Here is a 56,662-nt window from a genome sequence, read left to right as displayed (position 1 = left end):
GCGAGGTGTCCTTGACCATCGCGATGACCTCGTTGCCGGTGGGCGGCACGATCACCCGCATCGCCTGCGGCAGCACCACCCGGCGCAGCACCTGCCCGCGGGAGAGGCCGAGCGCGGTCGCGGCCTCGGCCTGGCCCGGGTCGACCGACTGGATGCCGGCCCGGACGATCTCGGCCATGTACGCGGCCTCGGACAGCCCGAGGGCGAGCATGCCGGCCACGAACCCGGCCAGCAGGTCACTCGCCTTGACGCTGTAGAACTGCGCGTTCAGGTCGTCGATGCCGAACAGCTTGCCGATCTGCTGGTCGAACGGCAGGCCGAAGCCGATCCGGTTCCACAGGATGTTCAGGTTGCCGAAGAGCACCGCGAGCACGAGCCGCGGCACCGCCCGGAAGAACCAGGTGTAGACGAAGGCGACGGCCTTGAGGATCGGATTGTCGGACAACCGCATGATCGCCAGGATCACGCCGAGCACCACGCCGATCAGCATCGACGTGACCGTCAGCAGGATGGTGCCGCGCAGGCCCTCCAGCACCGGGCCGGTGAACATGACGCCGCGCTTGCCCGGCTCGTACGAGACGAAGATGAACTTCCAGTCGAACTGCTCGTTCGTCACCAGCACGTGCAGGAACATCGCGGTCAGCACCGCGATCACCGCGATCAGCACCCAGCGTCCGGGGTGCCGGACGGGCACGGCCTTGATCGGTTCAGGCCGTGCCCGCTCGGTCGTTGTCGGCTCGGTCATCGACTCAGGACGCGGGGTTCACCGCGGGGCTGGTGATCGCGCCCGCCTCGACGCCCCACTTCGACAGGATCGTCTTGTAGGTGCCGTCGGTGATCAGCGCCTGGAGCGCGCCCTGCACCGCCGCGCCCATCGTGTCGGCCTGGTCCTTGGGCAGCACGTAGCCGTACGGCGCCGAGTCGTAGATGTCGCCGACCAGCTCGAGCTGGCCGTTGGTCTGCTTCACCGCGTACGCGCAGACCGGCGAGTCGGCCAGCATGGCGTCGTCCTTGCCGGTCACCACGGCGTTGGTGGCGTCCGACTGGGCCTGGTACTGGTCGATCGTGATCTTGGCCTTGCCGCCGTCGGTGCACTTCTTGGACCGGGCCGCGATGTCGTCGGCCTGGACCGTCGACGTCTGGACCGCGATCTTCTTGCCGCACGCGTCGTCGGCGTTGATGCTGGCGCCCTTCTTGGCCGCCCACTGCGTGCCGGCGTTGAAGTAGCTGACCATCGTGACCTGCTTGAGGCGGTCCGGGTTGATCGTGAAGGACGAGACGCCGGCCGCGTACTTCTTGCTGGTCACGCCCGGGATGATGCTGTCGAACGAGGCCGACTGCCACTCGGTGGTGAGGCCCAGCTTCTGGGCGACCGCGTTGAACAGGTCCACGTCGAAGCCGATGACGGTCTTGCCGTCGGCATCCAGAAACTCACTCGGCGCGTACGTCGAGTCGGTCCCGATGACGAGCTTGCCGGCCGACTTGATGTCGGCCGGGACCTTGTCGGCCAGGCTGGTGTCGGCCGAGGCGCTGGAGACCGGGGCCGAGCCCGTCCCGGAGCCGTCGCCGGACTCCGAACCGCAGGCGGCGACCGAGGTGGTCAGCGCCGCCGCGAGGGCCAGGCCGAGGATCGCCCGCCGGCCAGGGGTGGTGCGGAACATGGGGATATCTCCTCTGCGAGAGAGAGTCAACTCAGTTAGGCGACGCCGAGGTAGGCGTCCTTGACCGCCGGGTCGTGCAGCAGCTCCGAGCCGGTGCCTTCCTTCACGATCCGTCCAGTCTCCAGAACGTACGCCCGGTGCGCGCGGGAAAGCGCCTGCTGGGCGTTCTGTTCCACCAGCAGCACCGGTGTGCCCTGCTGGTTGATCTCGACGATGATGTCGAAGATCTGCTGGATGAGCATCGGCGCCAGACCCATCGAGGGCTCGTCGAGCAGCAGCAGCTTGGGCCGGCTCATCAGGGCCCGGCCGACCGCGAGCATCTGCTGCTCGCCGCCGGACATGGTGCCGCCGGACTGCTTCTCCCGTTCCTTCAAGCGCGGGAACAGGCCGAACACCCGGTCCAGGTCCTGGTCGATCTCGGCCCGGTTGCGCCGGGTGTAGGCGCCCATCTCGAGGTTCTCCCGCACCGTCATGCCGGGGAAGATGCCCCGGCCCTCGGGCGACTGCGAGACGCCCCGGACCACCCGCAGGTCGGCGCGCAGCTTGGTGATGTCCTGCCCGTCGAAGCGGATGGTGCCCTGCATGACCGGGCGGAGACCGGAGATGGCCCGCATGGTGGTCGACTTCCCGGCGCCGTTGGCGCCGATCAGCGCGACGATCTCGCTCGCCCCGACGGTGAGGCTGATCCCGTGCAGGGCCACGATGCGGCCGTACGCGAGGGAAACGTTGTCAAGCTCAAGCAGCATCGGTCGGCACTCCCAGGTACGCGGCGACGACCGCCGGGTTGTCCCGCACCTCGGCGGGTGTCCCCTCGGCGATCTTCTTGCCGAACTCCAGCACCACGATCCGGTCGGTGACGCCCATGACCAGGCGCATGTCGTGCTCGATCAGCAGCACCGTCACGCCGGTGTCACGGATCTTGCGGATCAGCGCCAGCAGGTCGGCCTTCTCGGCGGGGTTGAAGCCGGCGGCCGGCTCGTCCAGGCAGAGCAGGGTCGGGTTGGTCGCCAGGGCCCGCGCGATCTCCAGGCGTCGCTGCTCGCCGTACGAGAGGTTGCGGCTGACGTCGCCGGCGCGGTGCGCGATGCCGACGAACCGCAGCAGCTCCAGCGAGCGCTGCCGGCCCGACCGCTCCTCCTGCCAGTGCCGGGGCAGCCGGAACAACGCGCTGAGCACGCTCGTCTTGTGATGGGCGTCGGCACCCACCATGACGTTCTCGAGCGCGGTCATCTCCGGGAAGAGGCGGACGTTCTGGAACGTACGCGCGATGCCGCCCCGGGTGATCTCGTGCTTCTTCTTGCCCACGATCGACTGGCCCTGGAACCGGATCGCCCCGCTGGTCGGCCGGTACACCCCGGTCATCGCGTTGAAGCAGGTCGTCTTGCCGGCGCCGTTCGGGCCGATGAGGCCGAAGATCTCACCCTTGCGCAGCGAGAAGCTGACGTCGTTGAGCGCCACCACGCCGCCGAACCGCAGCGTCACGTGGTCGACCTCGAGCAGGAGGCTCGGGTCGCCCGGGCTGGTGTCGATCGTGCCCGAGCCGCCGGTCGGGGCGGCCTGGTCCACCGGGCGCGCGTCCTCGCGGTCGAGCTCCTCCGGACTCTCCATGTGCGGCTCACTCAACGGGAGCCACCTCCTTCTCGCGGTCCTTGAGCTCCATCGCCCGGCGCCGGCTCGGAATGAGACCCTGCGGCCGCACGATCATGATCACGATGATCACCACTCCGAAGATCGCGAACCGGTACTCGTACAGGTCGGTGTGGAAGAACGGGTCGGAGATGCCGCGCAACCGGTCCGGGATGTACGAGATCAGCGCGCCGCCCAGGATCGCGCCGGCCATGTTGCCGGAACCGCCCATGACCACGCCGGCCAGCACCAGGATCGAGAACTGCAGCACGAACGTCTGCGAGTTGACGAAGCCCTGCTCGCCGGCGAACAGCACGCCGCCGAGGCCGCCGATGAAGGCGCCGATCGAGAACGCCCACAGCTTGAACTTGGTGGTCCGCACGCCCATGATCTCGGCGGCTTCCTCGTCCTCGCGGATGGCCAGCCACGACCGGCCGACCCGGCTGCGGTCGAGGTTCCGGACACCGAAGATGACCACGATGATCACGCAGAGACCGAGCCAGAAGTACGGCGTCGCGTCGGTCACGCCGAAGATCGGCTTGCCGTCCGAGCCCTGACCGGGCGGGTGCGGGATGTTCGTGAAGCCGCGGTCGCCGCGCAGGAAGTTCGGCGTCGAGGTGGCCACGATCCGGATGATCTCGGCGAAGCCCAGCGTCACGATCGCCAGATAGTCGCCGCGCAGCCGCAGCGTCGGCCAGCCGAGGATCAGGCCCGCCGCCATGGTGATCGCCAGCGCCACCGGGACCGCGGCCAGCCAGGCCCAGCCGGTGTGCGAGTAGAGCAGCGAGTCGCGCGACGTCAGCAGCGCCGTGCCGTACGCGCCGATCGCGAAGAAGCCCACGTACCCGAGGTCGAGCAGGCCGGCGTAGCCGACCACCACGTTCAGGCCCAGCGCCAGCAGCACGTAGTAGGACATGTTGAACAGGGCGCTCGGCCAGTCGATGCCCTGGGTGATGATCTGCGGGCCGATGCCCGGGATGTCGCCGGCGTACGGCAGCAGGAAGGCCAGGACGGCCGCCACCAGCGCGACGATGGCGCGCACCCAGCCCGGCTGCCGGCCGAACCAGCCCCGCACTCCGCCGCTCTGCCGGAAGGTCGGCTGCTTCGCCTTCTCCGGGGCCACTGCGGTGTCGCTCATGCTCGTGCCCTTCCGAGAGACTCACCCAGCAGACCGGTCGGGCGGAACAGCAGGATCAGCACCAGCAGCACGAACGCCGCCGCGTGCAGCCACTGCGAACCGAACAGACCGGCCGCGTACGCCTGAAGCACGCCCAGCAGCAGGCCGCCGACCAGCGCGCCCCGCAGGTTGCCGATGCCACCCAGCACGGCCGCCGTGAACGCGTCGATGCCGAGCAGGAAGCCGGCGTCGTACTTGGTCACGCCGATCTTCAGGTCGTACATGACCGCCGCGATGCCGGCCATCAGGCCACCGAGCAGGAAGACCAGCGCGATGACCCGGGACTTGTTCACGCCCATCAGCGCGGCGCTGTCCGGGTTCTGCGCCACCGCGCGGATGCCCCGGCCCAGGCGCGAGCCGTTGATGAAACGATCCAGCACGAACATCATCACCAGCGCCAGCGCCACGATCAGGATCTGCAGGTTGGTGATGTGCGTGTTGCCGATCGTGATCACCGTCCTGGCCTCGATGATCGGCGGGACACCCCTCTGGTTACGGTGCGTCAGAACACCCACCGTCTCCGAGATCGCCAGCGACGCACCGATCGCGGTGATCAGGAAGGCGAGCGGCGGGGCATTACGCCGGCGCAGCGGCCGGTAGGCCACCAGTTCCACGCCCAGGGCCGCGACACCCGAGATCACGATGGCCGCGACCAGGCCGAGCGCCATGTACCCGAGCATCGCCCCGACAGCCGGCGCCGCCGAGTTCTGGTCCAGGCCGAACCATCCCCAGGCGATCAGGCACGCGTACGTACCCAGGAGAAACACCTCGGAATGGGCAAAGTTGATCAGCCGCAGAACACCGTAGACCAGGGTGTATCCCAGCGCGAACAGGGCGATGATCGCACCCTGCGCCAGCCCGGAGACGGTGAGCGGCCCGAAATCGTTGATCAGACCGGAGAAGTTCACAGAGGGGCTCCAAAACGACGAGGTCGGTGCGGCCGGAGATCATCCGGCCGCACCGGCCCTACGAAGAGTTACTGCGTGATCAGGAGGTCTTGATCTCCTGGTCCGACTTCGCGTCGCCGCTCTGGTCGAACTTGAACGCCCACACCTTGATCAGGGACGGGTCGAGCTCACCGGTCGAGGTGAACTTGTACGTGTTCGCGATGCCCTTGTAGTTCACCGTCGACAGGTACGTGTTCAGCTTCTCCGGCGTGGTGTTGCCCGCGTCGATGCCCTGCAGGAGGATGTTCGCCGCGTCGAACGCCACGTCCGAGTACGTGCCGGCGTCCTGGTTCCACTTCGCCTTGTAGTCGTTCACGAAGGTGCCGCCCGCCGCCTCCGGCGGGGAGCAGGGGCAGGTCACGACGGTGCCGACGGCGGCCGCCGTGCCGGAGGCCTTGGACAGGCCCGGGTCCTTCATGCCGTCGCCGCCGAGCAGCGTGCCCTTCCAGCCGGCCGCGGTCAGCTGCTTACGGATGACGCCCGCGTTGGTGTAGTAGCCGCCGTAGAACAGCGCGGTCGCGCCGCTCGAGTTGACCTTCTGCACCAGCGCCGAGAAGTCGGTCTGCTTGCCGTCGCCCTCGGTCTTGTCCGTGGCGACCACCAGCGCGCCGAGCTTGCTCTTCACCACGTCGGCCAGGCCGGCGCCGTACGCCGACTGGTCGTCCGCCACGAAGACCTTCTGCGCCTTCAGGACGTCCTTGATGTACGTCGCGGCCGCGGGGCCCTGGGCGTCGTCGTTCGCCACCGCGCGGTGGAACGTCTTCCAGCCGTTCGCCGACAGCGACACGCGGGTCGCCGAGGGCGTGATCGTCGGGATGCCGGCCGCCTCGAAGATCGGGTCCGCGGCCTCCGACTCGCCGGAGAACGGCGGGCCGACCACGCCGAGGATCTTCTTGTCCGCCACGAGGTTACGAGCGACACCGGGGGCCACCTCGGCGGCGCCCTGCGAGTCGAACTTCGCGACCGTGATGCAGTCGGAGCCCTTCTGCTTGTTGTACTGCTGCACGGCCAGCTCGAAGCCCTGCTCGATGTTCACACCGAGGTTGGCGGCCGAGCCGGTCAGAGCGCCGAAATATGCGAGCTTGTAGCCGCAGTTCGAGCCGCTCGCCGTGTTGTCGCTGCTCGAAGACTTATTGCAAGCAGCGGCACCGGCGATGAGCCCGATGATGGCCACCCCGCCGATGGCTCGCGCGAGAACCTGCCTCAAGGTTGGAACCCCTCCTCCATACCGAACCCACCGAGCCACCGCGCGTCGATTGGCACTTGCGTGCGCGAACGACCACACTGCGCCCGTCATGGGGCGGGACGCTATCCCAGGTTCCCGGCCTGCCAAAAGACTTCGATCGGGCTTTCACCGAACCGTTACGTCTGGTGTTTCCACGGCCGGAGCAGGTGTTACAACATGAGTGTTACGGCAAGATCAACTGGTGGCCGGCTGCGCGCCGCCCGCCTCCTGACTCTCCGCCAGGATCCGGTCGGCCACCTCACGCATCGTCATCCGGTGGTCCATCGCCGTCCGCTGAATCCACTTGAACGCCTGCGGCTCGGTCATCTGGTACTTGGTCATCAGCTCGCCCTTGGCCCGCTCGACCGACTTGCGGGTCTCCAGGCGGTCGGTCAGCCCGGCCACCTCCGACTCGAGGGCGGCGATCTCCGCGTACCGGGAGAGGGCGATCTCGATCGCCGGCACCAGGTCCGACTTCTGGAACGGCTTCACCAGGTAGGCCATCGCGCCGGCGGCGCGCGCCCGCTCGACCAGGTCGCGCTGGCTGAACGCGGTGAGGATGACGACCGGCGCGATCCGGCCGCCGGCGATCCGCTCGGCGGCCGCCAGGCCATCCATGATCGGCATCTTGATGTCGAGAATGACCAGGTCGGGGCGCAGATCCTCGGCCAGGCGGACGGCGGTCTCGCCGTCACCGGCCTCCCCGACCACGTCGTAGCCCTCCTCGACCAGCATCTCGGCGAGGTCCAGACGGATGAGAGCCTCGTCCTCGGCGATCAGCACCCGCTTGCGATCGGCCCCAGCCTGCGTGTCGGCCACGGAACCCCTACCCCCAACGCTCCCGAAGTCGCGACACCCCGGTATGTGGGTGTCGCCGCCCTAAGCGTAGTGGGTAGGCTGTCGGAAGCTCAGCCTGGCGTGGCCACTTCACAGTCGGCCGGTTCGCCCGGGAGGAGCATGTCGGCCCCTGTATTCCAACCGGCAGAGAAGATGGTCTCAAACACCATACAGTGTGGGTTCGAATCCCACCGGGGGCACCGAAATTGTCGTACCGGCTCGAGATGATGACGCCGTGCACCCGCCATATCTGCGCGAAAGAGCCATCCAGCTCCACGCGGCCGGCGTGCCATTCTCCGAGATCCATCGCCGGCTCGGCCTGTCCCGCAACACCGTCGGCGGCTGGCTCTACGGCAAGCGCGCGGCGCGGATAAAGATCGACAAGCGGTGCCCGCGCTGCGACCGGCCGCCCCGTGCGATGGACGATCCGCGGGCCTACGCCTACCTCCTCGGGCAGTACCTCGGTGACGGGCACCTGCTGACCACCCAACGCGTACCGCTGCTGACGGTCACCTGCGACATGCGGTACCCGGGCCTCATCCACGAGGTGTCGTACGCGATGGAGGCGTGCGGCGCGCGGACGGCCGGATTTCAGGAGCGCACCGGCTGCGTCGCCGTCCGCGCACATTGGACGCATTGGCCGTGTCTCTTTCCGCAGCACGGACCGGGCGTGAAGCACATTCGAAAGATCGAATTGGCTGGTTGGCAGCAAGAAGTGGCCGATGTCCATGTCGTGCGATTTCTGCGCGGTCTCTTTCATTCCGACGGCAGCCGATTTGCCAATCGGGTCGTCGTGAACGGCAGGCGATATGCGTATCCCCGTTATACGTTCGTCAACAAATCCACCGACATCATGGCTCTGTGCGGGCGCGCGCTCGATCTGCGGGCGATCGCCTGGCGGATGGCCAGGCCCGACACGTTGTCGGTGGCGCGGCGGGAGGCGGTGGCCCGGCTCGACCAGTTCGTCGGACCCAAGTGGTGAGGACGCCTGGCCGATATTGCCCGATCCCACACTCGCGGCGGCGGCGAACGGGCGCGCTCGGCCACTCACCGTGACCGGATCCTGCCGAGCTGAGGGCGACCGTCAAGCCACGACGTGACGCGGCGCTCACCCCGCGGGCGTCGGGTCCGCTCATCCGAGGGCACGGGCGGGTGGCTGAGCGGCGCGGTCATCCGGCCGCTGAGCGGTCCGAGCGGCGGGCCCGGCCGGCAAGGTCCCGGCCCCGGCCGCCGGCGTCCCGGCGGCAGGCCCAACCGGCGGCGTCGGGCTGGACGACCCCGCCGGGCCAGGCGACTCCACCGGGCCAGGCGACTCCACCGGGCCAAGCGACCCGGCCGGCCCAGGCGACCCCGCCGCGCCAGGCGACCCCGCCGCGCCAGGCGACCCCGCCGCGCCAGGCGACCCCGCCGCGCCAGGCGACCCCGCCGCGCCGGGCGACCCCGCCGGGACGCGCGGCGACGGCGGGCGGGGCGGCGGCGAGGCCGAGGCCGACTTGCGCAAGGCGGCGCAGTATCGCTCGATCCCGCCCGCTCCCCCGGCCGCCACCTCGAGCCGGCGCCGGCCCTCGCTGCTCGGCGACGCCCCCCGCCGCCAGTCGTCGCACCAGGTCAAGGCGATGATCGTCGGTGCGGAGGGCGAGGGCGAGGTGGCCGGGGAAGGAGATGGGGAGCCTGTTCTCGGCGCCGGTACGCCCAGCGCCGAGAACAGGCGGTGCGCGTGCTGCTGGGCCCCCTGGGGGAGGTTGCCGGTGCGGGCCGCTACGGCGGTTCCGCCGAGGGTGAGGAGAGCCAGACCGGCCGCGGCGGTCACGACAGCGGTCCGCATCCTCGCCGGGCGCCGGGCGGCTCGGGCAGCACGTCTGCGATGCGCGACGAAGGCGGCGACCGCGGCCTTCTCGCCGCTGAGCTCGTCGGGCATGGCGGGCGCGCGGGCGGCCGCGAGCAGCTCGTCGAGTGCGGCGTGCGAGGGGCCGGGTAGGTCGCCGGCGACCAGTCGCTCGACCTCGGCGGGGCCGATGCGGTGGGTTCTCCGGGAGCGCATCGCATGGAGAAGAGCGCGCGGGGTCCGCATCGCGTTACACCTCCCCCGCGGCGGCTCGGGCGGCGCGGTCCCGGACCTGGGGATACGTGGCGAGCCGGCGCAGGCCGCGCATGGTGGCGATGCGGACGGCGCCGGGGCGCTTGCCGAGGATGTGCGCGGTGGTGGCCACGTCGAGGCCGGCGACGATGCGGAGCATGACGGCCTCGGCCTGGTCGCCGGGGAGGCTGGCGATCAGGCTCAGCGCCCAGTCGGTGCCGACCCCCTCGAGGGCGGCGACGGCGGCGTCGGGGGCGACGCCGTCGATCCCGGTCGCGGGGGTGGGCCGGCGGCGGCGGTGCTCGTCGAGGGCGCGGTGGCGGGCGATGCGGAACAGCCAGCCCCGGAAGTCGGCGAGGTCGCCGCGGAAGCGGTCGAGGTCGCGGATGACCTGCAGCCACGTCTCGCTGGCGGCGTCCTCGGCGTGGTCGCCGATCACCACCCGCAGGTAGCGCAGGACGGCTGGCTGCAACCCGCGCCAGAGCAGGGCGAACCCGTGCGGGTCGCCGTCCTGAGCGGCGCGCAGGGCGTGCTCGAGGTCCGGTTCGGCGGGGCTGGCGCGTCGCAAGACAGGCTCCGGGGGGTGGGCTTGTGCGCCTCTTACCCCGCCCGGCGCGGGCCCGAACACCACCCTGGTGGCGCCCTGTGAATCTGGGCGAACGGCCGGTCGGTCCGGACGAGGGATGTTGTCATGGCAGGGACACCTTCGCTGGAGGCCTCATGTTGTGGTCCGGTTCCTCTCCCCTGCGGGTCGTGCGTGACAGCATGTGGGGCTTTCTGCTGTTCGCGGGGGTGGCGTGGCTGGCGATCTCGTGGAGCGTGCTGCGGCTGGACCCGGCCGGCGTGGCGTCGGTGGCCGGGCCGGTGATCCTGTTCGGGGCGCTGGCCGAGGCCGTACGGGCGCTGGCCGGCACCCGCACCTGGTGGCTGAACGCCGGCATGTCCGTCCTGTTCGCCGCCACCGCGGTCGTGCTGCTGCTGGACCGGGACTCGACGTGGACCACCCCGGCGGCGCTGGTCGGCTGGTTCCTGATGGTGCGAGGCGCGCTGGACGTCGCGGTGTCGACGATGAACCGGGGCACGGACCGCACCTGGGGCGTGCTGATGGCGCTGGGCATCGCGCAGGTGGGGCTGGGCTTCTACGCGGCCGGTCCGCTCGCCCGCGACGCCGATCCGGTGGTCATGCTGCTGGGCGGGCTCGGCCTGCTGCGGGCGGTCGCCGACCTGGTCACCGCTCTGCGATTGCGGGAGGTTTCCGGCGTACGGGCGCATGAGGTTTTGCAGTTGTCACCGGAGCGTGAGGACGGCGTCGCGGGCTATTCCGCGGGTTTGTCGGATTTCGAGGTGCCGAAGGCGAAGCACCGGGCCGCGTCGAAGACGTTCCACGACGAGGTCCTGCGGACGACGGCCGACCTCGACACGATGATCGCGCAGGCCGGCGTGACCGGAACGCCGCGGGCGACGCCGGATCCGGAGGATCTGCCGGCCGTGCCCGACACCCCGGAGGGCGCCGAGGAGGCGGCCGAGAGGCATCACTGAGAGAAATGTCCCCACCTCGCTGAGCGGGATCCCGATGATGGCCGGTCGCCAGGCCGGGGATCCCGTTCAGCGGGGCAGATCTCAGCGGGGCAGGCGCTCGCCGACGCGGCGCAGCAACCCTTCCTGGACGGCGCTGGCGATGTGCCGGCCGTCGCGGGTGAACATGCGGCCGGTGGCCAGGCCGCGGCTGCCGCTGGCGGAGGGGCTGGTGCAGTCGTAGAGGAACCACTCGTCGGCGCGGAACGGCCGGTGCAGCCACAGCGCGTGGTCGAGGCTGGCGCCGATGACGCCGCCCGGCCCCCACACCTCGCCGTGCACCGAGAGCACCGCGTCGAGCAGGGACAGGTCCGACGCGTACGTCAGGGCGCAGGCGTGGATGAGCGGGTCGTCGGGCAGCTTGCCGTCGATGCGCATCCAGACCCGCTGCTGGTCGCTCGCCCCGCGGTCGCCCGGCGGAACCCAGCCGGGGACGCCGACGTACCGCACGTCGATGCCGCGCGGTGCGGCCGCGAAGTTGCCGGCCCGGCTCGGGTAGCGGGAGACCCAGTCGGCCATGGTCGGCACCTCGTCGGGGCCGGGCACGTCGACCGGTGCCGGGAGGTAGTGGTCGAGCCCTTCCTCGTGGACCTGGAAGGAGGCCGACATGAAGAAGATCGTGCGGCCGTGCTGCTGTGCCACCGAGCGGCGCACCGAGAAGGACCGGCCGTCGCGGATGGTCTCGACCGAGAACTCGATCGGCTCGGTCGGGTCGCCCGGGCGCACGAAGTAGCCGTGCAGCGAGTGCACGGTGCGCTCCGGGTCGACCGTGCGGCCGGCCGCGACGAGGGCCTGACCGGCGACCTGGCCGCCGAAGACGCGCTGGGCGCCGGTCTGCGGGCTCTCGCCCACGAACGTGGCCGCGTCGACCTGCTCCAGATCGAGAAGACCGAGGAGCTGGTCGACGGCGGCCTGCCCGGACAACGGCGAGGTCACACCGTGGCCGGGTCGACGAGCGAGCCGAGCTGGTGCACCCGCAGCGTGTTGGTGGAGCCGGGCGCGTTCGGCGGGGAGCCGGCCACGACGACCACGAAGTCGCCGGGCTTGGCCAGGCCGAGGCCGAGCATCTTGGCGTCCACCTGACGGAACATGTCGTCGGTGTGCTGCACGAAGTCGGTCAGGAACGTCTCGACGCCCCAGCTGAGCGCCAGCTGGTCGCGCACCTCGGGGACCGGGGTGAACGCGTAGAGCGGGAGCTCGCAGTGCAGCCGGGAGAGGCGGCGGACGGTGTCGCCGGTCTGCGAGAACGCGACGAGCGCCTTGGCCCCGATGTTGCGGGCGATCTGGGACGCCGCCACGGTCAGCGCGCCGCCGTGGGTGCGCGGGTCGTGCTGCAGGCGCGGGACCGGGATCGAGCCGGCCTCGGTGGTCGACACGATCTTCGCCATCGTGCTGACCGTGAGCACCGGGTACTTGCCGACGCTGGTCTCGCCCGAGAGCATCACCGCGTCGGTGCCGTCGAGCACCGCGTTCGCCACGTCGGAGGCCTCGGCGCGGGTCGGGCGCGAGTTCTCGATCATGGAGTCGAGCATCTGGGTGGCGACGATGACCGGCTTCGCGTTCTCCCGGCACAGCTGCACGGCCCGCTTCTGCACCAGCGGCACCTGGTCGAGCGGCAGCTCGACGCCGAGGTCGCCGCGGGCGACCATGACGCCGTCGAAGGCGAGCACGATCTGCTCGAGGTGGTCGACCGCCTCCGGCTTCTCCACCTTGGCGATGACCGGGACCGTGCGGCCCTCCTCGGCCATGATGTTGTGCACGAGCTTGATGTCGTCGGGCGAGCGCACGAACGACAGCGCGACCAGGTCGACGCCGAGGCCGAGGGCGAACCGCAGGTCCTCCTCGTCCTTCTCGCTCATCGCCGGCACGCTGACCGCGACGTTGGGCAGCGAGACGCCCTTGTTGTTGCTGACCGGGCCACCCTCGATGACCAGGCAGCGGATGTCGTTGCCCTCGACGGCGGCGACCTCGACGGCCACCTTGCCGTCGTCGATGAGCAGGCGGTCGCCGACCTTGACCTCCTGCGGAAGCTTCTTGTAGGTGCACGACACCCGGTCGGGGGTGCCCATGATCTCGTCGCTGGTGATGGTCACCAGATCCCCGGTGTTCCACACGTGCGGCCCGTTGGCGAACTTGCCCAGGCGAATCTTCGGGCCTTGCAGGTCGGCGAGAACGGCCACGGCGCGCCCGGTCTGGCGGGCGGCGTCGCGCACGAGGTCGTACACCGTCTGGTGGTCCTCGTGGCTGCCGTGGCTGAAGTTCATGCGGGCCACGTCCATACCCGCCTCGACGAGCCCGAGCATGCGCTCGGCCGATGCGGTGGCGGGCCCCATGGTACAGACGATCTTTACGCGGCGTGTCACAGCCATCAGGCTAGTCTCTCTTCCGAATCGGCCCGGCGGCCGACCCCCGTCACAGGGATGAATTCTCAGCGGGCCGTCCAGTTCGCATCCGCGCGGGTCTGCGGGCGCCCCGAGGCCATCGAGCGGGCGTCGGCGACCGCGGGCAACAGCTTATCGGGCGGGACGAGAACCCCCTTTGCCGGTACGGAATCTGGGAGCGCTCGCAACCGCAGCGGCGGCCGTCCCGCCCAGCCGGCGCGGCCGAGGCGCGGCGAGACGCCGTGAACGCGCCTCTCGCGCGGCGCGACGGGTCACGGTGGCCCGTCGGTGGCTTGCGGTGATTTCAGGCTTCCCAGTCCAGATCGGGCACCGCTACGGTGACCGGCCCCGCGAACCGGCACGCGGCCGCGCTCGCCGCCGCGCTTCCGCCCGCCGCCGCGCTCCCGGCCGCCGCCGCGCTCCCGCCCGCCGCCGCGCTCCCGGCCGCCGCCGCGCTCCCGCCCGCCGCCGCGCTACCGCCCGCTGCCGTGAGGTGCTCCGCGTGGTCGCTGCCCGGCCAGAGATGAGTGAGCCAGAGAGCCTTGGCCCCGGCCCGCGCGGCCAGCACCCCCGCCTCGGCCGCCGTGCCGAGGTTGCCGGCCATCCGCGGCGGCAGCTCGGTGGCGTGCGTCGCCTCGGCGATGAGCAGGTCGGCGCCCCGGGCCAGGGGCACGAACGCATCCCGGCCGCCGCCGTCACCCGTATAGGCGACGCTCTTTCCGCCGGCCGTGAGGCGCACACCGGCGTTGGGCACGAAATGCGGAAGCGGCACCGTGTCGACGCCGATCGGCCCGATCTCCAGGCGGCCCGGCATCGGCAGGTCGTGCAGCTCGTACGCCCCCGCCAGGGTGGCCGGCCCGTCCAGCGCGAGGACCGCGTCGAGCGCCCCGGCCGGAGCGTGCACGGGCAGCGGATCGGCCACGCCACTCATCGCCCGGGAGCGCAGCAGCGGGTGCAGGTCGGCGCAGTGGTCGGGATGGCCGTGCGTGACCAGGACGGCGCCGACCTCGGCGACCGTGACGTGCTCGAGCAGCTTGAGGTGGGTCGCATAGCCGGGGTCGACCAGCAGGGCGAAGCCGTCGTGGCGGATCAGGTAGCCGCTGCAGCCGCGCCCGTGCTCGGGGAACGCGCCGGATCCGCCCAGAACAGTCACCCGCACGTGCCCGATCCCGCCCTCCCAGGGGGAGCCCCCGCCGGTCATTATCGCGGAAAAAAGGGGCGGCGAGGGTCTGCCGCGGCGGCCTGTGGATAAGTCGGCCGCTGCGGAGGACCCTCGCCGGAAGGAGCGAAATTTGCTAGACGCTCAAGGGTTGGGCGCTCGCCGGGACCGGGGCCGGCAGCTCGCCCTTCGCGCCGAGGTAGTCGTGGATCGCGGCGGCGGCCGAGCGGCCCTCGGCGATCGCCCAGACGATGAGCGAGGCGCCCCGGTGCATGTCGCCGGCCACGAAGACGCCCTCGGCCTCGGTCTGCCAGGTGGCGTCGGCGTCGAGGACGCCGCGGCGGTTGCGGGTGATGCCGAACTGCTCGAGCAGCGGCTGCTGCTCGGTGCCCTCGAAGCCGATCGCCAGGAGGACCAGGTCGGCGCGCAGGTCGCGCTCCGAGCCGGGGGTGACGGTGACCGTGCGGACGCCGTCGACGCGCTGGACCACCACGTCGGCGACGCGGACCGCGGTCACGTTGCCGTCGGCGTCGCCGACGAACTCCTGCACGGCCACGCCGAAGACGCGGTCGCCGCCCTCCTCGTGGGCGGGGTAGTTGCGCAGGATCACCGGCCACGTCGGCCACGGGTGCTGGGCCGCGGCCCGCACCTCGGGCGGCAGCGGGTACTGGTCGAGCTGGATCACGTTGGCCGCGCCCTGGCGGTGGGCGACGCCGAGGCAGTCGGCGCCGGTGTCGCCGCCGCCGATGATGACGACGTGCTTGCCGACGGCGTCGATCGGGGTGGACTCCTGCAGACCGGCGACGACCCGGTTGGCCGGGACCAGGTGCTCCATGGCCAGGTGCACGCCACGCAGATCCCGGCCCGGGGTCGACGGGGTGTCCCGGCCGGCGAGCGCGCCCGCGGCCAGCAGCACCGCGTCGAACCGCTCGCGCAGGTCGTCGGCGGTCACGTCGACACCGACGTTGACGCCGGTCTCGAAGACCACGCCCTCGGCCGACATCTGGGCGAGCCGGGCGTCCACGACGTCCTTCTCGATCTTGAAGTCGGGGATGCCGTAGCGCAGCAGGCCGCCGATCCGGTCGTCGCGCTCGAAGACCGTCACCGCGTGGCCGGCCCGGGCCAGCTGCTGGGCGGCGGCGAGGCCGGCCGGGCCGGACCCGACGACGGCGACCTTGAAGCCGGACGCGGCCGGCGCCGGCTGCGGCCGGACGTAGCCGAGGTCGAACGCGTGGTTGGCGATCTCGACCTCGACCTGCTTGATGGTGACCGGGTCGTCGGAGATGCCGAGCACGCACGCGGCCTCGCACGGCGCCGGGCACAGCCGCCCGGTGAACTCCGGGAAGTTGTTGGTGGCGTGCAGCGACTCGGCCGCCGCCTGCCACGCCCCGGTACGCACGAGGTCGTTCCAGTCCGGGATGCGGTTGCCCAGCGGGCAGCCCTCGTGACAGAACGGGATGCCGCAGTCCATGCAGCGGGTGGCCTGGTCGCGGATCAGCTCCTCGCCGGCCGGCGGGTAGACCTCCCGCCAGTCCCGGATGCGCACCGGCACCGGGCGCCGCTTGGGCAGCTGCCGCTCATAGCGGAGAAAACCGTTCGGATCAGGCACCCTTGACCCCCATGACCGCCTCGTCGACGTTACGACCGGCGGCTTCGGCGGTCCTGATCAGTTCCATCACGCGCTTGTAGTCGCGCGGCACCACGGCGGTGAACCGCTCGACCGCGGCCGGCCAGTCGGCCAGCAGCTTGTCGGCGACCGCCGAGCCGGTCTCGGCCAGGTGCTTGCCCACCAGGCCGCGCAGCAGGTTCTGCTCGTCGGCGGTGAGCGGGGCGAGGTCGACCAGCTCGGGGTTGACCCGGGTCGGCACCAGGTCGAGCACGAAGGCGGTGCCGCCGCTCATGCCGGCCGCGAAGTTGCGCCCGGTCGGGCCGAGCACCACCACGGTGCCGCCGGTCATGTACTCGCAGCCGTGGTCGCCGACGCCCTCGACGACGGCCGCGCCGCCCGAGTTGCGCACGGCGAAACGCTCGCCGGCCCGGCCGCGCAGGAACAGCTCGCCACCGGTCGCGCCGTACAGGATGGTGTTGCCCGCGATGATGTTGTCCTCGGCGACGAAGGGCGCCGTCTCGTCCGGCCGCACGATCACCCGGCCGCCGGAGAGACCCTTGGCGACGTAGTCGTTGGTGTCGCCGATCAGCCGCAGGGTGACGCCGCGCGGCAGGAACGCGCCGAACGACTGCCCGCCGGTGCCGCGCAGGGTGAAGGTGATCGTGTCGTCGGGCAGTCCGGCCCCGCCGAAGCGGCGGGTGACCTCGCCGCCGAGCATGGCGCCGACGCTGCGCTGGTCGTTGCGGACCGGCAGCTCCTCGCTGACCTTGTCGCCGCCGGTCAGGGCCGGCTGGGCGAGCTCGATCAGCTTGTTGTCGAGCGCCTTGTCGAGGCCGTGGTCCTGGGCCACGACGCCGCGGCGGGCCGCGCCCTCGGGCAGCTCCGGCACGAACAGGACCGGCGCCAGGTCGAGGCCGTGCGCCTTCCAGTGGTCGACGGCCGGCCGCACGTCGAGGACCTCGGTGTGGCCGATGGCCTCATCGATCGAACGGAAGCCCAGGGAAGCCAGGTACTCGCGGACCTCTTCGGCGAGGAAGAGGAAGAAGTTCTCCACGAACTCGGGCTTGCCGGTGAAGCGCTCGCGCAGCACCGGGTTCTGGGTGGCGATGCCGACCGGGCAGGTGTCCAGGTGGCAGACCCGCATCATGATGCAGCCGGAGACGATCAGCGGGGCCGTCGCGAAGCCGAACTCCTCGGCGCCGAGCAGGGCCGCCACCACGACGTCGCGGCCGGTCTTGAGCTGGCCGTCGACCTGCACGGTGACCCGGTCGCGCAGCTTGTTGAGCAGCAGCGTCTGCTGTGCCTCGGCCAGGCCCAGCTCCCACGGGGAGCCGGCGTGCTTGAGCGAGTTCAGCGGGGACGCGCCGGTGCCGCCGTCGTGACCGGAGATCAGGATGACGTCGGCCTTGAGCTTGGCGACGCCGGCCGCGACCGTGCCCACGCCGATCTCGCTGACCAGCTTGACGTGCACCCGGGACGCCGGGTTGACCATCTTGAGGTCGTGGACGAGCTGCGCGAGGTCCTCGATCGAGTAGATGTCGTGGTGCGGCGGCGGCGAGATCAGGCCGACGCCGGGGGTGGCGTGCCGGGTCTTGGCGATCCACGGCCACACCTTGTTGCCGGGCAGCTGGCCGCCCTCGCCCGGCTTCGCGCCCTGCGCCATCTTGATCTGCAGGTCGTCGGCGTTGACCAGGTACTCGCTGGTCACGCCGAAGCGGCCGGACGCGATCTGCTTGACCGCGGACCGGCGGGCCGGGTCGTAGAGGCGCTCGACGTCCTCGCCGCCCTCGCCGGTGTTGGACTTGCCGCCGAGCCGGTTCATGGCGATGGCCAGCGTCTCGTGGGACTCGGCCGAGATCGAGCCGTACGACATGGCGCCGGTGGCGAACCGCTTCACGATCTCCGACGCGGGTTCGACCTCGTCGATCGAGATGGGCGACCGGTCCGATTTGAACGAGAAGAGCCCCCGCAGTGAGCCGGCGTCGGCCGCGAGCTGGTCGACCTTGGCGGTGTACTTGCGGAACACGTCGTACTGCTTGGAACGCGTCGCGTGCTGCAGCAGGAACACCGTCTCCGGGTTGAACAGGTGCAGCTCGCCCTCGCGGCGCCACTGGTACTCGCCGCCGACCTCGAGACGCCGGTGGGTGCGCTCGGCCGGGTTCGCCGGGTACGCCTTCTCGTGCCGCGCCTTGACCTCGGCGTGGATCTCGGCCAGCCCGGAGCCGCCGATCCGCCCGCTGGTGCCGGCGAAGTAGCGCTGCAGCAGCTTGTTGTCGAGGCCGACCGCCTCGAACACCTGGGCGCCGCAGTACGACGAGACGGTCGAGATGCCCATCTTCGACATGATCTTCAGGACGCCCTTGCCGAGCGCCTTGACGTAGTTGCGGACCGCGACCCGCGGGTCGAGCCCGGCGAGCGGCCCGGTGGCGATCAGGTCGTCGACCGACTCGAAGGCCAGGTACGGGTTGACCGCCGCGGCGCCGAAACCGATGAGCGTGGCGGCGTGGTGCACCTCCCGGCAGTCGCCGGACTCGACCACCAGCGCCACCTGGGTGCGGGTCTGCTCGCGTACCAGATGCTGGTGAACCGCCGCGGTGAGCAGGAGCGACGGGATGGGCGCGAGGTCCGCGTTGGAGTCGCGGTCGGAGAGGACCAGGATGCGTACGCCGTCCTCGATCGCCTCCGACACATGCCGGCAGATCTGGGTGAGCCTCGCCTTGATGCCCTCGGCGCCGTCCCGCAACGGATACAGACCGGAGACCCGCACCGCCTTGAAGCCGGGCAGGTCGCCGTCCTCGTCGATCGACAGCAGCTTGGCCAGCTCGTCGTTGTCGAGGATCGGGTAGGGCAGCACGATCTGCCGGCAGGACGCCGGGCCCGGGTCGAGCAGGTTCGCCTCCGGGCCGATGGTGGCGGACAGGCTGGTGACCAGCTCTTCCCGGATGGCGTCCAGCGGCGGGTTGGTGACCTGCGCGAACAGCTGGTGGAAGTAGTCGAACAGCAACCGCGGCCGGGCCGACAGCGGCGAGATCGGCGTGTCCGTGCCCATCGAGCCCAGCGGCTCGGCGCCGGTACGCGCCATCGGCGCCACCAGGATCTTCAGCTCCTCCTCGGAGTAGCCGAACACCTGCTGGCGGCGGGTCACCGAGTCGTGCGTGTAGATGACGTGCTCGCGGGGCGGCAGGTCGGCCAGGTTGATCAGGCCGGCGTGCAGCCACTCGTCGTACGGCTGGGCGGCGGCCAGCTCGGCCTTGATCTCGTCGTCGTGCACGATGCGGCCCGCCGCGGTGTCGACCAGGAACATCTTGCCCGGCTGGAGGCGGCCCTTGGCGACCACGGTGGCCGGGTCGACGTCGATGACGCCGGCCTCGGAGCCGAGCACGACCAGGCCGTCGGCGGTGTGCCACCAGCGGCCGGGACGCAGCCCGTTGCGGTCGAGCACGGCGCCGATCTGGGTGCCGTCGGTGAAGGCGACCGCGGCCGGGCCGTCCCACGGCTCCATCAGCGAGGCGTGGAAGCGGTAGAACGCGCGCCGCTTCGGCTCCATCCCCGGGTCGTTCTCCCACGCCTCCGGGATCATCATGAGCATCGCGTGCGGCAGCGTGCGCCCGGCCAGGTGCAGCAGCTCGAGCACCTCGTCGAAGCTGGCCGAGTCGGACGCCTCGGGCGTGTTGATCGGGAACAGCCGCTTGATGTTGCCGGGCAGCACCTTCGACTGCAGCAGCGCCTCGCGGGCGGCCATCCAGTTCTTGTTGCCGCGGATGGTGTTGATCTCGCCGTTGTGCGCGATGAAGCGGTACGGGTGGGCCAGCGGCCACGACGGGAACGTGTTGGTCGAGAAGCGGGAGTGCACCAGGGCGATCGCGCTGGCCACCCGCTCGTCGGTCAGGTCCGGGAAGAAGGTGGGCAGCTGGTCGGGCGTGAGCATGCCCTTGTAGGTGATCGTCCGGGACGAGAGCGAGGGGAAGTACGCGCCGACGCCGCGCTGCGACGACTCCCGCTCGGCCTGCTTGCGGATCGTGAACACGACCCGGTCGAGCTCGAGGCCGGACAGCGGCTCGTCCTTGGGACCGGCCGCCGTGTCGGTGAGCCGGTGCGCGGCCAGGAACACCTGCTTGATCGCGGGACGGGCCTCGTCGGCGCTGGCGCCCAGCCCGTCCGGCTGCACCGGCACGTCCCGCCAGCCGAGCACCTCGCCGCCCTCGACCAGCGCGTACTTCTCGAAGATCTTGATGGCGCGGGCCGCGTCGGCGTCGTCGTGCGGCAGGAAGACCAGGCCGGTCGCGTAGAAGCCGGCCGCGGGCAGCTCGAACCCGGCGGCCGCGCGGTAGAAGGCGTCCGGAACCTGGATCATGATGCCGGCCCCGTCGCCGGTGTTGTGCTCGGCGCCACGGGCGCCCCGGTGGTCGAGGCGGATCAGCGCCGACAGGCCCTTGGCGACCACGTCGTGGGAGCGGCGTCCATGCAGGTCGGCCACGAAGGCCACGCCGCAGGCGTCACGCTCGGCTGACGGGTCGTAAAGCCCCTGGGGGTGCGGAAATGCCACCGGGCCTCCTGTCGTCGCTGGTGTTTCACATCAAGGTCGGGACGACGTCGGCCCTGCAAAGTCTCTAGAGTCTACGTTAAGGAGCACCGATCTCCGCCAGTTCGGATGGATCACACTTGGATCGGGTCGAACCGGCATGCATCGACATCATTTGCTATGGAGCGACAACTGCTTTCTCAGGACAGCTGATGAGGGCAGTTGAAGAAGGCGCGCCGTTGCGCCATTCGGTAGTCTCGCGCGGTGGCGCTACCGGATACCGACGTCTTCGTCAGGCTCGAGCGGTTCTATGACGCTCTCCCCCGACCCTACGCACGTGTGGAGGACTTCGGGGGGCTTGTGCTCTTCGTCCGCGAGGGCGAGGGGTGGCCCTACTACGCCCGGCCCCGGATAGGGGCGGAGACGCCTTCCGCTGCCGATATTACTGCGGTGCGCCGCCGGCAACGAGAGCTGGGCGTGCCCGAGGCTTTCGAATGGGTGCACGAGACCACGCCCGACCTGCTCGCCGTGGCCCGCTCGGCCGGCCTCGACGTGCTGCTCGCCCCGCTGCTGGTGCTCGACCCGGCCGCGCTGGTGCCCGATCTGCCGGTACGCGGGGCGACCATCTCGCTGCTGGACCCGGCCGCGGAGACGTACGCCACCGACCTCGCCGCCTCGCGCGCGGTGGCCCAGCTCGCGTTCGGCAGCCCGCCCAAGGCGACGCCGCTGGAGGAGGTCGCGGCCCTGGCGACCGAGACGGCGGCGCCGGTCGAGGCGGCGCTGACGATCGAGCCGGCCGGGCCCGCCGAGCGCGACGCCGCCCTCGAGACGCTGAGCGACGCCCTGGTCGACGGGTTCCGGCGGCGGGCCGCGACCGGCTCGTACCACACGGCGGTGGTGGTCTCCCCCACCGACGGCATCCTGGCCACCGGCGCGCTGATGCGCGAGGGCGACGTGGCCGAGATCGCCGGGGTGGCGACGCTGCCGGCGGCGCGCGGTCGCGGCTACGCGTCCCAGCTCACCGCCGAGCTGGCCCGCCGCGCCCTGCACGACGGCGTCTCGCTGATCTTTCTCTCGGCCGGCGACGACGACGTGGCCCGCCTCTACACGAAGGTGGGCTTCCGCCGCGTCGGCACCGCCTGCATCGCCGAGCCGGCCGCCACGCCGCTCTGAGCAAGCAGAGCAAAGGGCTCAGGCACGGTTGAGGGCGTCGTCGAGGACGAGAGCCGAGTTGATCAGCGCGAGGTGGGTGAACGCCTGCGGGAAGTTGCCCAGCTGCTCGCCGGTCAGGGCGATCTCCTCGGAGTAGAGGCCCAGGTGGTTGGCGTAGGTGAGCATCTTGGCGAAGGTCAGCCGGGCCTCGTTCAGCCGGCCGGAGCGGGCCAGCGCCTCGACGTAGTTGAACGTGCACAGCGAGAAGGTGCCCTCGCCGCCGCGCAGGCCGTCGGGGGACGCGGCCGGGTCGTAGCGGTAGACCAGGCTGTCGGTGACCAGCTCGCCGGCCATCGCGTCGAGTGTCGAGAGCCACATCGGGTCGGTCGGCGCGATGAAGCCGCAGCTGGACATGCGCAGCAGCGACGAGTCGAGCACGTCGGTCCGGTAGTGCTGGCGGAACGCCTGGCGCGCCGGGCTCCAGCCGCGCTGCATGATCTGGTCGTAGATGGCGTCCCGCTCGCGCAGCCAGCGCGGCAGCGGCGCCGGCCGGCCGTGCTCGGTGGCCAGCCTGATGCCGCGGTCGAGCGCGACCCAGCTCATCAGCCGCCCGTAGGTGAAGTCCTGCCGGCCGCCGCGGGTCTCCCAGATGCCCTCCTCGGGCTGGTCCCAGTTGTCGGCGAGCCAGCCGAGCAGGTCGCTGATCTTGCGCCAGCCCTGGTGGCCGGTGGTGGCGCCGTGCCGGTCGGCGAACCACAGGCTGTCCATCGCCTCGCCGTAGATGTCGAGCTGGAGCTGGCCGGCCGCGCCGTTGCCGATCCGCACCGGGGCCGAGCCGCGGTAGCCCTCCCAGTGCTCGAGCGTCTCCTCGACCAGGTCGCTGGTGCCGTCGACCCGGTACATGATCTGCAGGGGGCCGGCGCCCTTGGTGTCGGCCTGCTCGTCGACCCGCTCGGCCAGCCAACGGCCCAGGTCGGCGGCCTCCTCGGTGAAGCCGAGGCCGAGCAGGGCGTAGACCGAGAACGCCGAGTCGCGGACCCAGGTGTAGCGGTAGTCCCAGTTGCGCTCGCCGCCGATCTGCTCGGGCAGCGCCGCGGTCGGCGCCGCGACCAGGCCACCGGTCGGCGCGTACGTCATCAGCTTGAGGGTGATGGCCGAGCGCTCCACCGCCTCCCGCCACCGGCCCGTGTAGGTCGAGCGGTCCAGCCAGGTGGTCCAGTAATGGATGGTGTCGTCGAGCAGGCGCCGGGCCTCGGCCACCCGGACCTGGCGGATGGGCCCGGCGGCGCCGGTCTCCAGGATCACGCCGCGCAGGTCGCCGGCGCGGAGCGTCACCTCGGCGCGCACGTCGCCGCCGTCGTCGACCCAGGTACGGGCCAGGCGCTCGTCGTCGGGTTCGCGGACCAGATGCACGGTGATCGCGTAGTCGTCGCTCTCGAAGACGGCGCCGTCGTCGGTGAGCGTAGTGCGGTGCTCGGCGCGGCCGTAGTCGAAGCGGGGCGCGACCTCGACGTCGAAGGTGATCGAGCCGCGGACGCAGCGGACCAGGCGAACCAGCTGATGCCGGTCTGTCGCGACCGCTCCGCTGATCGGCATGAAGTCGACGATCTCGCCGACGCCCTCCTCGGTCAGGAAGCGCGTGACCAGGACGGCCGTGTCCGGGACGTACAACTGCTTCGCGCGCGAGTGCGCCCGCGAGGGGTAGATCCGGAAGTAGCCGCCGGAGTCGGCGTCGAGGATCGAGCCGAAGACGCTCGGCGAGTCGAAGCGGGGCGCGCAGAACCAGTCGACCGTCCCGTCGGTGGCGATCAGCGCGGCGGTCTGGAGGTCGCCGATGAGCCCGTGCTCGGCGATCAGCGGATAGTCAGCCATCTCCCGAGCGTTCGGCCCGGCCGCCCGCCGCGCATCATGCGCCGGGGATGATGCGTGACTCGATCACCTGCCCGGGTATCCGCTCCTGCTCGCGGGCCAGCAGCGCCAGCGCCCGGAGGTCGGCCTCGACCGGGTCGGCGGGGTCGAGCGCGCGCGGCCACAGCCGTGCCTGCCGCACCGCGGCGATCTCGGCGACCAGCACCAGGGCCTGGCTGACCAGGTAGAGCAGGGTGAACAGCCCGGCGACGGTGGCGAACGCGCCGTAGACCGGGCCGGCGCTCTTGACCAGGCGGGCGAACAGCGGGCCGCCCACGTGCAGCACCAGCGCCAGGATCAGCGCGGCGAGGGCGGCCGGCCGCCACAGCATCCGCCAGGAGGTCTTCCGCACCAGCAGCAGGCGGACCCCGAACAGCAGCACCGCGAACGCCGCGACGCCGGTGCCGGCCGCCGCCAGGATCCGGTCGAACGTGCCGAGGCGGGGCACCGCGGCGCCGGCCACCGCGAGGGTGCCGCCGGCGAGCACCCCGGCGAGCAGCAGCAGGACCACGGCGAGGACCCGGGCGTACGCGCCGATGGGGTTGGGAAGTGATCGGTAGGGGACGCCGGCCACGTGGTTGAGCGTCCGGTAGCCGGCGAACACCACCCCGGTCGCCGAGTAGAGCAGGCCGCCGACGCCGACGATGAACGCCACCGGCGAGGTCGGCAACGAGGAGGCAGCGCTCTCGACGGTCGGCTGCAGCGCGGGCGGGACGATCGCCGTGATCAGGTCGTGCCGCAGCTGTTCGTCCGTGGCCAGCAGCCGGGAGACGATCGCGACACCGAGCAGCAGCAGCGGGAACAGGCTCAGGAAGCCGTAGTAGGTGATCAGCGCGGCGTGCCGGGGCCCGTCGTCGTCGAGGAACTTCTTGATGACGGCATAGGGGAACCCCACCCAGCCGTGTTCGCGCTGGAACCGGTCGAGGCGGGCGAGCACGTCAGTCCGGGGGCAGCCAGTCGGCGGCCTGGGCGTGCCCACCCAGGATGCGCGGCCGCATGTGGTTGAGGGCGGCGTCGCGGGCCCGCAGCGCGAGACGCCCGCGCGCCTGCACGACCGCCGACATGCGGCGGGTCTGCCGGACCACGGTGGTGGTGCGGGGGCGGCGGAGCCTGCTGTACGCCTCGATGGCCGTGCCCAGTCCTTCACCGGGCGCCGCCTCGGCGGTCAGCGCGCGCAGCGTCGCCGCGTCCTCGAACGCCAGGCACGCGCCCTGGCCGAGGTGGTGCGGCATGGCGTGGGCGGCGTCGCCCAGCAGCACCACGCCGCCGGTGCCGGACCGGAAGCCGTACGCCCGGGGCAGCGGACGCAGCTCGCGCACCTCCTGCGGCAGCAGGTCGTCGGGGGTGGTCGCGGCGAGCAGGTCGCCCACCGGCGCGTGCCAGTCGGCGAACCAGCGGCGCAACAGGGCCAGCTGGGTGGCGGGCGGTTCGGGCCGCGGCGCGCCGGCCGCGGTGGCCACCCAGTAGACGCCGCCCTTGCCGGCCGCGCGCTCGCCGAGCGGGATCGACACGAACCGGTAGCCGGCGCCGAGCGTCTCGCCGCCGGCCCGCTGCTCGTCGGTGAGCCGGGGCACCCGATAGCCGGGGATGACCGCCTGCCACGCCGCGAAGCCGGAGCCGACCGCGGCCGACTCCGGGGCCAGCGCCCGCCGGACCGGGCTGTCGATGCCGTCGGCCGCCACCACCAGGTCGGCCTCGATCAGCGTGCGGCCGTCGCCGACCGCGGGCCGCTGGCGCCGCCCGGTGCGCACGGTGGTCACGGCGAAGCCGGTGCGGATCTCGACCCGGTCGCCGAGGCCGGCGACCAGCGCGTCGTACAGGTCCTCCAGGTGCACCACGCAGGGCGCCGGGCCGGCGCCGGCGCGGGACCGGGGGGCGACCAGCCACTGGCCGTCGGGACGGCGCACCCCGCCGTCGGGCATCGGGGTGGCGATCGCCGACCAGCCGCCGTCCGGGTCGAGCGACTCCAGCGCGCGCCGGCCGTTCGCCCAGAGCACCAGGGCGGTCGGCGGGGCGGCGACCCGCTCACCGCGCTCGAGCAGGACCACCCGCCAGCCGGCGCGCGACAGGGCCCCGGCGGTGGCCAGACCGGCCATCCCCGCGCCCACCACCACCGCCGTGCGCACGACGACCGCGCGTCAGTTCTCGTCGGCCGGGCGGGCAGCCTTGTCCACATCGGTGTCGCCGCCGGTCACACCGTCCGGCCCGTTCGCCGCCTGGGCGCCGGTGGCCAGCACCGCCTCGGTCTTGCCGGCCGGGCCGGCCGGGTCGGTGTCGTCGGGGTGGCCGCCGGCCGCGATCTCCTCGGCCCGGTCGGCCTCGGTCTCGGGCGGCAGATAGCCGTTGCGGCGGTACTCCTCGAACCGGTGCTCGCTGACCACCTGGTAACCCTTGGGGGCGCGGCGCGGCTCCGCGGCCTCCGGCTCACCCTCGGCGGCCGGCTCCGGCGCGGTGGTGGGTGCGTCGTCGGGCACCACGTACGCCCGGGGGCCGCGCACGAGCACGAAGTAGGCGAGCGCCCCGAGGAAGACGACGATGGCCGTGAACACGTTGAGCCGGATGCCGAAGACCTTGTTGGCCTCGTCGATGCGCAGCATCTCGATCCAGAACCGGCCCGCCGTGTAGGCCATCACGTACAGCGCGAACGCCCGGCCCCGGCCGAACTTGAACTTGCGGTCGAGCAGCCAGACCAGGGCCGCCACGCCCAGGTCCCAGACCGCCTCGTAAAGGAACGTCGGATGATAGAGACCGGCCTTGGTCACCGGCTCGCCGTCGATCACCAGCGCATGGCCCGGGTTGTTCTGGTCCATGTCGTGCACGCGCAGGCCCCACGGCAGCGTGGTGGCCTTGCCGTAGAGCTCGTTGTTGAACCAGTTGCCGAACCGGCCGATCGCCTGCGCGACCGGCAGGCCCGGCGCCAGCGAGTCGGCGAAGACGCTCAACGGCAGGCCGAGCTGACGGGACGCGATCCACGCGCCGAGGGCGCCGCCGGCCACCGCGCCCCAGATGCCGAGGCCGCCCTCCCAGATGTACAGCGCCTGGATCGGGTGGCCGCCCGCGCCGAAGTAGTCCTGTGGGGAGGTGATCAGGTGGTAGACGCGGGCGCCGATGATGCCGAACGGCACCGCCCACACCGCCATGTCGAGCGAGGCCCAGGGGGCCACGCCGCGATTACGCAGCCGGTACTCCATGATCAGGACGGCGGCGACGATGCCCAGGACGATGCAGATCGCATAGGCCCGGATGGGCAGGCCGAGCACATGCCAGACGGAGGTCGTCGGACTCGGGATCGCGGCAATGTTCACGGGTGCACACGCTACCGTCGCGATGCGCGCGGCGGTTGCTCAGGGCTCGCCTACTTTCGCGCCTTGCGCACGCCGTCCGCGTACGCCTGGCGGCCGTCTAGGCGTGCACTCCGCGCACGCCCTCGGCCAGCTCCGCGCTCAGCGCCCGCAGCCGGGCCTGACCGGCCGCTTTGTCGGGGGCGTCGAGCACGCAGCGGATCAGCGCCGAGCCCACGATCACGCCGTCCGCGAACGCCGCCACCTCGGCCGCCTGCGCGCCGTTGCCGACACCGAGGCCGACCCCGACCGGCATGTCGCGGTCGGCCTGGCGCACCCGGGCGACCAGGTCGGGGGCCTGCCGGGACACCGAGGTGCGGGCGCCGGTGACGCCCATCAGCGCGGTGGCGTAGACGAAGCCGCGGCAGTGGGCCACGGTCATCGCGATCCGCTCGTCGGTCGAGGACGGCGAGACCAGGAACGTCCGGTCGATGCGGTGCTGGTCGGACGCCGCGATCCACTCCTGCGCCTCGTCCGGGATCAGGTCGGGCGTGATCAGGCCGGTGGCCCCGGCCGCGGCCAGGTCGCGGGCGAACGCGTTCACGCCGTACTTCTCGATCGGGTTCCAGTACGTCATCAGCACGACGGTCGCCCCGGCCTTGGCCACTGACTCGATGATGTGCAGCGTGTCGCGGGTGCGGACGCCGGCGGCCAGGGCGATGTCGCTCGCCTTCTGGATCACCGGGCCGTCCATCACCGGGTCGGAGTAGGGCAGCTCGACCTCGATGACGTCGCAGCCGGCCTCGTGCATGGCGATCATCGAGGCGATGCTGTCGTCGACGGTCGGGAAGCCGGCCGGCATGCACCCGACCAGGACGGCCCGGCTCTCCGCCTTCGCCTTGTGGAAGGTGTCGGCGATGCTCATTCCTGCTCCCCCGGGACCAGCGTCTCGACCTCATCGAGGATGCCGAAGTAGGCGCCGGCGGTGTGCACGTCCTTGTCACCGCGGCCGGACAGGTTGACGACGATGGTCGGCGTGCGGCCGAGCTCGGCGGTCAGCTCCGGCACGATCCGCAGGGCGCCCGCGACGGCGTGCGCGCTCTCGATCGCCGGGATGATGCCCTCGGTGCGGCACAGCAGCTGGAACGCGGCCATCGCCTCGGCGTCGGTCACCGGCTCGTACGTGGCCCGGCCGGTGTCGTTGAGCCACGCGTGCTCGGGGCCGACGCCCGGGTAGTCCAGCCCGGCGGAGATCGAGTGGGACTCGACCGTCTGGCCGTCGTCGTCCTGCAACACGTACGTCCGGGCGCCGTGCAGGACCCCCGATGAGCCGCCGGTGATCGACGCCGCGTGCCGCCCGGTCTCGACGCCGTCGCCGCCCGCCTCGAAGCCGTAGAGGCGCACGTCGTCGTCGGGCACGAAGGCGTGGAAGATGCCGATCGCGTTGGACCCGCCACCGACGCAGGCCGCCACCGCGTCCGGGAGCCGGCCGAGCTGGGCCAGGCACTGCTCGCGGGCCTCGACCCCGATGCCGCCCACGAAGTCGCGGACGATCTCCGGGAACGGGTGCGGTCCGGCCGCGGTGCCGAGCAGGTAGTGCGTGGTGTCGACGCTGGCCACCCAGTCGCGCAGGGCCTCGTTCAGCGCGTCCTTGAGCGTACGGGAACCGTTCGTCACCGGGACCACCGTCGCGCCCAGCATCCGCATGCGGGCCACGTTCAGCGCCTGGCGCTCGGTGTCGGTCTCCCCCATGTAGACGACGCACTCGAGGTCGAGCAGGGCGGCCGCGGTCGCGCTGGCCACGCCGTGCTGGCCGGCGCCGGTCTCGGCGATCACCCGCGGCTTGCCCATCCGCTTGGCCAGCAGGGCCTGACCCAGCACGTTGCGCACCTTGTGGGCGCCGGTGTGGTTGAGGTCCTCCCGCTTGAGCAGGATCTCGGCGCCGGCGTGCTCGCTCAGCCGCCGGGCCCGGTAGAGCAGCGACGGGACGCCCGCGTAGTTGGTCAGCAGGTCGGCGAACGCGGCCTGGAACTCCGGGTCGGTCTTGGCCGACCGGTACGCCGCGTCCAGCTCGTCGAGGGCGCGGACCAGGGCCTCGGGCACGAACCGGCCGCCGTAGCGACCGAAGTGACCGGCCAGGTCGGGCAGCACCGGCGCGCTCATCGGACCGGCCTCGGCGTCGCCGGGTGGTTGCCGGCGTTGACCAGCTCGGCCACCGCGTCGCGCGGCGACTTCTGGGTGACCAGGCCCTCGCCCACCAGCACGGCGTCGGCGCCGGCCGACGCGTACCGGATCAGGTCGTGCGGACCCCGCACGCCGGACTCCGCGATCTTCACGACGTTGTTGGGCAGGCCCGGCGCGATGCGCTCGAACACCGACCGGTCGACCTCCAGCGTGCGCAGGTCCCGGGCGTTGACCCCGATCACCTTCGCGTTCGCCTCCAGAGCCCGATCGGCCTCCTCCTCGTTGTGCACCTCGACCAGCGCGGTCATGCCCAGCGACTCGATCCGCTCGAGGAGGCCCATCAGAACGTTCTGCTCGAGGGCGGCCACGATCAGCAGCACCAGGTCGGCGCCGTGCGCGCGGGCCTCGTGCACCTGATAGCTGGAGACCACGAAGTCCTTGCGGAGCACCGGGATCTGCACCGAGGCGCGCACCGCGGCGAGGTCGTCGAGCGAGCCGCCGAACCACCGGCCCTCGGTGAGCACGCTGATGCACCGGGCGCCGCCGGCCGCGTACTCCCCGGCCAGGTCGGCCGGGTCGGGGATGTCGGCGATCGCGCCCTTCGACGGCGAGGACCGCTTCACCTCGGCGATCACCGCCACGCCGGGCTTACGCAGCGCCGCGTAGGCGTCGATGGCCGGCGGCGCCGCCGCGGCCGCCTGGCGAACCTGCTCCAGCGGCACCCGCTCCTGCCGGGCCGCCACGTCCTCGCGCACTCCGGCGAGAATCTCCTCCAGCACGTTCTGCGGCCCGCCAGTGCCCGCTTCCGCCTGCTGATCGGATGTCACTAACGACTCCCCTCTCCGGGTGTCCCTCGCCCGATGCTAGGAGGTGGCGGTGGTCGGCAAGCCCCCGGGGGTATGGCGCGCCTCACGAGGTGGACTGCGGCATAATGCCGCCTGCTCGCGCGTCGTGTCACTTCAGTCACAGCGATCCCAGGCCGCTGTGCTGCGGGAACTCCACTGATCGGAGGATGCGGCGGCGCGTTGATGCCGTCGTCACGGCCGGGAAACAACCATCGGCCATGCTCAGGACAAGGCACACTGGTTCCCGGCGTTCCGCGGGACGCCGGAAGCAGAAGATCGACCTGGAGCAGACCATGGCCGTTTCGCAGCACACCCCGACGCCACCGGCGGGCCTCGCGTCCGTCTCGCGCGCCTTCGTGTCCGCCGCCGCCGACCTGGTGACCAACGTCCAGCGCGCCGTGGTCGGCCCCGAGAAGATCCGCACCGCCCGCGACAACGCGTGGGACGCGATGCTCGCCGACCAGGCCCGCAACCAGGCCCGGGCCGACGTGGCCCGCGAGGTGGCCCGCCAGGTGGCGGCCCGCCGCCAGTTCGCCCAGGCTCGCTGACGCTTCTCCGGCGCCCAACCTCGCTGACGCTTCTCAGGCGCAGTCGAAGCGGTAGTCGAACGGCCGGTCCGGGCAGTCGACGCACACGAAGAGATAGATGCCACCGACGTCGCCGAGCATCAGGCCGGCCGGGTTCTGCACGGCCCGCCACGGGTGGTCGCCGGCGGCGTCGAAGCCCCAGCCGTCCATCGCGGCCCGGTCCTCGACCGGGATCCAGCGCTTCTCGTCGCCGCGGCTGAACTCCCAGCTCGCGATCGTGGCCAGATGCCGCATGCCGGCGCCGCACGCGCACACCGGCCACTCCGGGCTCTGGGTCCAGCCCGGGTAGCCGCCGGCCTTGGTGCCGGAGGCGACGGCGAGGTCGGTCTCGTAGTGCCAGCCGGTCTCGGCGGCCAGCCGGGCGCACTTCTGCTCGATCGCCAGCCACACCGGGCCGGGCAGGTCGTCGCTGGGATATTCGGTGACCCGCTCGGGATGCAGCACGCACGGGCCGGGCACCAGCCGCGGGTCGGACTCGGCGTCGGGCCGGGGCGCGGTCAGCACGTCGGCGATCTCGGCGCGGCGGCGCCAGCGCAGTTGGGGGCGGGGTGCGCCGTCCGGCTCATGGTCGAACGGGCACCACAGCACCTGCAGCACGTCCGCGCCGCCGGGGAAGGGCAGCTCCGGGACGTCGTCGCGGAACAGCTGCAGGACCGGCACGAGCGGCGCCTCGGGCTCGGCCGGTCCGTCCCCGTGGTCGCCCCCGACGGGGCCGTCGCAGAACGGCCACGGCTCGTCGGCCGGCCAGAGCAGGGGGCCACCCATCGAGCTCTGCGCTGCGGTGGGCGCGCCGGGGCGCGGGTGAAGTCGCACGGCGATGCGCGCGAACGGTCTCAGCTCGGGAAACTCCGCGCGCATGTCGATCGGCGCCTCGGGTGTGGTTCGCACACCGCGGGATCGTACTGAGCCGGGCGTCGTCGTGGTGCCCCTCCGCGGAGCTCAGCCGGCGGTCGGGTCGTCCCCGCGGTCGAGCGCATCCCAGGCGGCACGGTGATCGACCGGCGTCGTGGACCGCTCGCGACGCGGCTCGGCCACGGTCTCGACGCTCTCCGCAGCGAGCGGTTTCCGGTCGTAGCGGGCCGACATCCGCGGCCACCGATGACCCCGCAGGGCTGCGGTCACCCCGCCGGCCGCGATGATGACGCCGCCCACGGCGCACGCCACCGGCCACAACGTGCCGCCCGCGCCGGCCGCTCCCGGATCCAGACCGGCCCGTCCGGCGATCGCTCCGATCAGGACACCCAGCCCGGCCAGGGCCAGCACCACGCCGAGCGCGCGCCGCAGCCGGCCGGCCGTGGCCAGCAGCGCGCCGGTGCCGGCCAGCGCGACCAGGGCCAGGCCGGTCACCCACGGCTCGAGGTCGGTGCCGGTCCGGGCCTCGCGCAGGTCGGACATGCCGGGACGCGGCGTGAGGTGGATCGACCAGGTGCGGGTGATGGCGTACAGCGAAAGCGCCGCGCCGGCCAGGCAGGCGGCGAGCGTCAACGCGTACGACCGGCGGCTCATCGTGCGGCGCGCAGCGTCTCGGCCGAGGCGATCGCGGCCAGGACCGCGGCCGCCTTGTTGCGGGTCTCGGTCTCCTCGGCTGCCGGATCCGAGTCGGCGACGATGCCCGCGCCCGCACCGACGTACGCCGTGCCGTCCTTGAGCAGCGCCGTGCGGATCGCGATCGCCATGTCCATGTCGCCGGCGAAGCCGAAGTAGCCGACCGTGCCGCCGTAGAGCCCGCGCCGGGTCGGCTCGAGCGACTCGATGATCTCCATGGCCCGGACCTTGGGCGCGCCCGAGAGCGTGCCGGCCGGGAAGGTCGCGGCCAGCGCGTCGAACGCCGTCCGGTCGTCGCGCAGCTCACCGGTGACGGTCGAGACGATGTGCATGACGTGGCTGTAGCGCTCGATGCGGGCGAACTCCGGCACCTCGACCGTGCCCGGCTTGCAGACCCGGCCCAGGTCGTTGCGGCCGAGGTCGACCAGCATGACGTGCTCGGAACGCTCCTTGGGGTCGGCCAGCAGCTCGGCGGCGAGCGCGGTGTCCTGCTCGGGGGTGGCGCCGCGCCAGCGGGTGCCGGCGATCGGGTGCAGCAGCGCGCGGCGGACGCCGGCCTCGTCCGCGCTGACCTTCAGGTGGGCCTCGGGCGAGGAGCCGACGATGTCAAAATCATCGAAGCGCAACAGATACATGTACGGGCTGGGGTTCGTCGCCCGCAGCACCCGGTACACGTCGAGGGGGTCGGCGTCGGTCGGCCGCTCGAAGCGCTGGGCCACGACGATCTGGAAGCACTCCCCGGCCCGGATCGCCTCCTTGGCCTCCTCGACCGCCTTCTGATATTCCCCCGGCGCGGTACGGCTGACGGGCTCCCCCGCCGGACGGCGGTCCACCGTGGAGATCATCGGCGGGGTCGGGCGCGACAACGCGGTGGTCATGGCGTCGAGCCGCCCGACCGCGTTGTGGTACGCCGCGAGCCGCTCCCGCTCGCCGGCGCCGTCGGACAGCACCGCGTTGGCGACCAGGATCGCCGAGCCGTCGTAGTGGTCGAGCACCACCAGGTCGGTCGCCAGCATCATGCCCAGCTCGGGCAGCGCCAGGTCGTCGGTGGCCGTCGACGGCAGCCGCTCGAACCGCCGCACCAGGTCGTAGCTCAGGTAGCCGACCATGCCGCCGGTCAGCGGGGGCAGCCCGGCCTCGGCCGGACCGTCGGCCAGCGCCGCGACCGTGGCCCGCAGCGCGGTGACCGGGTCGCCGCCGGTGGGCACGCCGGCCGGGGGGACGCCCAGCCAGGCCGCCTCGCCGTCCCGCTCGACCAGGGTGGCGGCGCTGCGCACGCCGATGAACGAGTAACGCGACCAGGCCGCGCCGGACGGCCCGGCGCCCTGCTCGGCCGACTCGAGCAGGAACGTGCCCGGTCCGCCGGCGAGTTTGGTGTAGACACCGACCGGGGTCTCGCCGTCGGCGAGCAGCCGCCGGACCACCGGCACCACCCGCCGGCGCTGCCGCAGGAAGGTCGCCTCGTCCGGGCTGACCGCGCCGCTGGTCATCGACCCTCCCCCGTGGTGGCGGGCGTCGTGACCGGCAGCTCGGTGAAGAAGCAGTCGTGGGCGCCGGTGTGGCAGGCCGCGCCGACCTGCTCGACGGTCACGAGCAGCGCGTCACCGTCGCAGTCGAGCGCGACCGACTTCACGTACTGGTGGTGGCCGGAGGTCGCGCCCTTCACCCAGTACTCCCGGCGGCTGCGCGACCAGTACGTCGCCCGTCCGGTGGTCAGCGTGCGATGCAGCGCCTCGTCGTCCATCCACGCCAGCATGAGCACGTCGCCGGTGCCGTGCTCACGCACGATCGCGGCGACGAGGCCGTCGTCGGTGCGCTTGAGACGGGCCGCGACGGCCGGATCCAGGTCGGTCTTGACTGCCACGCCACGATTCTCCACCCCCGCGCGCGACACGCCCGACAGGCCCCGCGGCCGCGCCCACGATCCGGGCGCCGGGGACGCTCACGATCCGGGCACGGGGGATGTGCCGGGACGTCCGGTTCGGTACCGTCGTCAAGCGCCGCGCCCGGCCCAGGGCGTGGCCGCCCACCCGGCGGATGAGGGTCAGCGCAGCTCACGGGCGCGGGTGGTGCATCCACGCGACGGGAGTCTTAAGCCCATGGAGCCGACGTCCAGCCCCGACAACTCACGGTCACCGCGCGGTCTGTCGCGCTTCTGGCCGGTTCATCGGGAGGGCGAGGAACCGTCCGCGGAGGCCCGTCCGGACGACCCGGCGGTCGCCCGTCCGGGTGAAACCGAGATGGTTGCCCTGGGTTCGCGACGCGCCGACCCGGCCGGGCTGATCGTGCCCGGTGTCCCCGGCACCCCGGGCCCGGGTGGGGCTTTCGGTCCGCAGCGCTTCGGCGGCGACCGCCCGAACGGACCGCGGGCGGTGGCGACGGGTGGGCCACTGGCCTCGGGAGCGGGTGGACCGGGCGGCGGCTCGCCGGGGCCGGACGGGGCGGGCTCGGCGCCGGCTTCGGGAGCGCGCGGCGGCGTGAGCGGTCCGGGCGCCGGCGGTGGGATCGGCGCGAGCGGCGGGATCGGCGGGATCGGCGCGGGCAGTGGGATCGGCGCGAGCGGCGGGATCGGCGCGAGCGGCGGGATCGGCGCGAGCGGCGGGATCGGCGCGAGCGGTGCTTCGCGGGACGGCGGCGCGACGCGGGGCGGAGCAGCAGACGGCGACGCGACGCGGGGCGGAGCGGGAGACGGCGACGCGGCACAGGGCGGAGCGGGAAGCCATGGTGACGCACCGCGCGAGGAGGCGGCCCGGGCCGGTGACGCTCCGGATGGTCGCGCGGGCGGACCGGGCGACGGCACACGCGGCAAAGCGGGCGGCGGGCCGGACGGGGACGGGAACGACGGTTCCGCGGGCGGGCGGCCGGGGGCGGATGCGGCCCGGGAGGGCGATCCCGATCACTCCGGCGCGTCGGAGACCGGCGAAGACGCAGCTCAGGTCGTAGAGTCCCGTCGGGCCAGGAACCCCTGGGACCGGGACACCGGTGCGTTCGGTGGCTTCGGGCTCGGCGGCCGCAACGGGCGGTTCCTGTTCGGGCGCGGGACCGACGACCATCGGGGTGGCCGCAACGGGCACGGCGACGCGGAACCGGGGCGCAACGGTCACGGTGACGGGCAGCGCGGGCTCAACGGTCACGCGGGCCCGGAACTGAACGGACGGACGAGGAAGCCGGACGACGAGACGTCTACTGTGGATGGCTCCGTGCCGGTGGTGGCCGGCGGCGCCGAGCCGGCGGACGCAAGCGACGAGAACGGGCGTGATGACATGAACGGACGGGCCGACTCCGCTCCGGTGGAGGACACGGCCGACGCCGGGGGGCGCCGTCAGGCGACCGGCTGGGCGTCCGCGCCGACCTCGACCAACCCGGTGATCACGCCGACCTCGGGCGCGCCGGTGTCGGCCACGCCGGTCTCGCCGGGGTCCCACCCGGGCGGGTTCGGACAGCCGCCGACCTACGTGCCCGCGCTGCCCGACCCGGCCGCCGGCCCGGTCTCGGGCGTGCCGGCGCCGCGCATCGGCACTCCGCCCGCGCCGGCCAACGCCGAACGGGCCACGGCCGAGCGGCCCAACGCCGAACGGACCACGGCCGAGCGGGCCGACGAGCCGCGCGCCGCCGGCTCCGCGCCGGTCACACCCCACTCCCCGGCCGGCCCGTCGTTCGACGCCCCCGGCGGCCGGGCGAACCCACTCGGAAGTCCGGCGACCCCGCTCGGCAGCCCGGCGACCCCGCTCGGCAGCCCGGCCACCCCGCTGGGAAACCAGGCCACCCCGCTCGGAAACCCGGCCACCCCGCTCGGCAGCCCGGCCACCCCGCTGGGAAGCCAGGCCACCCCGCTCGGTAGCCCGGCCACCCCCCTGGGGAGCCCGGCCACTCCGCTCGGAAACCCGGCGACCTCACTGGGAAGCCCGGCGGGCCGGCCGAGCGTGACCCCACCGGCCGACCAGGTCGAGATCGCCCTGCCCGGCGCCACCCTCGGCAGCGGCGCCACCCTCGCGAGCCCGGCCTCGCTACGCACCGACACCGACCGCCGGCCGTGGGAGGACGAGAGCGCCCTGCGCCCGCCGGCCCCCCGCCGCTCGGCCAGCCTCGAGGACGCCGAGCCGGCCCGTCGCGGCCGCCGCGCCGCGCCCGACACCGACGACGAGCCGGCGGCCGAGGAGCAGGCCCGCCCGGGTGACGTCGAGGCGGGGCACATCGCGTTCTGGGACGACGACGCCACCCGCCACTTCCGGGCGGCCTGGCACGAGGTCAAGGCCGAGTTCGTGGACGACCCGGTGCGGGCCCTGACCCGGGCCCACGACCTGCTCACCGACGCGGTCAACGAGCTGACCGAGGCGCTGCTGGCCGAGCGGGACGAGCTCGACCCGCTGCGCGGCACCGCCACCCCGGACACCGAGAGCATGCGGATGGCGATGCGCGGCTACCGGGAGTTCCTGGACCGCATCCTCGCCCTGTAGCGCGCCCGACCAGAAGCGCCCCGCCGGTCCGAAGACCGGCGGGGCGCTTTGTCGTGGGGACTTTGACAGATGCCGAAAAACCCCTTGCCGCAGAATTCATCGTGCGTTGAAATCATCGCGTGATGAATTATACGAGTGCGATCGAGGTAACCAACCTGGTCGTGGAGCGCGGGCACCGGCGGGTGCTGCGCGGGATCAGCTGTGCGATCCCGCCCGGCAGCGTGACCGGGCTGCTCGGGCCGAGCGGCAGCGGCAAGACCACCTTCATCCGCGCCGTGGTCGGCGTGCAGATCGTCAAGTCCGGCACGGTGACCGTCCTCGGCCGGCCGGCGGGCAGCGCCTCGCTGCGGCGCGAGGTCGGGTACGTCACGCAGGCGCCCAGCGTCTACGCCGACCTGTCGGTGCGGGAGAACGCCCGGTACTTCGCCCGGCTCTACGGGCTGGGCGCGGCCGACGCCGACCGGGCGATCGCCGACGTCGGGCTCGCGTCCGCGGCGCAGCAGCTGGTCGGCAACCTCTCCGGCGGGCAGCGCAGCCGGGCGTCGCTGGCCTGCGCGCTGATCGGCTCCCCGGCGCTGCTGGTGCTGGACGAGCCGACGGTGGGGCAGGACCCGGTACTGCGCGCCGACCTGTGGGGCAAGTTCCACGAGATGGCGGCCAACGGCACGACGCTGCTGGTGTCGAGCCACGTGATGGACGAGGCCGGCCGCTGCGACCGGCTTCTGCTGATCCGCGACGGCGACCTGATCGGCGACGACACGCCGGCGGCGATCCGGGAGCGGGCCGGCACCGGCGATCTGGAAGAGGCGTTTCTCCGGTTGATCCGCGAGCGGGAGCAGGTGGCGGCATGAGCATCGGGATCACGGTCGCGACGTCCGGGCGGATCGTCCGGCAGCTGCGGCACGACCGGCGCACGGTGGCGCTGCTCATCGTCGTGCCGGCGCTGCTGCTCGCGCTTCTCTATTTCATGTACGAGGACTCGGCGCCGACGTTCGACCGGGTGGCCCTGATCATGCTGGGGATCTTCCCGTTCGTGATCATGTTCCTGGTCACCAGCATCGCGATGCTGCGGGAGCGGACCAGCGGCACCCTGGAACGGTTGCTGACCACGCCGCTCGGCAAGGTCGACCTGCTGTTCGGGTACGGCGCGGCGTTCTCCCTGGCGGCCGCCGTGCAGGGGGCGGTGGCGACCGGCGTGGCGTACTGGCTGCTCGGTTTGGACACGCTCGGCAGCCCGGCCCTGGTCGTGCTCATCGCGGTGGTCAACGCGGTCCTCGGCGTCGCGCTCGGCCTGCTCTGCAGCGCCTTCGCCCGTACGGAGTTCCAGGCCGTACAGTTCCTACCGGTGGTGGTCGTGCCGCAGATCCTGCTCTGCGGTCTGTTCGTCCCGCGCGAGCAGATGGCCGGCTGGCTCCAGGCGATCTCCGACGTGCTGCCGCTGACCTATGCGGTCGACGCGTTGATCGAGGTGGGCCGCTCGGCCGAGGCCACGACCACGATGTGGCGCGATCTGATCATCGTGGCCGGCGCCGCGATCGTCGCCCTGTTCCTGGCCGCCGCGACCCTGCGGCGGCGTACACCCTAGGAGCCGTGTTGGTCAGAAGGAGCGGGCGGCGCCCCGGCAACCAGGACACCAAAGCGTCCATCCTGGAGGCCGCCCGCCGGACCTTCGCCGAGAAGGGCTTCGACCAGGCCTCGGTCCGCGGCATCGCGGCCGAGGCCCAGGTCGACCCGGCGCTCGTGCACCACTATTTCGGCACCAAGGAGAAGCTGTTCCTGGCGGCCATGAACGCGCCGATCAACCCCGGGGAGCTGATTCCGCAGGCCCTCGCCGGTCCGCGCGAGCAAGCCGGCGAGCGGCTGATCCGGCTGGCCCTGGGCGTGTGGGACTCGCCGGCCGGGTCGGCGGCGCTGGGCATGTTCCGCTCGGCGCTGAGCAACGAGTGGACGGCGCGGCTGCTGCGGGAGTTCGTGGTCACCCAGATCCTGCGCCGGGCGGTGAGCGAGCTGGTGCCCGATCCGGCCGAGGCCCCGATGCGATCGGGCCTGGTCGCCACCCAGATCGCGGGCGTGATGGTGGCCCGTTACGTGCTGAAGATCGAGCCGCTGGCGAGCGCGCCGATCGAGACCCTGGTCGCCGCGATCGGGCCGAACGTGCAGCGCTTCCTGATCGAGCCGATGCCCGAGGTGTTCAAGCAGGAGTAACGCTAGCCGCCGCAGCGGTGGCAGAGGACCGGGTGCAGCAGGTGGGCGAGGTCGTGCCGGCCGGTGACCGGGCGCGGGAAGGCGAGCCGGGCCAGCTTGTCGTCGAGGCGCACCAGGAAGCCGTAGCGGTCCATCCGGACCACCCGCGGCTCGTTCTCCGGCTGGAACGCCGGGCCGAGGTGCCGGCGGACGTACGCGCTCATCTCCGCCAGGTGATGGTCGGCCAGATCCGCGATCAGGTCGAACTCGATCTGCCGCAGCGGGTCGGGACTGGCCGCCAGGAACTCGTCGGGGTCGACGTCGACCAGGTTCTCGTGGCGCTCGTAGCGCACCTCGGCGACATCCATCCGGTGCAGCACCTGTGAACCGCCGACGTCGAGCAGGTCGCCGGAGGCGTCGACCTCGGCGTAGTCCAGCGCCGCCCGGCGGGCCTCGTCACCGTCGAGCCGCCGGGCCCAGCCCGAGACCCAGACCCGGCCGAGCCCGGGCGCGCCGGCCACCGGCGGCACGTCGGCGATGTCCAGCACCATCGCGGTGTCGTCGGCGCCCGGCGCGGGCGTGATCGCGGTGGCGAACGCGCCGCCCTCGGGCGCGAGCAGCAGCACCCGGCCCTGGGCGTCGGTCACGTGCCGCACCGGGAGCGGGCCCTGGCGGCACGCGATGTGCGCGACCGCCGGGAGGTGGCCGGCAGCGAGCGTGCGGGCGACCTCGGCGTGGCTGGGCTGCATGGTGGATACCTCCGCGGACCGGTTAGGCTTGCCTTAGTAAGGTGAGGCTAACCGTAACAGAGCCCTCAAGCGCAAGACCCTCTCTCGGAGACTTCATGAACAACTCCCGGCCCAAGGCCAAGCTGTCCCGTGCCCTCGGCATCCCGCTGACTCCCAAGTGCGTGAAGTACTTCGAGAAGCGGCCCTTCCCGCCGGGCGTGCACGGCCGGGCGCGGCGCAAGAGCTCGGACTACCAGGTCCGGCTGCTGGAGAAGCAGCGGCTGCGGCACCAGTACAACATCAGCGAGGCCCAGATGCGGAAGGCGTACGACGACGCCCACCGCGCCGAGGGCAAGACCGGCGAGGCCATGGTGAGCCTGCTCGAGCGCCGCCTCGACGCCGTCGTGCACCGGGCCGGCCTGGCCCGCACCATCTACCAGGCCCGCCAGCTCGTCGTGCACGGCCACTTCACGGTGGACGGCAAGAAGGTCGACCGGCCGGGCTTCCGGCTCAAGCCGGGCCAGGTCGTCGAGGTGCGCGAGAGCAGCCGGCAGAAGCCGCCGTTCCAGATCGCCGCGGCCGGCGCCCACCTCGACGGGCCGACCGCGCCCTACCTGTCCACGGCGCTGGAGGAGCTGCGCACCACCGTGCTGCGTGTCCCCGAGCGCAAGGAGATCCCGATCCTCTGCGACGAGCAGCTCGTGGTGGAGTTCTACGCCCGCTAGGACGACCGCGTCTGCTCGAGCCAGGAAGCGTAGAGCTTGGCGTAGATCGAGCCCTCCTCGGCGACCAGTGAGGCGTGCGGGCCGCGTTGCACGACGCGGCCCGCGTCGACCACGATCACCTCGTCGGCGGCCTGGGCGGTCGACAGGCGGTGGGCGATCGCGACCGTGGTGCGGCCCCGGGTGACCGTGTCGAGGGCCCGCTGCAGGCGCACCTCGGTCGCCGGGTCGACGGCGCTGGTCGCCTCGTCGAGCACGAGCAGGTCGGGGTCGGCGACGTAGGCGCGGACGAGCGCCACCAGCTGCCGCTCCCCCACGCTCAGAGCCTCCCCGCGCTCGCCGACCGGCGTCTCCAGGCCGGCCGGCAGACCCGCCACCCAGTCGGCCAGGCCGAGCTCGGTGAACGCGTCGGCGAGCTGCTCATCGGTGAGCGACGGCTCGGCGAACCGGATGTTCTCGGCGATCGTGGCGTCGAAGAGGAACCCGTCCTGCGGCACCATCACCACCCGCGACCGCAGCGACGAGAAGCGCACGTCGGGCAGCGGCGTGCCGGAGAGCAGGACTTCGCCCTCGACCGGGTCCATCAGGCGGGTGAGCAGCTTCGCGAACGTGGTCTTGCCGCTGCCGGTCTCGCCGACCACCGCGTACTTCCGGCGCGCGTCCAGCGACAGGTCGACGTCGGCCAGCACGATCGGGGCGTCGGCCGCGTAGCGGAACGAGACGTCGCGGAAGCGCACCGACAGCGGGCCGGGCGGCAGCGGCACACCCTGGTCGTCGGGGTCGGCCACGTCCGGGCGGAGGTCGAGCACGTCGAGCACCCGGCGCCAGCCGGCCACCGCGTTCTGCGCCTCGTTGAGCATGTCGGTGGCGATCTGCACCGGCTGGATGAAGAGCGTGACCAGGAACAGGAACGCGGTCAGCTCACCGACGGTGAGACTGCCGCCGACGCCGAGCAGCGTGCCGACCACCACCACCGCGGCCAGGGCCAGGCCGGCGCCGAGCTCGCCCGAGGAGAAGCTGGTCACGCTGGTGCGCAGGGCCTTCTGCTGGGCGACCCGGAGGCTCTCGATCGAGGTGTCCAGGCGCTGCCCGGTACGGCCGGCCACCCCGTACGCCCGGATCACCGTGGCGCCCACCACGCTCTCGGCGACCGCGCCGAGCATGACGCCGGTCCGCTCGCGGACCGCGCGGTAGACCGCGGCCAGCCGCTTCTGGAAGAGGCGGATCACCGCGACGGCCGGCCCGAAGGCGAGCAGCACGACGATCGTGAGCTGCCACGAGTACGCGAGCATGACCAGCGTGGATACCAGCAGCTGACCGGAGGAGAGCAGCAGCTGCACGCCGCCGAACTGCAGGAACTGGGAGATCTGGTCGACGTCGCTGGTCACCCGGGACACCATCGAGCCGCGGCGCTCGGACTGCTGGTGCAGCATCGACAGGTCGTGGATGTGCCGGAACGTGCGCGAGCGCAGGGCGCCGAGCGCGGTCTCGCTGACCGTGAACAGGCGCCGGGTCATCAGGTAGCCGGCCGCCGTCGAGATCATCAGCACCACGAACGTGAAGGCCACGACCTCGATCACGTAGCCGAGATCGGGACCGCCGTCGCCGCGGATGCCGTGGTCGATGCCCTGCTGCACGGCGATCGGCACCGCGACCTTGCCGGCCATCTGCACGATGGCCAGCGCGATCGTGCCGGCCAGGCCGGGGCGCAGCTCCGGGGAGAGTGCCAGACCCCGCTTGACGGTGGCGAAGGTGCCTTCGGCGGTGGTCACGCGTCGACCCTCTCCTGCTCGGCTTTCTCGTACGCGGTGACGAGGTCGGCGTACCCCTCGTTGGTGGCCAGCAGATCGGCGTGGGTGCCGGTCGCCACCACCTTGCCCTGCTCGAGGTAGACGACCTCGTCGGCGAGCGCGATCGTGGCCCGGCGGTAGGCCACGACCAGGATCGAGGCGCCCGCGTCCCGCCCGCGCAGCGAGCCGAGGATGGCGGCCTCGACCCGGGGGTCGACGGCGCTGGTGGCGTCGTCGAGCACGAGCAGCCGCGGGTGGCCGGCCAGCGCCCGGGCCAGCGTGATCCGCTGCCGCTGGCCGCCGGAGAGCGAGGTGCCGCGCTCGCCGACCGCGGTGTCCAGGCCCGCGGGCAGCTTCCCGACGAAGCCGTCGGCCTGGGCCAGCCGCAGCGCCGCCCACGCGTCGTCGTCGGTCAGGCCGTCGCGCTCGAGCGTGATGTTCCCGCGCACGGTGTCGTCGAAGACGAACGGGATCTGCGGGACCAGCGCCGACGTGCGGGCCAGCGTGGCCTCGGTCAGCTCGGGCAGCGGCTCGCCGTCGAGCGTGACGACGCCGCCGGCCGGGTCGACCAGCCGGATCGCCAGGGACGCGATCGTCGACTTCCCGGAGCCGGTCGGGCCGACCAGGGCGACGGTCTTGCCGGCCGGCACGGTGAAGGAGACGTCGCGCAGCACGAGCGGGCCGTCGCCGTACCGGAAGTCGACGTGCTCGAAGCGTACGGTCGCCGCGGTGTCGGTCTTCGCCAAGGTCTTGGAGCCGTAGGCCAGGTCGCCGGTCGAGGTCAGCACCGCCTGCACCCGCTCCCAGCCGGCCACCGACCGCGGCAGCTCGGCCACCACCCAGCCGATCGCCCGCACCGGGAACGCCAGCACGGTGAACAGGAACGACACCGTGACCAGCTCGGCCACGCTGATCGCGCCGTTCTCCAGCCGCCACGCCCCGAGCAGCAGCACCGCGAGCGTGCCCACGCTGGGCAGGCTGTCCATCACCGGGTCGAAGAGGCCGCGCAGCCGGCCGACCGAGATCAGCGCGTCGCGCAGCTCGGTCACGAAGACGCCGAAGCGCCGCGACTCGTCCTCCTCGCGGCCCATGGTCTTGACCACCAGCGCGCCGTCGAAGCTCTCGTGCGCGACCGCGCTGACCTTGGCCCGCATCCGCTGGGCCCGGATCTGCCGCGGCGACATGTACCGCGAGTAGACGACGTTGAGGCCGAACAGCGCCGGGAACAGCGCCACGCCGACCAGCGCCAGCACCCAGTCGGTGAAGAAGAGCGCGGCCACCGCGGCGACGACCATGACGATCGTGCCGACCGCGAACGGCAGCGGCGCGATCGGCACGAAGGCGGCCTCGACGTCGGAGTTCGCGTTGGACAGCAGGGTGCCGGTGGCGTGCTGCTGGTGCCAGGACGGCGGCAGCGACAGGTAGCGGCGGGTGACCGCGCGCCGGTAGCGGGCCTGCAGGCGGAACTGCATGAACCCGGCGCCGAGCCGGCGGCCGAAGATGCTGCCCACGCGCAACAGGCTGATGCCCAGGAAGACGGCCGCGACCAGGGCGAGGGTGCCGACCGACGCATGATGATCGGCGAACGCGGGCACCACGACATGCCCGACGACGGCGCCCACCACGTACGAGTTCGCGATGATCAGCAGGCCGAACAGGCTGCTGCCGACGACCCCGACCGTGAAAAGGCGCGGCTCGGCCCGGATCGCTTGCCCGAGCACTCGCAGTCCCCGTCCCAGCACGTCCCTGCTGGCCCTGCCGCCGCTCAATGTCCCAACCCGACCTGTAAGCGTTCGCCGGCGCTACCGGCCTTACCGATCCATCCTGCCCAACCACGGCCGCCGTTTACACCTGTGACAATGTGTCTACGATCACGTCCGTGACTGCCTTTGCCCAGAGCGAGCGTCAGCAACTGGCCGACCTGCTCCTGCAGGTGGGCCCCGACCGGCCGACCCTCTGCGAGGGCTGGACCACCCGCGACCTGGCCGCCCACCTCGTGGTGCGCGAGCGGCGCCCCGACTCGGCGGCCGGCATCATCCTCCCGCCGCTGCGCGGGTACGGCGAGCGAATTCGGCGCGCCAAGGCGGCCGAGCCGTTCCCCGCGGTCGTCGCCGAGATGCGGAACCCGCCCTGGTGGAGCCCGGTCAGCAACCCGCTGCTCGACGAGCTGGCCAACACCGTCGAGTTCTTCATCCACCACGAGGACGTGCGCCGCGGCGAGGGCGACTGGGAGCCGCGCGACCTGGACGAGCCGCACGCCCGGGCGATCTGGCGGGCCGCGCAGTTCACCGGCAAGCTGGCGCTGCGCCGGGTGCGGATGCCGGTGCGGGTCCGGGAGGCGGCCGGCTTCGGCGAGTTCGTGGTCGGCGGCGAGAGCGCGCAGGTGACCGTGACCGGTCACGCCGGCGAGCTCGCGCTCTTCCTGTCCGGCCGGCAGCGGGCCGCCCGGGTCGCGGTGACCGGCCCCGAAGAGCAGGTTAACGCTCTGCGGAAGGCCCGTCTGGCGATCTGATTGGTCCAAGCCAGCACCACGTAATTGGCCCAGACGGGAAGCCAATCCGACCTCTACGTTTCAGGTATGAAGCTTTCCGTGGCGCAGGGCACCGCCCTCAGCGTCGGCGCCGTCCTCGGCACCGGGGTGATCTCGATGCCGGCCCTCGCCGCCGGGGTCGCCGGCCCGTCCTCGCTCGTCGCCTGGCTCGCCCTGATCGTCCTGTCGGCGCCGCTGGCCTGGACGTTCGCCGCGCTCGGCGCCCGGCACCCGGATGCCGGCGGCGTCTCCACCTACGTCCGGCTCGCGTTCGGGCCGCGGGCCGCGGCCGCGGTCGGCTGGTGCTTCTACTTCGCGGTGCCGCTCGGCGCCCCGGCCGCGGCCGCGTTCGCCGGCGGGTACGTGGCCGACGTGCTCGGCGGCGGCCGGGCCACGGTGCTCGGCACGTTCCTGGCGATCGTCGGTGTCGTCTTCGGCATGAACTGGTTCGGGCTGCGCGTCTCCGGCCGGGTCCAGCTCTGGCTGACCGCGGCACTGGCCGCCCTGCTGGTGGTCACCGTGGTCACCGCGCTGCCGCACGCCCGCGCGGCGAACCTGACGCCGTTCGCGCCGCACGGCTGGACCGGGATCGGCGCCGCCGCGGCCGTGCTCGTCTGGGGCTTCGCCGGATGGGAGGCGATCTCGTCGCTCTCCCCCGACTACCGCCACCCGCGGCGGGACGTACCCCGGGCCACCGCCATCGCCGTCGCCGTGGTCGGCGTCCTTTACCTCGCGGTGGCGCTGACCAGCGTGCTGGTGCTCGGGCCGGCGCTCGGCGACAGCCCGGCCCCGCTGGCCGACCTGCTGGCCGTGGGCGTCGGCGGGCCGGTCCGGGCGGTGACCGCGGTCGTGGCGGTGCTGCTGACGATCGGGGCGGTGAACGCGTACCTGGCCGGGGCCTCCCGGCTCGGGGCGGCGCTGGCCCGCGACGGCGCGCTGCCGGTCCGGGTCTTCGGCACCCCGCGCAAGTCGCTGACGTTCGTGCTGTTCGCGAGCCTCGCCTCGGTCGCCCTGCCGTTCGCGCTGAAGACCTCGATGCTGCTGGTCACCGGCTGCTTCACGCTCGTCTACGTGCTCGGCACCGCGGCCGCCCTCCGGCTGCTGCCGGCCGGGCCGTCCCGGGCCGGGGCCGGTGTCGCGTTCGTGGCCGTGATCGGGCTGCTGGTGCTGACCGGGCCGCCGGCGCTGCTCAGCCTGGTGGTGGCGGCCGGGGCGATCGGCTATCAGGGGTGGCGGGCCAGCAGGTCCGCGAAGATCGCCATCCCCTCGCCGATCAGCGCGGGGTCGACGGCGCCGAACCCGAACACGAAGCCGGCCTGCGAGGTGGCGTAGGTCGCCAGGTCCTCGATCGCGAGCCCCCGCCCGGCGCCCACGGACACGACCGCGGCGGAGTCACCGTCCCACAGCGCCGTCACATGGAGCCCCGCCGCCGACGGGACAACCGAGATTTCCGGAATGTCGCTCAGCGCGCCGGTCAAGGCGGCATGGCGGCGCGCGTACTCCTTCCCGGCCTTGCGGACATGCCGGGCGAGCTGACCCTCGTCGATGAACCGGGCCAGCGCGGCCTGGATCGCCGGCGGGCCGTACCCGTCGCCGAGCTGACGGGCCGCGGCCACGGCGCCGCGCAGGCCGGGCGGCACCACCAGGAAGCCGGTCCGGATCGAGGGGATCATGCTCTTCGAGAACGTCCCGGCGTAGAGCACCCGCCCCGCCTCGTCCAGGCTGTGCAGCGGCTCGAGCGGCCGGGACGAGAACCGGAACTCGCTGTCGTAGTCGTCCTCGACGATCGCGACCGGGCGGCGGCGGGCCCAGTCGAGCAGCTCGCGGCGCCGGGCCAGGCTCATCGGCCGGCCCAGCGGGAACTGGTGCGACGGGGTCGCGTACACCAGCCGGCACCCGGCCGGCAGCGCCGCGACCACCAGGCCCTCCTCGTCGACCGGCACGCCCGCGACCCGGCAGCCGATCGCCTCGAACAGCCGCCGGGCCGGCGGGTAGCCGGGCTCCTCGACCGCCACCACGTCGCCGGCCCGCAGCAGCACCCGGGCGACCAGGTCGAGGGCGTGCTGGGTGCCGTTGGTGACCACCACGTCGCCGGCCGTGGCCCGCACCGACCGGGCGTAGCCGAGGTAGCGGGCGATGGCGGCGCGCAACGCCGGATGCCCGTCCGGGGCGGGGTACGTGCCCGGCGTGTTCGCGCCCGCCCGCATCTCCGCCGCCACCAGCCGGCGCCAGGTGTCGAACGGGAAGAGCGTCACGTCCGGGATGCCGGTGCGGAAGTCGTACCGCGGCTTCGGCTGGTCGCCACTGGTCGGCGCCGGGCTCGCCGGCCAGCCGGCCCGGGGCCGCAACGGGTCGGCGGCGGCCCGCCGCGGGCGGCGCGGGGCGGTCACCGCGGCGACGAACGTGCCCGAGCCGACCCGCGACGACAGGTAGCCCTCGGCGACCAGGCGCTCGTACGCGGTGGCCACGCTCCCCCGCGAGACGCCGAGGTCGGCGGCGAGCGCCCGGGTCGGCGGCAGGCGGTGCCCGGCCGGCAGCCGCCCGTCCACGATCGCTTCCCGCAGCGCCCGGTAGACCAGGACGGTCTTCTCGCCGCCGCCGTCGTCGGTGATGACCAGATCCACCGGGCCATTCTGGTATGTCCAAACCGGTATGCAGGTCCGCGCCGGGCCGGGAAATAGGCTCGTCGGCAGAAGGAGGGCAACCATGAAGAAGAAGGTCTCGCTGCTCTGAGACAGCACCGTTTGCGGAAATCGCGAGCAGTAAATATGTTGCGCTAGGTGACCAAGGTGCTACCGAGCGGAGTTCGCCGGTGAGCGCCCTGTGGCGAAATCGCGAGTTCACGCTCCTCTGGACGAGCCAGTCGCTCTCCGACCTCGGCGGGGCGATCGCCCAGCTCGCCGTGCCTCTGCTCGTGCTCGACCTGACCGGGTCGCCGGTCAAGGCCGGCGTCGTGGGTACCTGCGCGCTGATCGCGAAGCTGGCCACCCGGCTGCCGGCCGGCGTGCTGGCCGACCGGGTCGACCGCCGCCGGGCCATGCTGATCTGCGACGTGATCCGGCTGATCGCCGGCATCGGCCTCGGGGTCGCCGTGGCCACCGGGCGCGCGACCCTCGCCCTGATCATCACGGTCGCGGTGCTCGACGCCGCCTGCACCGCTCTCTTCAACACCATCGAGCACGCGTCGCTGCGCAGCATCGTCCCGGCCGCCCAGCTGCCGGCCGCGGTGGCCCGCAACGAGGCCCGCACGTACGGCACGGCGCTGGCCGGCCCGCCGCTCGGCGGCCTGCTCTACGGCGTCACCCACGCCCTGCCGTTCTTCGGCAACGCCCTGTCCTATCTGGCGTCGTTCGCCGGCGTGACGCTGATCCGCCGCCCGCTGCAGGCCGAGCAGTCCGAACCGCCGCCCCGGCACGCCACCGCCCTGGCCGAGGGGCTGCGCTTCGTCTTCCGCAACCCGTTCCTGCGGGCCGTACTGATCATCGCGGCGCCGCTGAACTTCGCCCTGACCGGCGTCCTCTTCACGATCGTGGTCACGCTGCAGCGGCACGGCGTGACCCCGGGCGTGATCGGGCTGACCGAGACGATCGTCGGCATCGGCGGCCTGACCGGCGCGTTCGTGGCCCCGGCGCTGCAGCGCTGGCTGCCGTTCGCCCGGCTGATCCGGGCGATCTGCTGGGCCGCGGCCGGGGTGCTGGTGGCCAGCGCATGGCTGACCACGAGCGTGCTGGCCGCGGTGCCGGTGGCGGTGGCGGTCTTCCTCGGGCCGTCCTGCAACGCGGCCCTCTTCGGCTACCAGGCCGCCATCACGCCCGACCGGCTCCAGGGCCGGGTGCTGAGCGTGATCTTCCTGGCCGCCATGTCGGCGTCGGCCGCGGCCCCGCTGCTGGCCGGTTTCTTCGTGACCGCGTGGGGCGGCCCGCGCACGATCCTGTTCTTCGCCGCGTCGGTGGTGGTGGCGGCGCTGACCGCCAGCCTCGCGGCCGGCATCCGCGAGATGGAGCCGCTGGAGGAGACCGCGCCTACCTGACCAGCCGGGCGGCCAGCGTCTCGCGGTCGATGAAGCAATCCGGGCCTACCTCACGCGTACAGGCGAAGGCGCCCGCCAGCAACGCCCAGCGCAGGCAGACCTCGTCGCTCTCGCCCGCCAGGTGGGCCGCCAGGAAGGCGGCGGCGAAGGCGTCGCCCGCGCCGTTGGTGTCCACGATCGGCGCGCCCGGATCGGCCGCCGCGTGATGCACGGCGCCCTCCTTGGTGATCAGCGTGGCGCCCTCCCCGCCGTGCGTGACCAGCACCCGCGACGCCACGCCCTCGGCCAGGATCCGCTCCGGCGCGCCCGCTGCCAGCTGCACGCCGGAGACGAAGACCAGATCGGACCCCAGGGCCAAATCCAGGTGGTACGGGTTGACGCCGTCCCAGTCGTGCAGGTCGGTGGAGACGGTCATCCCCGCCGACCGCGCCACCGGGATCAGATGCCGCCCCCAATCCATGATCGTCACGTGCGCGTGCCGGGCCTCCGACGCGGTCACCACCGCGTCCGGGAACCGGTAGCCCGGCACGGCCCGTCCGTCGTAGATCGACAACCGCCGCCCGTCCGGGCTCATCAGGTTGACCGCCCGCCGGGTCCCGGCCGGCGCCGGCGCCGCGTGCAGCGGGATCCCCCACTCCGCGAACGCCGAGGTCACCCGCCGTCCGGCGTGGTCGTCGCCGACCGTGTCGGCCAGCGCGACCGGCACGCCCAGCGCGCGCAGGGCCAGCGCCACGCAGGTGCCGGTGTGCGAGACCTCGTCCCGGATCGGGCCGGTCGGCCGGGCCGAGTCGGCGCCCAGCACCGGCAGCCCCGCCACCGGCACCACGGTGTCCACACCCGTCCCGCCCAGCACAATCACGCTCATGCTCGGCGACGTTACCGGCGGGTCGGTCGATAGACTCGGAGCCCGGGCCCGGTACTAGCCTCCTGGCCGACCTTTCAATACTCTGCGGTAACAAGCGCGTTACCTCCCCCTTTTTCTTAAGGCGGCGCCCGATGGCTCTCGACGTTCCGTACCGCTCGATCCCCGACATGTTCTTCAAGCGCGTGGCGGCGACACCGAACGGTCAGGCGTTCGCGACGCCCAACGCCGACGACACCGGTTTGGTCTGGCACACCTGGTCGCAGGTCGCCGAGCGGGCCGTCGCGATCGCGGCCGGGCTGCGCACGCTGGGCGTCGGCCTCGAGGACCGGGTGGCGATCCTCTCCGGCACCAGCTACGAGTGGATCCTCGCCGACCTCGGCATCAACTGCGCCGGCGCCGCCACCACCACGGTCTACCCGACCACCGAGCCCGAGGACGCGAGCTTCATCGTGTCGAACTCGGGGTCCAAGGTGCTGATCGCGGAAAGCCCCAAGCAGGCTCTCAAGATCTCCGGCGCCGAGACCGGCGTGACCCACGTGGTGCTGCTCGGCGGCCAGGCCGACGCCGGCGCCACCCCGCCGCAGCTGACGCTGGCCGAGCTCGAGGAGCGGGGCCAGGCGGCGCTGCGCGACGACCCGAAGCTGATCGAGCGGGTGGTCGAGGGCATCGGCCCCGACCACCTGGCCACGCTCATCTACACCTCGGGTACGACCGGGCGGCCCAAGGGCGTGCAGCTGCTGCACGGCGGCTGGACCTGGGAGGGTGTGGCGCAGGAGAGCCTCGGCCTGTTCGAGTCGACCGACCTGCAGTATCTGTGGCTCCCGCTGTCGCACTCGTTCGGCAAGACGCTGCTCTGCGGCATCATCCACGTCGGCGTGCCGACCTACGTCGACGGCCGGGTCGACAAGCTGGTCGACATGCTCTCGGTGGTCAAGCCGACGCTGATGTGCGCGGCGCCCCGCATCTTCGAGAAGGTGTACAACAAGACGGTCACCACCGCGCTCGACGCCGGCGGGGCCAAGGCCAAGATCTTCGGCTGGGCGGTCGGCGTCGGCAAGCAGAAGGTCGCGCTCGAGCAGGCCCGCAAGCCGCTTCCGGCCGCCCTCAAGCTCAAGTACGCGCTGGCCGAGAAGCTCGTCTTCTCGAAGCTGCAGACCCGGCTCGGCGGCCGGCTCCGGGTGCTGGTCAGCGGTTCCGCGCCGCTGAGCCGCGACATCGCCGAGTTCTTCGCGGCCGCCAACCTTCCGATCATGGAGGGGTACGGGATGACGGAGAGCAGCGCGGCCAACTTCGTGAACCGGGCCGGGCGCCTCAAGATCGGCACCGTCGGCGTGGCGCTCGGCGACCTCGAGTGCAAGATCGACACGGACGGCGAGGTGCTGCTGCGCGGCAAACCGGTGATGCGCGGCTACCACGACCTGCCCCAGGAGACGGCCGAGGCGTTCACCGAGGACGGCTGGCTGCGCACCGGCGACATCGGCGAGCTCGACGACGAGGGCTACCTGCGCATCACCGACCGCAAGAAGGACCTGGTCAAGACCTCCGGCGGCAAGTACATCGCGCCCAGCGCCATCGAGGGCATGTTCAAGGCGGTCTGCCCCTACACGTCGCAGGCGGTCATCATCGGCCAGGCCCGCAACTACGTGACCATGCTGATCTCGCTCGACGAGGACGCGATCGTGTCCTGGGCCAAGGGCGGGCCGCTCGACGGCAAGGAGTACGCCGAGATCGTCGCCGCCCCCGAGACCCAGGCGCTGATCGAGGGCTACGTCAAGGAGCTCAACGCCAAGCTCAACCGCTGGGAGACGGTGAAGAAGTTCGCGATCCTCCCCCGCGACCTCAGCATCGAGGCCGGCGAGATCACCCCGTCCATGAAGATCAAGCGGCGGAGCGTGGAGACCAACTTCGCCGCCGAGATCGACAAGATGTACGAGGGAACGCTCGCGCAGATCTAAAGAAACTCGATCTCCAGGGCGGCCAGCGTCCCGGTGTCGGCGATCTGCTCGATTCCGGTGACCCGGCCGCCCTCGTCGATGGTGAAGGCGAACGCCACCTTGGGCTCGCCGCGCACCGCCCAGACCAGGCCGGGCATGCCGTCGAGGAGTGCCGTCCGCAGCGCCTTGGCCCGGCCGTTGAACATGCCGGCGACGCCCTCCTGGCCACTGACCAGCGCGCTCACGCCCATCGCCACCGCCGCTTCGTCGGCCCGCAGCACCACCGACGGGTCGAGCAGCTCGAGCAGCGCCGCGAAGTCGCCACCCCGGGCCGCCGCGAGAAAGGCGTCGACGACTTCCCGCTGCCGCGCCTTGTCCGGACTTTCCGGGTTCGTTCCCTGAGCTCGGCGGCGGGCCCGGCTCGCGAGCTGACGGGCCACCGCCGGCGACGCCCCGATGATCTCGGCGATCTCCGGGAACGGCACCGCGAACATGTCGTGCAGGACGAAGGCGAGCCGCTCCCGGGGGCCGAGCGTGTCCAGCACCAGCAGCAGCGCCGGGCCGATCGCGTCGGCCATCACCGCGTCGTGCTCGGGGCCGGCCGCCTCGTCGGCCACCACCGGGAGCTCGGCCGGGTCCTCGCGGCGGGCCTGCCGGGAACGCAGCATGTCGAGGCAGACCCGGGAGACGACGGTGGTGAGCCAGCCGGTGAGGTTGCCGACGTCGGTCGTGTCCGAGCGGCTGAGCCGGACCCAGGCCTCCTGCACGGCGTCGTCGGCCTCGTGCGGCGAGCCCAGGATGCGCTGGGCGACCTGACGCAGGTGCGGCCGGTCGGCCTCGAACCGCTCGGCCAGGATCTCGAGTTCGCTCATCGTCACACTCTCCGTTCGGGGTCCGTCATAGCTTTGACGGACCGCAGCGGTCCGCTGTGACAAACGGAGGATCCCATGGCCATTCGCACCATCACCGTCCCGGTCAAGGACCTGGAGGCGGCCACCGCGCTCTACGGCAAGCTGCTCGGCGTCGACCCGTACATGTCGTCGCCGTACTACGTCGGGTTCCGCCCCGAGGGCTCACCCGAGATCGGCCTCAACCCGCACGGCGACATCGCGGCCGGGCCGATCACGTACTTCCACGTGGCCGACATCAACGCGACGGTCGCCGAGCTGACGGCCGCCGGCGCGACCGTCGAGCAGGAGCCGCGCGACGTCGGCGGCGGCGGGCTCACCGCCCACCTGCGCGACGGAGACGGCAACCTGATCGGCCTGTTCCAGGGCGCCGATGCCTGACCAGTCGCGCCCTGCCGACCAGCCGCGCCCAGCCGACCAGCCGCGTCCAGCCGACCAGCCGCGCCCAGCCGACCAGCCGGGCCCTTCCGGCCGGCCGCGCTCGCTCGAGCAGCGCACGGCCGACGCGCTCGCCCGGCTCTCCGCGCCGGTGGCCGACTGCTGGGTGGCCACCGCCTCCGGGGACGGCGAACCGCACCTGGTGCCGCTCACGCTCGCCTGGCACGGCGAGCGGATCGTCCTGGCCACGTCCCGGACCTCGCCCACCGCGCGCAATCTCGCCGCGAAGGGGCGGGCCCGGGTCGGGCTCGGGCCTACCCGCGACGTGGTCATGATCGACGCCGTCCTCGAGGAGACCATCCCGGTCGCCTCGTCCGGCACGGTGGGCGCGGCTTACGCCGAGCAGAGCGACTGGGACCCGCGGGAGGCCGGCGAGTCGTATGTCTTCCTCGTGCTGCGCCCCACGACCGTCCAGGCGTGGCGCGAGGTCGACGAGATCCCAGGTCGCACCGTGATGAGGGACGGCGCCTGGGTCACGCGATGACCGCGGGCGTGCGCCACGCGGGCCGGGCGCCCCGGTCCAGGTCGTAACGCACGGAGGCGATTCGCCGTACCGCCTCGGTGAGGGTCTCCTCGTCGAGGGCGAACGGCAGCCGCAGGAAACGCTCGAGCGTGCCGTCGAGGCCGAAGCGGGGTCCGGGCGCGAGCCGGACGTCGACGTCCTCGGCGGCACGAGCCAGCGCGCTGGAGATCGGGCCGTCGAGCTCGGCCCAGAGCATCACCCCGCCGGCCGGCACCGTGAACGTCCACTCGGGCAGGTGCTCGTGCAGGGCGGCGACCAGCGCGTCGCGGCGGGCGCGGAGCTGGGCGCGGCGCGCGGCGACGATCTGCGGGGCCTGGGCCAGCAGCCGTACGGCGACCAGCTGCTCGAGGACGGGACTGGCCATGTCGACGCCGACCCGGATCGCGGCCAGCCGCTGCACCAGCGGCGCCGAGGCCCGGACCCAGCCGATCCGCAGGCCACCCCAGTAGCCCTTGCTCATCCCGCCGATCGACACCACCCGCGAATGCCGGTCGAAGACGGCGACCGGCGGCGGCATCTCGGACCCGTCCAGGGCGAGGTCGACGAACGACTCGTCGGCGATCAGCTCGGTGCCGGCCGCGTGGGCGGTGGCGACCAGGCGCTCGCGCAGGGCGGCGCCCATCAGGTGACCGGTCGGGTTGTGGAACTCCGGGATCACGTACGCGACCCGCGGCCGCCCCTGCCGCAGCGCGCCCAGCAGCATCTCGCCGTCCCAGCCGGTCGCCGCGTCGAGGCCGTGCGTGTTGATCCGCGCGCGGCGGGCGGAGAGCGCGGCCAGCGCGTTCGGATAGGTCGGCGACTCGACCAGCACCGGCGCGCCGGCCGGCACCGAGAGCCGCAGCACCAGGTCGAGTGCCTGCTGGGTGCCGGCCGTGATCAGGATCTGCTCGGCCGAGGTGGCCACGCCGCGCGCGGTATAGCCGGCCGCGACCGCCTCGCGCAGCTCGACCAGGCCGGTCGGGTGGTAGCCGGCGCTGCCCAGGTAGCGCGGCAGGTCGTCGGCGGCGGCGCGGGCGGCGCCGATCAGCTCGTCCGGCGCCGGCGAGGCGGCCACGCCGAGGTCGATCACGTCGCTCTCGTCGCCGGCCGCCCACAGGCCGGAGGTGGCGACGCGGTGGCCATGCGGCAGGGTGGTCCAGCTTCCCGCGCCGCGCCGGCTGGTGAGGTGGCCGGTCTCCCGGAGCGCCCGGTACGCGGCCGAGACCGTCGTGCGGCTGACCCCGAGCGCCTCGGCCAATTCCCGTTCCGCGGGAAGTCGCACGCCGAGCGGCAGCCGCCCGTCGGAGAGTAGTCCCCGGACGGCCGCGGCCAGGGCGGCGTAATCCGGGCTGCGGTGGCGGCCGGGCAGCGCATGCCACTGACCGAGCAGGCGAGCCAGTTGGGCCCCTCGCACCGAGCTCGTCACAGCCACCTCCCGCAAATTGGCTCTTCAGCGTCGCCGAATTGGCCTTCAGAGTGGCATCTATGAGTCTGATTGGCAACGGAGATCGCCGTCTCACCCGGCGCCTGGTCCAGCTTTTCACGGGCCTGGTGCTCTACGGGGTGAGCATGGCGTTCATGGTGGAGTCCGACCTCGGTCTCAATCCATGGGACGTCTTCCACCAGGGCCTGTCGAAGGCGACCGGCATCAGCTTCGGCTGGGTCGTGATCCTGCTCGGCATCCCGATCCTGTTGCTGTGGATCCCGCTGCGCCAGAAGCCCGGCTTCGGCACGATCGCCAACCTCGTCGTGATCGGTTTCGTGGTCGACATCGCGCTGCCGGTGCTGCCCGCCGGCGGGTCGATTCCCGGCCGGGTCGGCTACCTGGTCGCCGGCATCCTGGTCAACGGTCTCGCCACGGGCCTGTACATCGGCGCACGGATGGGCCCGGGCCCGCGGGACGGCCTGATGACCGGGATCGTCCGCCGCTTCCCCCGGCTGTCGATCCGCCTGGTGCGTACCACTATCGAACTTTTTGTCCTTGGGGTTGGGTTCTTGCTCGGGGGCACGGTCGGCATCGGAACCGTCGCCTACGCCCTGTGCATCGGCCCCCTGGTTCACGTCTTCCTGCCGCTATGCACGGTGCCGGAAACGCGCAACTTGCACATGTCCGAGGTGGACTGACACAAGTCGGTGATCATCCGGCCACAATTGCTTCCCCGGCAGGGTAGGGGCGCGGCATCATTGCGCCATGGGGGCTGGCGACTGGCAATGGAACGACGCTTGGATCTTCGTGTCCGCGGTCATCGCCGAGCGCCTCGAGCGCGACCGGGCGCTGCACGCCTCGCTGCCGGTGACCGGGGCCGGGCTGGCCGACGTGCTCGCCGCCGCCGACTTCCTGCACCACGCCGTGCCGAGCCGCGAGGAGCTGGAGGAGTCCGTACGCCGCCTGGCCGGCGCCGGCCTCCTGGTCGTCGAGGACGACCTGATCGAGGTAGCCCCGGCCGGCGAGCAGCTGTGGCGAACCCGCCCGTTCAGCGGCCTGTCCTCGGCCGTGATGACCCTCCAGGCCCAGCTGAACCGGGCAAGCGCCCCCGGCGACTTCGACTGGACGCTGGACGAGCAGACGTACAACACCGCCGTCCGCGAGTACTCGGTCCGCCTCGCTGACGGCCGGTAATGCGGGGCTGGGCCGTCGCTTGCTCGAACGCTAAGGCCCGGCGTCGCCCCTCTTCGTGGTCGTCGCGGCTTTAGCTCCTTCTGGTCACGCCTCTCCCGTTGACGCCGGCCGAAGATTGCCGCCCTACTCAACCCCACCCCGTCACTGGGTGGGGTGACGTTACGGCCCGGGTGTGACACTTTCCGGCGGTTATCCCCAGCCCCTCTCGCCGGCGTGCGCCGGCCGGGCCTTTTACGCCGCGCGCCCTCGTTTGAGCCGGACGGAGCAACAGCCTCCTTCTCTGATGACTTGAGACGCCCCAGAGACTGGGAGTCATCAAGATCGGAGAGTCGCGGCGGGCGGATTCGCGGGCATTGGCAGCTCTGATGAGTTGCCGCGCTTGGCGTGCGGGAAGTCATCAACATCCGCGGGGGCGGGCAATCGAGAGCGCCGTGGGCGCGGGCGATGCCGGCGCGGGCCACCGGGCGATGCGGGCCATGCGGGCGGCGCTGGCCGTGCCGTCGGCAGGGCATGCGGGCGGCGCTGGCCGTGCCGACGGCGCGAGCCCTGCCCACGGCGCGGGCCCTGCCAGCGGCGCGGGTGCCGCGCCGCGTGGGCCTTGCACGACCAGACTTGGCCCATGGGCCGCGCCGCGGCGTGGGCCGGGCGGGCGGCGC

52 protein-coding genes and 1 tRNA gene (2 of these 53 only partly in view) are annotated in these 56,662 nt (G+C 72.5%); 20 read left to right on the top strand and 33 right to left on the bottom strand.

Going from position 1 to position 56,662, the window contains the following annotated elements; genetic code table 11:
• The 8 genes from ACQP2F_RS10195 to ACQP2F_RS10160 form a co-directional block, all read right to left on the bottom strand.
• Positions 1 to 745, bottom strand: the 5' portion of a protein-coding gene (locus ACQP2F_RS10195; RefSeq protein ID WP_433302798.1) for an amino acid ABC transporter permease. Its footprint begins 263 nt before the window's first position; only the first 745 of its 1,008 coding nucleotides appear in the window; its start codon is at positions 743 to 745; its stop codon lies beyond the left edge, outside the window.
• A gap of 4 nt (positions 746 to 749) precedes the next feature.
• Entirely contained in the window at positions 750 to 1,661 is a 912-nt protein-coding gene (locus ACQP2F_RS10190) for an ABC transporter substrate-binding protein (RefSeq protein WP_433302796.1), read from the bottom strand.
• A 35-nt stretch (positions 1,662 to 1,696) separates the two neighbouring features.
• The gene (locus ACQP2F_RS10185) at positions 1,697 to 2,407 is read right to left on the bottom strand and encodes an ABC transporter ATP-binding protein (RefSeq protein ID WP_433302794.1); all 711 of its coding nucleotides are present in this window, start codon (positions 2,405 to 2,407) and stop codon (positions 1,697 to 1,699) included.
• The gene (locus ACQP2F_RS10180) at positions 2,397 to 3,269 is read right to left on the bottom strand and encodes an ABC transporter ATP-binding protein (protein WP_433307436.1); all 873 of its coding nucleotides are present in this window, start codon (positions 3,267 to 3,269) and stop codon (positions 2,397 to 2,399) included. Before ACQP2F_RS10180 ends, ACQP2F_RS10185 begins: the two co-directional genes overlap by 11 nt.
• A gap of 7 nt (positions 3,270 to 3,276) precedes the next feature.
• Positions 3,277 to 4,425, bottom strand: coding sequence for a branched-chain amino acid ABC transporter permease (locus ACQP2F_RS10175; RefSeq protein WP_433302792.1), 1,149 nt, complete (start codon positions 4,423 to 4,425; stop codon positions 3,277 to 3,279).
• Positions 4,422 to 5,372, bottom strand: coding sequence for a branched-chain amino acid ABC transporter permease (locus tag ACQP2F_RS10170; RefSeq protein ID WP_433302790.1), 951 nt, complete (start codon positions 5,370 to 5,372; stop codon positions 4,422 to 4,424). Before ACQP2F_RS10170 ends, ACQP2F_RS10175 begins: the two co-directional genes overlap by 4 nt.
• 79 nt (positions 5,373 to 5,451) lie before the next feature.
• Positions 5,452 to 6,618 carry a branched-chain amino acid ABC transporter substrate-binding protein gene (locus ACQP2F_RS10165; RefSeq protein WP_433302788.1) on the bottom strand — a complete coding sequence of 389 codons (1,167 nt, stop codon included), beginning with the start codon at positions 6,616 to 6,618 and terminating at the stop codon, positions 5,452 to 5,454.
• A 213-nt stretch (positions 6,619 to 6,831) separates the two neighbouring features.
• The gene (locus tag ACQP2F_RS10160; RefSeq protein ID WP_433302785.1) at positions 6,832 to 7,455 is read right to left on the bottom strand and encodes an ANTAR domain-containing response regulator; all 624 of its coding nucleotides are present in this window, start codon (positions 7,453 to 7,455) and stop codon (positions 6,832 to 6,834) included.
• A gap of 144 nt (positions 7,456 to 7,599) precedes the next feature.
• Here ACQP2F_RS10160 and ACQP2F_RS10155 point away from each other — a divergent pair.
• Together ACQP2F_RS10155 and ACQP2F_RS10150 are read left to right on the top strand one after the other, a co-directional pair.
• Positions 7,600 to 7,673 (top strand) — tRNA-Leu (locus ACQP2F_RS10155).
• Positions 7,674 to 7,708: 35 nt separating this feature from the next.
• Entirely contained in the window at positions 7,709 to 8,455 is a 747-nt protein-coding gene (locus tag ACQP2F_RS10150) for a helix-turn-helix domain-containing protein (protein WP_433302782.1), read from the top strand.
• Positions 8,456 to 8,642: 187 nt separating this feature from the next.
• Here ACQP2F_RS10150 and ACQP2F_RS10145 read toward each other — a convergent pair whose 3' ends face one another.
• On the bottom strand, positions 8,643 to 9,077 hold the full coding sequence (locus ACQP2F_RS10145; protein WP_433302781.1) for a hypothetical protein: 435 nt from the start codon (positions 9,075 to 9,077) through the stop codon (positions 8,643 to 8,645).
• Positions 9,078 to 9,184: 107 nt separating this feature from the next.
• On the opposite strand from ACQP2F_RS10145, the gene ACQP2F_RS10140 reads away from it, so the two are divergent.
• Positions 9,185 to 9,451, top strand: a complete 267-nt coding sequence (locus ACQP2F_RS10140; RefSeq protein ID WP_433302779.1) for a hypothetical protein — start codon at positions 9,185 to 9,187, stop codon at positions 9,449 to 9,451.
• Positions 9,452 to 9,548: 97 nt separating this feature from the next.
• On the opposite strand, the gene ACQP2F_RS10135 is transcribed toward ACQP2F_RS10140, so the two are convergent.
• Positions 9,549 to 10,118, bottom strand: a complete 570-nt coding sequence (locus ACQP2F_RS10135) for an RNA polymerase sigma factor (protein ID WP_433302778.1) — start codon at positions 10,116 to 10,118, stop codon at positions 9,549 to 9,551.
• Positions 10,119 to 10,303: 185 nt separating this feature from the next.
• Between ACQP2F_RS10135 and ACQP2F_RS10130 the strand changes: the two genes are divergently transcribed.
• A complete protein-coding gene (locus tag ACQP2F_RS10130) occupies positions 10,304 to 11,089 on the top strand; it encodes a hypothetical protein (RefSeq protein ID WP_433302776.1) in 786 nt (261 codons plus the stop codon).
• 81 nt (positions 11,090 to 11,170) lie between these two features.
• On the opposite strand, the gene ACQP2F_RS10125 is transcribed toward ACQP2F_RS10130, so the two are convergent.
• The 5 genes from ACQP2F_RS10125 to gltB all read right to left on the bottom strand — a co-directional run bounded on the left by ACQP2F_RS10125 (position 11,171) and on the right by gltB (position 20,820).
• Positions 11,171 to 12,061, bottom strand: a complete 891-nt coding sequence (locus ACQP2F_RS10125; RefSeq protein ID WP_433302775.1) for an acyl-CoA thioesterase — start codon at positions 12,059 to 12,061, stop codon at positions 11,171 to 11,173.
• Positions 12,058 to 13,494: a pyruvate kinase gene (pyk, locus tag ACQP2F_RS10120; RefSeq protein WP_433302773.1), complete on the bottom strand. Its 1,437-nt coding sequence runs from the start codon at positions 13,492 to 13,494 to the stop codon at positions 12,058 to 12,060. The genes ACQP2F_RS10125 and pyk overlap by 4 nt, the downstream gene beginning before the upstream one ends.
• A 316-nt stretch (positions 13,495 to 13,810) precedes the next feature.
• The gene (locus tag ACQP2F_RS10115; protein WP_433302771.1) at positions 13,811 to 14,665 is read right to left on the bottom strand and encodes an MBL fold metallo-hydrolase; all 855 of its coding nucleotides are present in this window, start codon (positions 14,663 to 14,665) and stop codon (positions 13,811 to 13,813) included.
• 136 nt (positions 14,666 to 14,801) lie between these two features.
• On the bottom strand, positions 14,802 to 16,274 hold the full coding sequence (locus tag ACQP2F_RS10110; protein ID WP_433302770.1) for a glutamate synthase subunit beta: 1,473 nt from the start codon (positions 16,272 to 16,274) through the stop codon (positions 14,802 to 14,804).
• Positions 16,267 to 20,820 carry a glutamate synthase large subunit gene (gene gltB / locus ACQP2F_RS10105; RefSeq protein ID WP_433302768.1) on the bottom strand — a complete coding sequence of 1,518 codons (4,554 nt, stop codon included), beginning with the start codon at positions 20,818 to 20,820 and terminating at the stop codon, positions 16,267 to 16,269. The genes ACQP2F_RS10110 and gltB overlap by 8 nt, the downstream gene beginning before the upstream one ends.
• 240 nt (positions 20,821 to 21,060) lie before the next feature.
• Between gltB and ACQP2F_RS10100 the strand changes: the two genes are divergently transcribed.
• Positions 21,061 to 21,969, top strand: coding sequence for a GNAT family N-acetyltransferase (locus tag ACQP2F_RS10100; RefSeq protein ID WP_433302766.1), 909 nt, complete (start codon positions 21,061 to 21,063; stop codon positions 21,967 to 21,969).
• Positions 21,970 to 21,987: 18 nt separating this feature from the next.
• Here the strand turns inward: ACQP2F_RS10100 and ACQP2F_RS10095 are convergent, their stop codons facing one another.
• The 7 genes from ACQP2F_RS10095 to trpC all read right to left on the bottom strand — a co-directional run bounded on the left by ACQP2F_RS10095 (position 21,988) and on the right by trpC (position 30,100).
• On the bottom strand, positions 21,988 to 23,820 hold the full coding sequence (locus tag ACQP2F_RS10095) for a glycoside hydrolase family 15 protein (protein WP_433302764.1): 1,833 nt from the start codon (positions 23,818 to 23,820) through the stop codon (positions 21,988 to 21,990).
• Positions 23,821 to 23,854: 34 nt separating this feature from the next.
• The gene (locus tag ACQP2F_RS10090; protein WP_433302762.1) at positions 23,855 to 24,793 is read right to left on the bottom strand and encodes a YhjD/YihY/BrkB family envelope integrity protein; all 939 of its coding nucleotides are present in this window, start codon (positions 24,791 to 24,793) and stop codon (positions 23,855 to 23,857) included.
• Between the two features lies 1 nt (position 24,794).
• The gene (locus ACQP2F_RS10085; RefSeq protein ID WP_433302760.1) at positions 24,795 to 25,982 is read right to left on the bottom strand and encodes an FAD-dependent oxidoreductase; all 1,188 of its coding nucleotides are present in this window, start codon (positions 25,980 to 25,982) and stop codon (positions 24,795 to 24,797) included.
• 12 nt (positions 25,983 to 25,994) lie between these two features.
• Positions 25,995 to 27,161, bottom strand: a complete 1,167-nt coding sequence (lgt, locus tag ACQP2F_RS10080; protein WP_433302758.1) for a prolipoprotein diacylglyceryl transferase — start codon at positions 27,159 to 27,161, stop codon at positions 25,995 to 25,997.
• A gap of 97 nt (positions 27,162 to 27,258) precedes the next feature.
• Positions 27,259 to 28,062, bottom strand: a complete 804-nt coding sequence (gene trpA, locus ACQP2F_RS10075) for a tryptophan synthase subunit alpha (protein WP_433302756.1) — start codon at positions 28,060 to 28,062, stop codon at positions 27,259 to 27,261.
• On the bottom strand, positions 28,059 to 29,300 hold the full coding sequence (trpB, locus tag ACQP2F_RS10070; RefSeq protein WP_433302754.1) for a tryptophan synthase subunit beta: 1,242 nt from the start codon (positions 29,298 to 29,300) through the stop codon (positions 28,059 to 28,061). Before trpB ends, trpA begins: the two co-directional genes overlap by 4 nt.
• On the bottom strand, positions 29,297 to 30,100 hold the full coding sequence (gene trpC, locus ACQP2F_RS10065; protein ID WP_433307435.1) for an indole-3-glycerol phosphate synthase TrpC: 804 nt from the start codon (positions 30,098 to 30,100) through the stop codon (positions 29,297 to 29,299). The genes trpB and trpC overlap by 4 nt, the downstream gene beginning before the upstream one ends.
• Before the next feature lie 359 nt (positions 30,101 to 30,459).
• On the opposite strand from trpC, the gene ACQP2F_RS10060 reads away from it, so the two are divergent.
• Positions 30,460 to 30,714 (top strand): hypothetical protein, encoded by a 255-nt coding sequence (locus tag ACQP2F_RS10060; protein WP_433302752.1) that lies wholly within the window; start codon positions 30,460 to 30,462, stop codon positions 30,712 to 30,714.
• Positions 30,715 to 30,747: 33 nt separating this feature from the next.
• Here the strand turns inward: ACQP2F_RS10060 and ACQP2F_RS10055 are convergent, their stop codons facing one another.
• The 4 genes from ACQP2F_RS10055 to hisI are packed head-to-tail and all read right to left on the bottom strand — an operon-like array spanning position 30,748 to position 34,201.
• Entirely contained in the window at positions 30,748 to 31,641 is an 894-nt protein-coding gene (locus ACQP2F_RS10055) for a hypothetical protein (protein WP_433302750.1), read from the bottom strand.
• 51 nt (positions 31,642 to 31,692) lie between these two features.
• Positions 31,693 to 32,259, bottom strand: a complete 567-nt coding sequence (locus tag ACQP2F_RS10050; protein WP_433302748.1) for a Trp biosynthesis-associated membrane protein — start codon at positions 32,257 to 32,259, stop codon at positions 31,693 to 31,695.
• Positions 32,256 to 33,788: an anthranilate synthase component I gene (locus ACQP2F_RS10045; RefSeq protein WP_433302746.1), complete on the bottom strand. Its 1,533-nt coding sequence runs from the start codon at positions 33,786 to 33,788 to the stop codon at positions 32,256 to 32,258. Before ACQP2F_RS10045 ends, ACQP2F_RS10050 begins: the two co-directional genes overlap by 4 nt.
• Positions 33,785 to 34,201 (bottom strand): phosphoribosyl-AMP cyclohydrolase, encoded by a 417-nt coding sequence (gene hisI / locus ACQP2F_RS10040; protein ID WP_433307433.1) that lies wholly within the window; start codon positions 34,199 to 34,201, stop codon positions 33,785 to 33,787. Before hisI ends, ACQP2F_RS10045 begins: the two co-directional genes overlap by 4 nt.
• Positions 34,202 to 34,538: 337 nt before the next feature.
• Here hisI and ACQP2F_RS10035 point away from each other — a divergent pair, with 337 nt between their 5' ends.
• The 4 genes from ACQP2F_RS10035 to ACQP2F_RS10020 all read left to right on the top strand — a co-directional run bounded on the left by ACQP2F_RS10035 (position 34,539) and on the right by ACQP2F_RS10020 (position 38,960).
• A complete protein-coding gene (locus ACQP2F_RS10035; RefSeq protein ID WP_433302744.1) occupies positions 34,539 to 36,755 on the top strand; it encodes a hypothetical protein in 2,217 nt (738 codons plus the stop codon).
• A 122-nt stretch (positions 36,756 to 36,877) separates the two neighbouring features.
• Positions 36,878 to 37,606: an ABC transporter ATP-binding protein gene (locus ACQP2F_RS10030; RefSeq protein WP_433302742.1), complete on the top strand. Its 729-nt coding sequence runs from the start codon at positions 36,878 to 36,880 to the stop codon at positions 37,604 to 37,606.
• Positions 37,603 to 38,340 carry an ABC transporter permease gene (locus tag ACQP2F_RS10025; RefSeq protein WP_433302740.1) on the top strand — a complete coding sequence of 246 codons (738 nt, stop codon included), beginning with the start codon at positions 37,603 to 37,605 and terminating at the stop codon, positions 38,338 to 38,340. Before ACQP2F_RS10030 ends, ACQP2F_RS10025 begins: the two co-directional genes overlap by 4 nt.
• 8 nt (positions 38,341 to 38,348) lie before the next feature.
• On the top strand, positions 38,349 to 38,960 hold the full coding sequence (locus ACQP2F_RS10020; protein WP_433307431.1) for a TetR family transcriptional regulator: 612 nt from the start codon (positions 38,349 to 38,351) through the stop codon (positions 38,958 to 38,960).
• 2 nt (positions 38,961 to 38,962) lie between these two features.
• Here the strand turns inward: ACQP2F_RS10020 and ACQP2F_RS10015 are convergent, their stop codons facing one another.
• Complete coding sequence (locus ACQP2F_RS10015; RefSeq protein ID WP_433302738.1) at positions 38,963 to 39,688, bottom strand: DUF2470 domain-containing protein; 726 nt, start codon at positions 39,686 to 39,688, stop codon at positions 38,963 to 38,965.
• A gap of 95 nt (positions 39,689 to 39,783) precedes the next feature.
• Between ACQP2F_RS10015 and rpsD the strand changes: the two genes are divergently transcribed.
• Positions 39,784 to 40,392: a 30S ribosomal protein S4 gene (gene rpsD / locus ACQP2F_RS10010; RefSeq protein WP_433302736.1), complete on the top strand. Its 609-nt coding sequence runs from the start codon at positions 39,784 to 39,786 to the stop codon at positions 40,390 to 40,392.
• On the opposite strand, the gene ACQP2F_RS10005 is transcribed toward rpsD, so the two are convergent.
• The gene (locus ACQP2F_RS10005; protein ID WP_433302734.1) at positions 40,389 to 42,161 is read right to left on the bottom strand and encodes an ABC transporter ATP-binding protein; all 1,773 of its coding nucleotides are present in this window, start codon (positions 42,159 to 42,161) and stop codon (positions 40,389 to 40,391) included. The genes rpsD and ACQP2F_RS10005 overlap by 4 nt on opposite strands.
• Positions 42,158 to 43,900 (bottom strand): ABC transporter ATP-binding protein, encoded by a 1,743-nt coding sequence (locus tag ACQP2F_RS10000; protein ID WP_433302732.1) that lies wholly within the window; start codon positions 43,898 to 43,900, stop codon positions 42,158 to 42,160. The genes ACQP2F_RS10005 and ACQP2F_RS10000 overlap by 4 nt, the downstream gene beginning before the upstream one ends.
• A 158-nt stretch (positions 43,901 to 44,058) precedes the next feature.
• Between ACQP2F_RS10000 and ACQP2F_RS09995 the strand changes: the two genes are divergently transcribed.
• A complete protein-coding gene (locus ACQP2F_RS09995; RefSeq protein ID WP_433302730.1) occupies positions 44,059 to 44,691 on the top strand; it encodes a TIGR03085 family metal-binding protein in 633 nt (210 codons plus the stop codon).
• Between the two features lie 66 nt (positions 44,692 to 44,757).
• Entirely contained in the window at positions 44,758 to 46,041 is a 1,284-nt protein-coding gene (locus ACQP2F_RS09990) for an APC family permease (protein ID WP_433302728.1), read from the top strand.
• Here the strand turns inward: ACQP2F_RS09990 and ACQP2F_RS09985 are convergent.
• Entirely contained in the window at positions 45,933 to 47,333 is a 1,401-nt protein-coding gene (locus tag ACQP2F_RS09985; RefSeq protein ID WP_433302727.1) for a PLP-dependent aminotransferase family protein, read from the bottom strand. The two genes, ACQP2F_RS09990 and ACQP2F_RS09985, sit on opposite strands and share 109 nt — an antisense overlap.
• A 188-nt stretch (positions 47,334 to 47,521) precedes the next feature.
• On the opposite strand from ACQP2F_RS09985, the gene ACQP2F_RS09980 reads away from it, so the two are divergent.
• Positions 47,522 to 48,739 (top strand): MFS transporter, encoded by a 1,218-nt coding sequence (locus tag ACQP2F_RS09980; protein ID WP_433302725.1) that lies wholly within the window; start codon positions 47,522 to 47,524, stop codon positions 48,737 to 48,739.
• Here ACQP2F_RS09980 and ACQP2F_RS09975 read toward each other — a convergent pair.
• Positions 48,732 to 49,604, bottom strand: a complete 873-nt coding sequence (locus ACQP2F_RS09975; protein ID WP_433302724.1) for a carbohydrate kinase family protein — start codon at positions 49,602 to 49,604, stop codon at positions 48,732 to 48,734. The two genes, ACQP2F_RS09980 and ACQP2F_RS09975, sit on opposite strands and share 8 nt — an antisense overlap.
• A gap of 131 nt (positions 49,605 to 49,735) precedes the next feature.
• On the opposite strand from ACQP2F_RS09975, the gene ACQP2F_RS09970 reads away from it, so the two are divergent.
• Positions 49,736 to 51,559: an AMP-dependent synthetase/ligase gene (locus ACQP2F_RS09970; RefSeq protein WP_433302722.1), complete on the top strand. Its 1,824-nt coding sequence runs from the start codon at positions 49,736 to 49,738 to the stop codon at positions 51,557 to 51,559.
• Here ACQP2F_RS09970 and ACQP2F_RS09965 read toward each other — a convergent pair.
• A complete protein-coding gene (locus tag ACQP2F_RS09965) occupies positions 51,556 to 52,410 on the bottom strand; it encodes a sigma-70 family RNA polymerase sigma factor (RefSeq protein ID WP_433302720.1) in 855 nt (284 codons plus the stop codon). The genes ACQP2F_RS09970 and ACQP2F_RS09965 overlap by 4 nt on opposite strands.
• Positions 52,411 to 52,485: 75 nt before the next feature.
• On the opposite strand from ACQP2F_RS09965, the gene ACQP2F_RS09960 reads away from it, so the two are divergent.
• Together ACQP2F_RS09960 and ACQP2F_RS09955 are read left to right on the top strand one after the other, a co-directional pair.
• Positions 52,486 to 52,827 carry a VOC family protein gene (locus tag ACQP2F_RS09960; protein ID WP_433302718.1) on the top strand — a complete coding sequence of 114 codons (342 nt, stop codon included), beginning with the start codon at positions 52,486 to 52,488 and terminating at the stop codon, positions 52,825 to 52,827.
• Positions 52,820 to 53,368 (top strand): pyridoxamine 5'-phosphate oxidase family protein, encoded by a 549-nt coding sequence (locus tag ACQP2F_RS09955; RefSeq protein WP_433302716.1) that lies wholly within the window; start codon positions 52,820 to 52,822, stop codon positions 53,366 to 53,368. The genes ACQP2F_RS09960 and ACQP2F_RS09955 overlap by 8 nt, the downstream gene beginning before the upstream one ends.
• On the opposite strand, the gene ACQP2F_RS09950 is transcribed toward ACQP2F_RS09955, so the two are convergent.
• Entirely contained in the window at positions 53,358 to 54,812 is a 1,455-nt protein-coding gene (locus tag ACQP2F_RS09950; RefSeq protein ID WP_433302714.1) for a PLP-dependent aminotransferase family protein, read from the bottom strand. The two genes, ACQP2F_RS09955 and ACQP2F_RS09950, sit on opposite strands and share 11 nt — an antisense overlap.
• A gap of 59 nt (positions 54,813 to 54,871) precedes the next feature.
• Here ACQP2F_RS09950 and ACQP2F_RS09945 point away from each other — a divergent pair, with 59 nt between their 5' ends.
• From ACQP2F_RS09945 to ACQP2F_RS09935, 3 genes are all read left to right on the top strand, one after another.
• On the top strand, positions 54,872 to 55,510 hold the full coding sequence (locus ACQP2F_RS09945; RefSeq protein WP_433307430.1) for a YczE/YyaS/YitT family protein: 639 nt from the start codon (positions 54,872 to 54,874) through the stop codon (positions 55,508 to 55,510).
• Positions 55,511 to 55,577: 67 nt separating this feature from the next.
• A complete protein-coding gene (locus ACQP2F_RS09940; protein ID WP_433302712.1) occupies positions 55,578 to 56,006 on the top strand; it encodes a hypothetical protein in 429 nt (142 codons plus the stop codon).
• A gap of 619 nt (positions 56,007 to 56,625) precedes the next feature.
• Positions 56,626 to 56,662 carry the 5' portion of a hypothetical protein gene (locus ACQP2F_RS09935; RefSeq protein ID WP_433302711.1) on the top strand. Its footprint extends 89 nt past the window's final position, so the window shows 37 of its 126 coding nt (coding positions 1-37); its start codon is at positions 56,626 to 56,628; its stop codon lies beyond the right edge, outside the window.

Origin of the sequence: Actinoplanes sp. CA-030573, assembly GCF_050951115.1 — a bacterium.
GTDB lineage: Bacteria > Actinomycetota > Actinomycetes > Mycobacteriales > Micromonosporaceae > Actinoplanes.
The sequence above is the reverse complement of the archived record's forward strand: the minus strand, read 5'-3'. Positions and strand labels throughout refer to the sequence as shown.

Coding starts and splice junctions, on each gene's coding strand:
- ACQP2F_RS09970 (WP_433302722.1), top strand. CDS start 49,736: ATGGCTCTCGACGTTCCGTACCGCTCGATCCCCGACATGTTCTTCAAG.
- ACQP2F_RS09955 (WP_433302716.1), top strand. CDS start 52,820: ATGCCTGACCAGTCGCGCCCTGCCGACCAGCCGCGCCCAGCCGACCAG.
- ACQP2F_RS09990 (WP_433302728.1), top strand. CDS start 44,758: ATGAAGCTTTCCGTGGCGCAGGGCACCGCCCTCAGCGTCGGCGCCGTC.
- ACQP2F_RS10095 (WP_433302764.1), bottom strand. CDS start 23,820: ATGGCTGACTATCCGCTGATCGCCGAGCACGGGCTCATCGGCGACCTC.
- ACQP2F_RS09965 (WP_433302720.1), bottom strand. CDS start 52,410: ATGAGCGAACTCGAGATCCTGGCCGAGCGGTTCGAGGCCGACCGGCCG.
- ACQP2F_RS10025 (WP_433302740.1), top strand. CDS start 37,603: ATGAGCATCGGGATCACGGTCGCGACGTCCGGGCGGATCGTCCGGCAG.
- trpA (WP_433302756.1), bottom strand. CDS start 28,062: ATGAGCATCGCCGACACCTTCCACAAGGCGAAGGCGGAGAGCCGGGCC.
- ACQP2F_RS10060 (WP_433302752.1), top strand. CDS start 30,460: ATGGCCGTTTCGCAGCACACCCCGACGCCACCGGCGGGCCTCGCGTCC.
- rpsD (WP_433302736.1), top strand. CDS start 39,784: ATGAACAACTCCCGGCCCAAGGCCAAGCTGTCCCGTGCCCTCGGCATC.
- ACQP2F_RS10175 (WP_433302792.1), bottom strand. CDS start 4,425: ATGAGCGACACCGCAGTGGCCCCGGAGAAGGCGAAGCAGCCGACCTTC.
- ACQP2F_RS09960 (WP_433302718.1), top strand. CDS start 52,486: ATGGCCATTCGCACCATCACCGTCCCGGTCAAGGACCTGGAGGCGGCC.
- ACQP2F_RS10030 (WP_433302742.1), top strand. CDS start 36,878: ATGAATTATACGAGTGCGATCGAGGTAACCAACCTGGTCGTGGAGCGC.
- ACQP2F_RS10050 (WP_433302748.1), bottom strand. CDS start 32,259: ATGAGCCGCCGGTCGTACGCGTTGACGCTCGCCGCCTGCCTGGCCGGC.
- ACQP2F_RS10185 (WP_433302794.1), bottom strand. CDS start 2,407: ATGCTGCTTGAGCTTGACAACGTTTCCCTCGCGTACGGCCGCATCGTG.
- ACQP2F_RS10190 (WP_433302796.1), bottom strand. CDS start 1,661: ATGTTCCGCACCACCCCTGGCCGGCGGGCGATCCTCGGCCTGGCCCTC.
- ACQP2F_RS10015 (WP_433302738.1), bottom strand. CDS start 39,688: ATGCAGCCCAGCCACGCCGAGGTCGCCCGCACGCTCGCTGCCGGCCAC.
- ACQP2F_RS10180 (WP_433307436.1), bottom strand. CDS start 3,269: ATGGAGAGTCCGGAGGAGCTCGACCGCGAGGACGCGCGCCCGGTGGAC.
- ACQP2F_RS10035 (WP_433302744.1), top strand. CDS start 34,539: ATGGTTGCCCTGGGTTCGCGACGCGCCGACCCGGCCGGGCTGATCGTG.
- trpB (WP_433302754.1), bottom strand. CDS start 29,300: ATGAGCGCGCCGGTGCTGCCCGACCTGGCCGGTCACTTCGGTCGCTAC.
- ACQP2F_RS10045 (WP_433302746.1), bottom strand. CDS start 33,788: ATGACCAGCGGCGCGGTCAGCCCGGACGAGGCGACCTTCCTGCGGCAG.
- ACQP2F_RS09945 (WP_433307430.1), top strand. CDS start 54,872: ATGAGTCTGATTGGCAACGGAGATCGCCGTCTCACCCGGCGCCTGGTC.
- ACQP2F_RS09975 (WP_433302724.1), bottom strand. CDS start 49,604: ATGAGCGTGATTGTGCTGGGCGGGACGGGTGTGGACACCGTGGTGCCG.
- ACQP2F_RS09940 (WP_433302712.1), top strand. CDS start 55,578: ATGGGGGCTGGCGACTGGCAATGGAACGACGCTTGGATCTTCGTGTCC.
- pyk (WP_433302773.1), bottom strand. CDS start 13,494: ATGGCTGTGACACGCCGCGTAAAGATCGTCTGTACCATGGGGCCCGCC.